General features: G+C 64.5%; 53 protein-coding genes and 1 tRNA gene (1 of these 54 only partly in view). 17 read left to right on the top strand and 37 right to left on the bottom strand.

The features are described from left to right. From ACW7G6_RS01335 to ACW7G6_RS01325, 3 genes are all read right to left on the bottom strand, one after another. Positions 1-963, bottom strand: partial view of a DUF7844 domain-containing protein gene (locus ACW7G6_RS01335; RefSeq protein ID WP_456997382.1) — the 5' end (the start) only. It extends 999 nt beyond the left edge of the window; the window shows 963 of its 1,962 coding nt (coding positions 1-963); its start codon is at positions 961-963; its stop codon lies beyond the left edge, outside the window. A gap of 25 nt (positions 964-988) precedes the next feature. Then, positions 989-1,300, bottom strand: coding sequence for a DUF2388 domain-containing protein (locus ACW7G6_RS01330; protein ID WP_456979091.1), 312 nt, complete (start codon positions 1,298-1,300; stop codon positions 989-991). Between the two features lie 102 nt (positions 1,301-1,402). Further along, the gene (locus ACW7G6_RS01325) at positions 1,403-2,824 is read right to left on the bottom strand and encodes an FAD-binding oxidoreductase (RefSeq protein WP_456997381.1); all 1,422 of its coding nucleotides are present in this window, start codon (positions 2,822-2,824) and stop codon (positions 1,403-1,405) included. A gap of 127 nt (positions 2,825-2,951) precedes the next feature. Between ACW7G6_RS01325 and serA the strand changes: the two genes are divergently transcribed. Continuing rightward, positions 2,952-4,190, top strand: a complete 1,239-nt coding sequence (gene serA, locus ACW7G6_RS01320; RefSeq protein ID WP_456997380.1) for a phosphoglycerate dehydrogenase — start codon at positions 2,952-2,954, stop codon at positions 4,188-4,190. 33 nt (positions 4,191-4,223) lie between these two features. Here the strand turns inward: serA and ACW7G6_RS01315 are convergent, their stop codons facing one another. Next, a complete protein-coding gene (locus tag ACW7G6_RS01315) occupies positions 4,224-4,802 on the bottom strand; it encodes an NUDIX hydrolase (protein ID WP_456997379.1) in 579 nt (192 codons plus the stop codon). Positions 4,803-4,987: 185 nt separating this feature from the next. Here ACW7G6_RS01315 and ACW7G6_RS01310 point away from each other — a divergent pair, with 185 nt between their 5' ends. The 5 genes from ACW7G6_RS01310 to mtnC all read left to right on the top strand — a co-directional run bounded on the left by ACW7G6_RS01310 (position 4,988) and on the right by mtnC (position 9,756). Continuing rightward, complete coding sequence (locus tag ACW7G6_RS01310; RefSeq protein ID WP_456979087.1) at positions 4,988-6,460, top strand: amino acid permease; 1,473 nt, start codon at positions 4,988-4,990, stop codon at positions 6,458-6,460. 9 nt (positions 6,461-6,469) lie between these two features. Then, the gene (locus ACW7G6_RS01305; protein WP_456979086.1) at positions 6,470-7,762 is read left to right on the top strand and encodes an amino acid permease; all 1,293 of its coding nucleotides are present in this window, start codon (positions 6,470-6,472) and stop codon (positions 7,760-7,762) included. 109 nt (positions 7,763-7,871) lie between these two features. Then, the gene (locus tag ACW7G6_RS01300) at positions 7,872-8,510 is read left to right on the top strand and encodes a methylthioribulose 1-phosphate dehydratase (RefSeq protein WP_456979085.1); all 639 of its coding nucleotides are present in this window, start codon (positions 7,872-7,874) and stop codon (positions 8,508-8,510) included. After that, positions 8,507-9,064 (top strand): 1,2-dihydroxy-3-keto-5-methylthiopentene dioxygenase, encoded by a 558-nt coding sequence (locus ACW7G6_RS01295; RefSeq protein WP_456979084.1) that lies wholly within the window; start codon positions 8,507-8,509, stop codon positions 9,062-9,064. The genes ACW7G6_RS01300 and ACW7G6_RS01295 overlap by 4 nt, the downstream gene beginning before the upstream one ends. Before the next feature lie 8 nt (positions 9,065-9,072). Further along, the gene (gene mtnC / locus ACW7G6_RS01290) at positions 9,073-9,756 is read left to right on the top strand and encodes an acireductone synthase (protein WP_456979083.1); all 684 of its coding nucleotides are present in this window, start codon (positions 9,073-9,075) and stop codon (positions 9,754-9,756) included. 13 nt (positions 9,757-9,769) lie between these two features. Here the strand turns inward: mtnC and ACW7G6_RS01285 are convergent, their stop codons facing one another. The 10 genes from ACW7G6_RS01285 to ACW7G6_RS01240 form a co-directional block, all read right to left on the bottom strand. Then, entirely contained in the window at positions 9,770-11,467 is a 1,698-nt protein-coding gene (locus ACW7G6_RS01285) for a calcineurin-like phosphoesterase C-terminal domain-containing protein (RefSeq protein ID WP_456979082.1), read from the bottom strand. A gap of 122 nt (positions 11,468-11,589) precedes the next feature. Then, positions 11,590-12,195, bottom strand: coding sequence for a bifunctional phosphoribosyl-AMP cyclohydrolase/phosphoribosyl-ATP diphosphatase HisIE (gene hisIE, locus ACW7G6_RS01280; RefSeq protein ID WP_456979081.1), 606 nt, complete (start codon positions 12,193-12,195; stop codon positions 11,590-11,592). After that, complete coding sequence (gene hisF, locus ACW7G6_RS01275) at positions 12,182-12,961, bottom strand: imidazole glycerol phosphate synthase subunit HisF (protein ID WP_456979080.1); 780 nt, start codon at positions 12,959-12,961, stop codon at positions 12,182-12,184. Before hisF ends, hisIE begins: the two co-directional genes overlap by 14 nt. Continuing rightward, positions 12,955-13,761 (bottom strand): 1-(5-phosphoribosyl)-5-[(5-phosphoribosylamino)methylideneamino]imidazole-4-carboxamide isomerase, encoded by an 807-nt coding sequence (hisA, locus tag ACW7G6_RS01270; protein WP_456979079.1) that lies wholly within the window; start codon positions 13,759-13,761, stop codon positions 12,955-12,957. The genes hisF and hisA overlap by 7 nt, the downstream gene beginning before the upstream one ends. After that, entirely contained in the window at positions 13,761-14,363 is a 603-nt protein-coding gene (gene hisH, locus ACW7G6_RS01265) for an imidazole glycerol phosphate synthase subunit HisH (RefSeq protein WP_456979078.1), read from the bottom strand. Before hisH ends, hisA begins: the two co-directional genes overlap by 1 nt. Next, a complete protein-coding gene (gene hisB / locus ACW7G6_RS01260; RefSeq protein ID WP_456979865.1) occupies positions 14,360-15,433 on the bottom strand; it encodes a bifunctional histidinol-phosphatase/imidazoleglycerol-phosphate dehydratase HisB in 1,074 nt (357 codons plus the stop codon). The genes hisH and hisB overlap by 4 nt, the downstream gene beginning before the upstream one ends. A 5-nt stretch (positions 15,434-15,438) precedes the next feature. Further along, on the bottom strand, positions 15,439-16,539 hold the full coding sequence (hisC, locus tag ACW7G6_RS01255; RefSeq protein ID WP_456997378.1) for a histidinol-phosphate transaminase: 1,101 nt from the start codon (positions 16,537-16,539) through the stop codon (positions 15,439-15,441). Next, a complete protein-coding gene (hisD, locus tag ACW7G6_RS01250; RefSeq protein WP_456979076.1) occupies positions 16,536-17,861 on the bottom strand; it encodes a histidinol dehydrogenase in 1,326 nt (441 codons plus the stop codon). Before hisD ends, hisC begins: the two co-directional genes overlap by 4 nt. Next, positions 17,858-18,769, bottom strand: a complete 912-nt coding sequence (gene hisG / locus ACW7G6_RS01245) for an ATP phosphoribosyltransferase (protein WP_456979075.1) — start codon at positions 18,767-18,769, stop codon at positions 17,858-17,860. Before hisG ends, hisD begins: the two co-directional genes overlap by 4 nt. A gap of 97 nt (positions 18,770-18,866) precedes the next feature. Next, positions 18,867-19,178, bottom strand: coding sequence for a YerC/YecD family TrpR-related protein (locus tag ACW7G6_RS01240; protein ID WP_456979074.1), 312 nt, complete (start codon positions 19,176-19,178; stop codon positions 18,867-18,869). Positions 19,179-19,298: 120 nt separating this feature from the next. On the opposite strand from ACW7G6_RS01240, the gene ACW7G6_RS01235 reads away from it, so the two are divergent. Then, complete coding sequence (locus ACW7G6_RS01235) at positions 19,299-21,137, top strand: sensor domain-containing diguanylate cyclase (protein ID WP_456997377.1); 1,839 nt, start codon at positions 19,299-19,301, stop codon at positions 21,135-21,137. 226 nt (positions 21,138-21,363) lie between these two features. Here the strand turns inward: ACW7G6_RS01235 and ACW7G6_RS01230 are convergent, their stop codons facing one another. Both ACW7G6_RS01230 and hisS read right to left on the bottom strand, forming a co-directional pair. Beyond that, a complete protein-coding gene (locus ACW7G6_RS01230) occupies positions 21,364-23,253 on the bottom strand; it encodes an HAL/PAL/TAL family ammonia-lyase (protein ID WP_456997376.1) in 1,890 nt (629 codons plus the stop codon). Then, positions 23,250-24,623 (bottom strand): histidine--tRNA ligase, encoded by a 1,374-nt coding sequence (gene hisS / locus ACW7G6_RS01225; protein ID WP_456997375.1) that lies wholly within the window; start codon positions 24,621-24,623, stop codon positions 23,250-23,252. The genes ACW7G6_RS01230 and hisS overlap by 4 nt, the downstream gene beginning before the upstream one ends. A gap of 133 nt (positions 24,624-24,756) precedes the next feature. Here hisS and ACW7G6_RS01220 point away from each other — a divergent pair. After that, positions 24,757-24,833: transfer RNA gene (locus tag ACW7G6_RS01220), tRNA-Pro, on the top strand. A gap of 312 nt (positions 24,834-25,145) precedes the next feature. Here ACW7G6_RS01220 and ACW7G6_RS01215 read toward each other — a convergent pair. From ACW7G6_RS01215 to ACW7G6_RS01155, 13 genes are all read right to left on the bottom strand, one after another. Continuing rightward, the gene (locus ACW7G6_RS01215; protein WP_456979070.1) at positions 25,146-25,613 is read right to left on the bottom strand and encodes a hypothetical protein; all 468 of its coding nucleotides are present in this window, start codon (positions 25,611-25,613) and stop codon (positions 25,146-25,148) included. An 8-nt stretch (positions 25,614-25,621) separates the two neighbouring features. Further along, complete coding sequence (locus ACW7G6_RS01210) at positions 25,622-26,344, bottom strand: hypothetical protein (protein WP_456997374.1); 723 nt, start codon at positions 26,342-26,344, stop codon at positions 25,622-25,624. Continuing rightward, positions 26,341-27,339, bottom strand: a complete 999-nt coding sequence (locus ACW7G6_RS01205) for a transglutaminase family protein (RefSeq protein ID WP_456979068.1) — start codon at positions 27,337-27,339, stop codon at positions 26,341-26,343. The genes ACW7G6_RS01210 and ACW7G6_RS01205 overlap by 4 nt, the downstream gene beginning before the upstream one ends. A 326-nt stretch (positions 27,340-27,665) precedes the next feature. Further along, positions 27,666-28,712, bottom strand: coding sequence for a YeiH family protein (locus tag ACW7G6_RS01200; protein ID WP_456979067.1), 1,047 nt, complete (start codon positions 28,710-28,712; stop codon positions 27,666-27,668). A gap of 128 nt (positions 28,713-28,840) precedes the next feature. Next, complete coding sequence (locus ACW7G6_RS01195; RefSeq protein WP_456979066.1) at positions 28,841-30,130, bottom strand: glutamate-5-semialdehyde dehydrogenase; 1,290 nt, start codon at positions 30,128-30,130, stop codon at positions 28,841-28,843. A gap of 16 nt (positions 30,131-30,146) precedes the next feature. After that, on the bottom strand, positions 30,147-31,298 hold the full coding sequence (gene proB, locus ACW7G6_RS01190) for a glutamate 5-kinase (RefSeq protein WP_456979065.1): 1,152 nt from the start codon (positions 31,296-31,298) through the stop codon (positions 30,147-30,149). Between the two features lie 339 nt (positions 31,299-31,637). Continuing rightward, positions 31,638-32,927 (bottom strand): argininosuccinate lyase, encoded by a 1,290-nt coding sequence (gene argH / locus ACW7G6_RS01185; RefSeq protein ID WP_456979064.1) that lies wholly within the window; start codon positions 32,925-32,927, stop codon positions 31,638-31,640. Positions 32,928-33,011: 84 nt separating this feature from the next. Next, positions 33,012-33,980 carry an N-acetyl-gamma-glutamyl-phosphate reductase gene (gene argC / locus ACW7G6_RS01180; RefSeq protein ID WP_456979063.1) on the bottom strand — a complete coding sequence of 323 codons (969 nt, stop codon included), beginning with the start codon at positions 33,978-33,980 and terminating at the stop codon, positions 33,012-33,014. 30 nt (positions 33,981-34,010) lie between these two features. After that, entirely contained in the window at positions 34,011-35,357 is a 1,347-nt protein-coding gene (locus tag ACW7G6_RS01175; RefSeq protein ID WP_456979062.1) for an acetylglutamate kinase, read from the bottom strand. Next, positions 35,354-36,469, bottom strand: coding sequence for an acetylornithine deacetylase (locus ACW7G6_RS01170; RefSeq protein WP_456979061.1), 1,116 nt, complete (start codon positions 36,467-36,469; stop codon positions 35,354-35,356). Before ACW7G6_RS01170 ends, ACW7G6_RS01175 begins: the two co-directional genes overlap by 4 nt. Continuing rightward, positions 36,466-37,662 (bottom strand): argininosuccinate synthase, encoded by a 1,197-nt coding sequence (locus tag ACW7G6_RS01165; RefSeq protein ID WP_456979060.1) that lies wholly within the window; start codon positions 37,660-37,662, stop codon positions 36,466-36,468. The genes ACW7G6_RS01170 and ACW7G6_RS01165 overlap by 4 nt, the downstream gene beginning before the upstream one ends. A 40-nt stretch (positions 37,663-37,702) precedes the next feature. Continuing rightward, positions 37,703-38,755: an N-acetylornithine carbamoyltransferase gene (locus ACW7G6_RS01160; RefSeq protein WP_456979059.1), complete on the bottom strand. Its 1,053-nt coding sequence runs from the start codon at positions 38,753-38,755 to the stop codon at positions 37,703-37,705. Positions 38,756-39,002: 247 nt separating this feature from the next. Continuing rightward, complete coding sequence (locus tag ACW7G6_RS01155; RefSeq protein WP_456979864.1) at positions 39,003-39,419, bottom strand: hypothetical protein; 417 nt, start codon at positions 39,417-39,419, stop codon at positions 39,003-39,005. A gap of 193 nt (positions 39,420-39,612) precedes the next feature. Here ACW7G6_RS01155 and cysS point away from each other — a divergent pair, with 193 nt between their 5' ends. Beyond that, a complete protein-coding gene (cysS, locus tag ACW7G6_RS01150) occupies positions 39,613-41,064 on the top strand; it encodes a cysteine--tRNA ligase (RefSeq protein ID WP_456979058.1) in 1,452 nt (483 codons plus the stop codon). 4 nt (positions 41,065-41,068) lie between these two features. Further along, positions 41,069-41,524 carry a SufE family protein gene (locus ACW7G6_RS01145; RefSeq protein WP_456979057.1) on the top strand — a complete coding sequence of 152 codons (456 nt, stop codon included), beginning with the start codon at positions 41,069-41,071 and terminating at the stop codon, positions 41,522-41,524. Positions 41,525-41,615: 91 nt separating this feature from the next. On the opposite strand, the gene dksA is transcribed toward ACW7G6_RS01145, so the two are convergent. Next, complete coding sequence (dksA, locus tag ACW7G6_RS01140) at positions 41,616-42,518, bottom strand: RNA polymerase-binding protein DksA (protein WP_456979056.1); 903 nt, start codon at positions 42,516-42,518, stop codon at positions 41,616-41,618. Between the two features lie 208 nt (positions 42,519-42,726). On the opposite strand from dksA, the gene yidD reads away from it, so the two are divergent. The 3 genes from yidD (at position 42,727) to ACW7G6_RS01125 (ending at position 45,209) form a co-directional block, all read left to right on the top strand. Next, a complete protein-coding gene (yidD, locus tag ACW7G6_RS01135) occupies positions 42,727-42,948 on the top strand; it encodes a membrane protein insertion efficiency factor YidD (protein ID WP_456979055.1) in 222 nt (73 codons plus the stop codon). Between the two features lie 33 nt (positions 42,949-42,981). Beyond that, positions 42,982-44,334, top strand: coding sequence for a dihydroorotase (locus tag ACW7G6_RS01130; protein WP_456979054.1), 1,353 nt, complete (start codon positions 42,982-42,984; stop codon positions 44,332-44,334). A gap of 95 nt (positions 44,335-44,429) precedes the next feature. Continuing rightward, a complete protein-coding gene (locus ACW7G6_RS01125; protein WP_456979863.1) occupies positions 44,430-45,209 on the top strand; it encodes a M23 family metallopeptidase in 780 nt (259 codons plus the stop codon). Positions 45,210-45,259: 50 nt separating this feature from the next. On the opposite strand, the gene ACW7G6_RS01120 is transcribed toward ACW7G6_RS01125, so the two are convergent. The 6 genes from ACW7G6_RS01120 to efp all read right to left on the bottom strand — a co-directional run bounded on the left by ACW7G6_RS01120 (position 45,260) and on the right by efp (position 51,195). Next, a complete protein-coding gene (locus ACW7G6_RS01120; RefSeq protein WP_456979053.1) occupies positions 45,260-46,969 on the bottom strand; it encodes a diguanylate cyclase in 1,710 nt (569 codons plus the stop codon). A 101-nt stretch (positions 46,970-47,070) separates the two neighbouring features. After that, positions 47,071-47,865, bottom strand: coding sequence for a phytoene/squalene synthase family protein (locus ACW7G6_RS01115; RefSeq protein WP_456979052.1), 795 nt, complete (start codon positions 47,863-47,865; stop codon positions 47,071-47,073). Beyond that, on the bottom strand, positions 47,817-48,521 hold the full coding sequence (locus ACW7G6_RS01110; protein WP_456979051.1) for a phosphoglycolate phosphatase: 705 nt from the start codon (positions 48,519-48,521) through the stop codon (positions 47,817-47,819). The genes ACW7G6_RS01115 and ACW7G6_RS01110 overlap by 49 nt, the downstream gene beginning before the upstream one ends. Further along, on the bottom strand, positions 48,518-49,240 hold the full coding sequence (gene ubiG, locus ACW7G6_RS01105; protein ID WP_456979050.1) for a bifunctional 2-polyprenyl-6-hydroxyphenol methylase/3-demethylubiquinol 3-O-methyltransferase UbiG: 723 nt from the start codon (positions 49,238-49,240) through the stop codon (positions 48,518-48,520). The genes ACW7G6_RS01110 and ubiG overlap by 4 nt, the downstream gene beginning before the upstream one ends. A 27-nt stretch (positions 49,241-49,267) precedes the next feature. Next, positions 49,268-50,608 carry a TRZ/ATZ family hydrolase gene (locus ACW7G6_RS01100; protein ID WP_456997373.1) on the bottom strand — a complete coding sequence of 447 codons (1,341 nt, stop codon included), beginning with the start codon at positions 50,606-50,608 and terminating at the stop codon, positions 49,268-49,270. A 20-nt stretch (positions 50,609-50,628) separates the two neighbouring features. Beyond that, positions 50,629-51,195: an elongation factor P gene (gene efp / locus ACW7G6_RS01095; RefSeq protein WP_456979048.1), complete on the bottom strand. Its 567-nt coding sequence runs from the start codon at positions 51,193-51,195 to the stop codon at positions 50,629-50,631. Positions 51,196-51,309: 114 nt separating this feature from the next. Here efp and epmB point away from each other — a divergent pair, with 114 nt between their 5' ends. The 4 genes from epmB (at position 51,310) to phaR (ending at position 56,134) form a co-directional block, all read left to right on the top strand. Further along, positions 51,310-52,329: an EF-P beta-lysylation protein EpmB gene (gene epmB / locus ACW7G6_RS01090; protein ID WP_456979047.1), complete on the top strand. Its 1,020-nt coding sequence runs from the start codon at positions 51,310-51,312 to the stop codon at positions 52,327-52,329. Positions 52,330-52,633: 304 nt separating this feature from the next. Beyond that, positions 52,634-54,712 carry an EAL domain-containing response regulator gene (locus tag ACW7G6_RS01085; RefSeq protein ID WP_456979862.1) on the top strand — a complete coding sequence of 693 codons (2,079 nt, stop codon included), beginning with the start codon at positions 52,634-52,636 and terminating at the stop codon, positions 54,710-54,712. 98 nt (positions 54,713-54,810) lie between these two features. Then, entirely contained in the window at positions 54,811-55,551 is a 741-nt protein-coding gene (gene phbB / locus ACW7G6_RS01080) for an acetoacetyl-CoA reductase (protein WP_456979046.1), read from the top strand. A gap of 85 nt (positions 55,552-55,636) precedes the next feature. Continuing rightward, entirely contained in the window at positions 55,637-56,134 is a 498-nt protein-coding gene (gene phaR / locus ACW7G6_RS01075) for a polyhydroxyalkanoate synthesis repressor PhaR (RefSeq protein WP_456979045.1), read from the top strand. 26 nt (positions 56,135-56,160) lie between these two features. Here the strand turns inward: phaR and ACW7G6_RS01070 are convergent, their stop codons facing one another. Further along, the gene (locus ACW7G6_RS01070; RefSeq protein ID WP_456997372.1) at positions 56,161-57,090 is read right to left on the bottom strand and encodes a M48 family metallopeptidase; all 930 of its coding nucleotides are present in this window, start codon (positions 57,088-57,090) and stop codon (positions 56,161-56,163) included. Positions 57,091-57,095 lie beyond the last annotated feature (5 nt).

Here is a 57,095-nt window from a genome sequence, read left to right as displayed (position 1 = left end):
TCCACGCCAACTGGACAGTTGCACGTCATTGACGAAGGCGCGGAACGACAGCACCAGGTGATGCTGCAGGTCCAGCCGGCAGCCCGGCCCGCGCGGCCGCCCGGGCGCACAGACCACCAGCCGCAACATGCTGTGGCCCCAGCGACTCATCAACTGCTCGTTGCCCTCGGCCAGCAGGTATTCGACAGCGTAGACGCGTTCCGGGTCGAGCACGTTCAAGACCTGCGGAGTGCCGGAGGCGTCATCACCTGCCGCGCTACCCGCGTTCAGATAGACAAACCCCTGCGGGCACTGCGGGTGCGACGGCGCCCAGCCGAAATGATCCCGGAAGAACCGGTGCAACCCCGGCCGCCGACAGGCATAGGACGGGTCGAGCAGGAAGTACTCCAGATTGACCGCAACGAACTCGCGTGGGCTGGTGAGTTCGTACGGGTCCGGGCTGCGATCGACGAACCGATTCTCCGACTGGCGCGCACCGAACCACCGGGCCTTGACCTGCCACCCGGCCAGATCGAGCAAGCGTGGCTCATCGGACAGCCCGTGGACGCGGTCATGGAAGTGGGCAAGTTCGTGCAATACCGTGGCGATCAGTTCATCGCGCTGGCTACGCCCGGTGCGAGTGGCATCGCGGCGGCTCGCGCGCCCGGCAGCCGTGCCGTCGGTCAATCCGTCCAACAGCCGGCGGTTGAGCAGCAGCTCACGGTGTTCCGCCCGGCCCCAGGCATCGTGAGGCAACACATCGTCCCAGCGAACCACGACCTGTTGGTCCAACGAATCCGTGAAGCCCGGAGGCAACCGCGCGAGCGCCTGGTCCAGCAGTTCCTGACTGGCAACGACCTGGGCCGGTTCCAGCCCGCGGGTGTCCAGTTGCAGGCGTAGCGCGGCATGCGCGGGCGCCCATCCCGATAGCAACAACAGTGCGGCGCAATAAACGCGCGACCGGGCCGCGCGCCAACCCTTCATGTAACGGGATCCACCACCGCCGGGATCACAACGCGAGGATGGCCCGTGCCAGTTCAAGGTCGCTGGCGTCACGCGCCTGCTGCAACTGCCCGCGCAACCGCACGAACGCCGCTTCCAGGTGCACGCCGCGGATATCACCGTCGGTGGCCACGAAGCTGGCGGCATCGTCGCGCGCAGCGATGACGATCTTGTCGTCGCCGGCTGAACTGCTGGTCGCGGAAGTACCACCAACGGCGCCGCTTATCGCTTCGGAGAGCGTGTAGAAGCTGGACGCCGAAGCGATCGAAGAGGCGCTGGCAAGCAGCAGGACACAAAGCAGGCGAGAGTGAATGGTCATCGATTGGGTTCCATTGGGGGCAAGCAAGAGAATGGCGGTTGCAGGTTACCCGCCTGCGGCACGACCGATGTTATCGGCTGGCAACGCCGGTATTGCGGACGTTCAGCTAGGCGGCTGCGTATCTTCCAGGGACGGTCCCGGATCGAACAACTTGCCCGGATTCATGATGCCTGCCGGGTCCAGCACGCGTTTTATGCCACGCATCACTTCGATTTCCGCCGCCGACCGGGTGCTGTCCAGCCAAGGCTTCTTGACCAGACCGATACCATGCTCGGCAGAAATGCTGCCGCCGTGGCGCTGCAGGCACGCCGCCAGCAGGTCGGTCACCCGCGTGCACTGGGCCACGAAATCATCGGTCGCCATGTCATCAGGCGCCAGTATGTTGATATGCAGGTTGCCATCGCCGATATGGCCGAACCAGACCACCTCGAAATCCGGGTACTCACGCGCCAGCAGTGCCTGGGTTTCGGCCAGGAACGGCTGCATCGCGGAGAGTCTGACCGAGACGTCGTTCTTGTAGGGCCGGTAGCGCGCCAGGCTCTCGGTAATGCCCTCGCGCAGTCGCCACAATCCGGCGGCCTGGGCATCGCTCTGGCTGATCACGCCATCGCTGACCCAGCCCGCTTCCAGGCAATGCTCGAATGCTCCCAGCGCAGCAGCCTGCCGGGCTTCGTCACCGACGGCGAATTCGGCCAGCACGTAGTACGGGTACGACTCGTCAAACGGGTCTTGCGCGCCACCCTCAACGACATGACGCATTGCCACGTGGGTGAAAAACTCGAACGCTTCCAATGGCAGCCGCTCACGGAAGGCCGCAAATACCTGCATCAATTTCCCGAACGATGGCAGCGCCAGCAACATGACGCTTGACGGCGGCGGCAGGTCGGTCAGCCGCAAGCTCGCCTCGACCACGATGCCCAGGGTGCCCTCGGAGCCGACGAACAGGTGGCGCAGGTCGTAGCCACTGGAATTCTTGACCAGCCCGCGGTTGAGCTCCAGCAACTCGCCGCCACCGGTTACCACCTTCAGCCCGGCGATCCACTCGCGGGTGTTGCCATGGCGGATCACCCGGATACCGCCGGCATTGGTGGCAATGTTCCCGCCAATGGAGCACGAGCCACGTGCGGCGAAATCCACCGGGTAGAGCAAACCCTGCTCGCGCGCCGCCTGGTGCACGGCTTCCAGCGCGATGCCTGGCTGCACGGTCAAGGTGCGGTCGATGGGGTCGAACTCCACCACCTTGGTCATCCGTTCCAGGCTGACCACCAGCTCGCCATTGGCCGCGACTGCGCCGCCCGACAGTCCGGTGCGTCCGCCCGACGGCACGATTCCCACGCCATGCTGGTTGGCCCAGCGCACGACCGCTTGCACCTGCTCGATGCTTGCAGGCAACACGACTGCAAGTGGTGACGGCGTCCACCGCCGGGTCCAGTCGCGACCGTAGTACTCCAGGTCGTCCGGGTCGGTCTTGACCTGCAAACCGGGAATGGTTGCCAGCAAGGTGTTCAAGCGCGGGTCGTTCATCAAATGGTCGCTGCAGCGCGATGGGACTTCAGCCTGCCAGCAGCACCAGCCGCACGTCCAGTGGTGCGACGCAGCAAACCACCGGGGTTTCTGCGATATTCGGTTCTCTGTTCAATGAGTCCCGTCCGTGACCCCCACCACCTCGTACCCGAAAAACGACATCCGCGTATTGATGCTGGAAGGCGTCAGCCAGAACGCCATAGAAAAATTCCGCGCCGCCGGCTACGCGCAGATACAGATCCACGACAAGGCGCTGCCCGACGACGAGCTGAAGCGTCAGATCGCCCAGGCGCACATCATCGGCATCCGCTCGCGCACCCAGTTGACGGCCGAGGTGTTGGGCCAAGCGCGGCGACTGATGGCAATCGGCTGCTTCTGCATCGGTACCAGCCAGGTCGACCTGGATGCGGCCGAAAAGCTCGGCATCCCGGTGTTCAACGCGCCCTACTCCAACACCCGCAGCGTGGCCGAGCTGGTCATTGCCGAGGCGATCATGCTGATGCGCGGAATCGCGCAGAAGAGCGCGAGCTGTCATCGGGGTGGTTGGTCCAAGTCGGCCATCGGCAGCCACGAGATCCGCGGCAAGACCATCGGCATCGTCGGCTATGGCCACATTGGCACCCAGGTCGGCGTGATCGCCGAGGCACTGGGAATGCAGGTGCTGTTCCACGATATCGAACCCAAGTTGACGTTGGGCAACGCGCGCGAGGCCGCCAGCCTGGAGGACTTGCTGGCGCGCAGCGAAGTGGTGACGCTGCATGTGCCGGAGACCCCGGCCACCCGTGATCTCATCGGTGCGCAGCAGATCGCCCGGATGCGTCCGGGCGCGCACCTGATCAATGCCTCCCGGGGCAAGGTGGTCGATATCGATGCGCTTGCCGATGCCCTGAAATCCGGCCACATCGGCGGCGCGGCGGTGGACGTGTTCCCGGCGGAGCCGAGCAGCAACAATGACGTTTTCAGCTCGCCCCTGGTCGGCATCGACAACGCGATCCTCACCCCGCATATCGGCGGCAGCACGCTGGAGGCGCAAGACAATATCGGGTTGGAGGTCGCCTCCAAGCTGATCCGCTACAGCGACAACGGGTCAACCCTGTCAGCGGTCAACTTCCCCGAAGTCACCCTGCCCGAGCACACCGGAAGCCTGCGTTTGCTGCATATCCACCGCAACGTGCCGGGCGTGATGTCGCAAGTCAACGAGATCTTCTCCCAGCGTGGCGTCAACATCGACGGTCAGTTCCTGCGCACCGACGCGGACGTGGGCTACGTGGTGATCGACATCAGCGCCAGCGAGGCACAGGCGACAGAACTCAGGGCGCTGCTGTCGGCGATTACCGGCACCCTGCGCACGCGCGTGCTGTACTGATCGTTCCGGTACAGCGGCCATTGCCGCGGGCGCTCACCGGCGCTCCAGCCACTTGCATGCCATGCGCCTAAGCGACGGATCCGTCGATGCTTCGCTGGCAATGCCGGCGATATCGCGCCATTGCAGGTCGAGCGACTCGGCGCTGATGATGTAGTCCTCATCCGCGCCGGCATGGACGATGTATCGCGCGTCGTAATGCCAATGCCCCGGCACGCCCCGGCGCTCGCCGATCCAGTGACGGTCCAGGTCGAACAACGCGGGTTCGACCCGCAGCCCGGTCAGGCCGGATTCCTCCTCGGCTTCGCGCAGCGCGACCTGCGACAGGTCACGGTCGCCATCGGCGTGGCCTCCCAGCTGCAGCCAGCGACCCAGCTTGCGATGGTGGGTCAGCAGCACCCGCGTGCCGGTGCGGTCCACCAACCAACTCGAGCCGGTGAAGTGGCCCGCCAACCGGCCGCGTACGAACGGATCGTCGGCGTCGTCCAACAACTGCTGGAACTGCCCGACCACTCCGGTTTCGTCGGGCCAACGCTGGCAGTAACGGTCCAACTCCAGCCGAAGCGTGTCGATGGCCGGGTTGGCAGAAGGATGGGTTTGGGGGGTTGCGTGCATACGCCGGGGTACGTCCTGAGGGCTGGTTACTACCCGATGTTATCGACTGTGATGGGCGCCGCAAGCCGGCTTGCCGGACGTTTCTCCGCTGGGGTAAGGTGGCCCGCGCCCCTTCGCACGTGGTACGCGTCGGTATAGCACTCACGGCAGTCATCGCGATTGTCGACAATCAGCTGGGGATCCGGATGCTCAAGGAACTGTTAGTCACCAAGCCGATTGCACCGGCAGGACACGTCGATGCAGGCGAGCCATTCGAGGGCAGCCTTGAGGGCGAAGTTACACTCAAGCGCACCCTGACTCGCAGCCAGCTGGTACTGCTCGGCGTCGGAGCCGTGATTGGCGCAGGGATTTTCGTGCTGACCGGCCAGGCCGCGGCCGAGTACGCCGGACCTGCGGTGATGCTCAGTTTCATCTTCGCCGGCATCGCCTGCGCATTCGCCGGGCTGTGCTACGCCGAGTTCGCGGCAATGCTGCCGGTCTCGGGCAGCGCCTACTCCTACTCCTACGCCACCCTGGGTGAGGCGGTCGCCTGGTTCATCGGTTGGTGTCTGATACTGGAATACCTGTTTGCCGCGTCCACGGTAGCGGTCGGTTGGTCCGGCTACCTCAACGCGTTCCTGAGCAACTTCAACCTGGCCCTGCCGGCGGCGTTGGCAAGTGCGCCATACACCTTCGATGCCGCCACCCAGAAGTTCATCGGCACCGGCGCGCTGGTCAACCTGCCAGCGGTGCTGATCATCGCCGCCGTCAGCGGTGTGGGCTATGTCGGCATTACCCAGTCGGCATTCGTCAACTCGTTTATCGTCGCGATCAAGGTCACCGTGATCCTGTTGTTCATCGCCTTCGGCATCCAGTTCGTCGACCCGGCAAACTGGCAGCCGTTCATCCCGGAAAACCAGGGTGGCGACACCTATGGCATGCAAGGCGTGATCCGCGCATCGGCCGTGGTGTTCTTCGCCTATATCGGCTTTGATGCGGTATCCACGGCGGCAGGCGAGGCCAAGAACCCGCAGCGCGACATGCCGGTCGGGATTCTCGGCTCGCTGGCGGTTTGTACCGTGCTTTATATCGCGATGGCGGCGGTATTGACCGGCATGGTGGACTTCCGCCTGCTGAACACACCGGAGCCGGTATCCACCGCACTGGACAGCTTCCCGACCCTGGGCTGGTTGCAGACCCTGGTCGAGTTGGCGGCCATCGCCGGGCTGTCATCGGTGATCCTGGTGATGCTGATGGCGCAGCCACGGATCTTCTACTCGATGGCGCAGGACGGCCTGATTCCAAAGTTGTTCGGCAAGGTTCATCCCAAGTACCGCACGCCGTATATCGGCACGGTCATCGTCGGCGTGGTTGCCGCGATCCTGGCCGGCCTGCTGCCGGTTGGCTTCCTCGGCGACATCGTGTCGATGGGCACCTTGCTGGCGTTTGCCACCGTCAGTGCTGGCGTATTGATCCTGCGCTTCACCCAGCCTGATTTGCCACGCCCGTTCCGGGTGCCGATGGCGATCGTGATCTGCCCGCTGGGCGTCGCATCGTGCCTGTACCTGTTCTGGCAGCCGTTCAAGTCGCACTGGCCGTTGCTGCTGGGCTGGATCGTGGTCGGCGCGCTGATCTACGGGCTCTATGGCTATCGCCACAGCAAGCTGCACAACCGGTAGCCTGCCGCAATGAGCGTCCGCAAGATCGGCCCCGTGTTGGCCACCTTCCTGGTGGCCAACAACATGATCGGCTCCGGATTCTTCCTGTTGCCGGCCACCCTCGCCCGCTCCGGTGCGGTTACCGCGATCAGCTGGCTGCTCGCAACCGCGCTGGCGCTGGTACTGGGTGGCGCGTTCGCCCGACTGGCCCGCGATTATCCGAACCTGGAGTCTTCCGACGATTACGTGCGGCCGGCATTGGGCCGCGACGTCAGCTTCCTGGCCACGACGCTCTATTGGGCCTCATCGTGGATCGGCAACAACGCAATCGCCGTGGCCGCGTTTGGCTATCTGGTCACCTTGCTGCCATTCGATGGCAGCAACCCGCAGGTGCAGGTTGCCGGCCAGGTCGGCCTGATCTGGCTGATGTTTGCGCTCAACCTGCTGGGGCCGCGACCGGTGGCGAAGTTCCAGTCGTTCTGCGTGGTGTTCGGGCTGGCGCCGGTAGCCATGGTGTTGATGTTCGGTTGGGGCAGCTTCGACCGCGGTATCTACGACGCCGGCTGGAACGTCACTGGCGAGTCCGACGGCTCGGTGATCTTCAGCTCCCTGGCGCCGATCTTCTGGGCTTTCGTCGGCCTGGAAACGGGCGCCATGGTCGCCGGCGTGGTCCGCAATCCTGACCGGAACGTACCCATCGCCACCCTGGCGGGCATCACCATCGCAGGCGTGATCTACCTGATTTCGTCCGTGCTGGTGATGGGCATCATTCCGGCCGCGGACCTGGCCGCCTCCAGCGCTCCGTTCGCGCTGGTTGCCGCCGAAATATTCGGACCCTGGGCGGCCATTGCGATCGCGGCCGCGGCCGCGCTGAAGGCCACCGGCACCCTGGGTGGCTGGATGATGGTGACCGGTGAATCGGGCGCCCGCGCCGCCGAGCGTGGGTTCCTGCCCGGTATCTTCGCCCGCATGAATCGCCGCGGTGCGGCGGCATGGGGTCTGGTGATCGTGTGCCTGTCGATGACTGCCATCGCGTTCTTCACCCTGTCGCCCACCGTGTCCGGCCAGTTCGAGATCATCATTGGCACCGTGGTGTCGCTGGTGGTCATCGCCTACGCCGCCGCCGGCTTGAGCCTGGTGATGGGCACCAAGGCCCGTCGCTCCAGTAGTGGCGACCGCTTGTTGGGGGTGGGTGCACTGGTCGCTTGCGGGTTGTTGTTGTGGTCGTCGGACCCGGTCATCCTGCTTGGGGCGGCGGTCGTGGCCCTGATCGCCTGGATCGCCTACCGGGTATTTGGACGCAAGGTGCTTCCCGCCGCTTGACGATGGACCCCGATGGCAACGACGACGGCGCGGGCAACGGCGCCGTCGTCGTTTTCGGGGTGTGAAACGGACAACGGCCAGATGCGCTCCGGATTGCTAGAATCGAGGCATGAACACTGCCCTGCCCTACGACCCGCAACAGCTGAAGCATTGCGCCGGCGAGATCATCGTCAACGTGCGCGAACTGGCAGCTGCCGGCTGGACCCCCGCGACCAGCAGCAATTTCTCGCATCGGCTGGACGCCCGGCACGTGGCAATTACCGCCTCTGGCGGCGACAAGGGCCGGCTGACCGAGGCCCAGATCATGGTCGTCGACCTGGAAGGCCGGCCGGTCGCCACCGACCAGCGCCCGTCGGCCGAGACCCTGCTTCACACCCGGCTTTACCAGCGCTCCGCGCAGATCGGTTGCGTCCTGCACACCCATTCGCAGAACCAGACCGTCGCCTCTCGACTGTATGCCGGCATCGGCCACGTACATCTGGAAGGCTACGAGATGCTCAAGGCGTTCACGGGCAACACCACCCACGACACCATGCTGGACTTGCCGGTGCTGCCCAACAGCCAGGACATGCACACCCTCGCCGCCCAGGTCGATGCGCTGCTCGACAGCCGTGGGATGTGGGGCTATCTGATCGATGGTCACGGCCTGTATGCCTGGGGGGCCGACATGGCCGAGGCGCGACGCCACCTGGAGGCGTTCGATTTCCTGCTGGGATGCGAACTGGAGCTGAGGAAACTGCAACGATGAGCCGACTGCGGATATTCAACCACGAGCAACCGGCCACGGCGTTGCTGGCCACCAGCGACCAGGCCGCGATCACCCGTGAGTTGGCGACCATTGGTGTCGCCTTCGAGCAGTGGGAAGCCAGCCAACCGGTCACGCCCGGCGACCCGCCGGAAAAAATCATGCAGGCCTATCGCGCCGACATCGACCGGCTGGTCGCACAACACGGTTTCCAGAGCGTGGACGTGGCCAGCGTGGGGGCCGACAACCCCAAGCGCGCGGAGATCCGGAAAACGTTCCTGGACGAGCATTTCCACAAGGAGGACGAGGTCCGTTTCTTCGTCGCCGGCTCGGGACTGTTCACCCTGCACGTGGGCGAGAAGGTCTATGAGGTCTTGTGCGAACGGGGTGACTTGATCTCGGTGCCCGATGGCACCACCCACTGGTTCGACATGGGCGCAGAGCCGGACTTCATCGCGATCCGCTTCTTCAAGCAGCCCGACGGCTGGGTCGGCCATTTCACCGGCACCGACATCGCCCAGCGCTTTCCGCGCCACGAACCCGGTGAGGCCCGATGAGCACGCCGATGAAAGCCATCCTCACCGACATCGAAGGTACTGCCAGCAGCATCTCGTTCGTCCGCGACGTTCTTTTCCCGTATGCGCGGCGGGCGCTGCCCGGCTTCGTCAAGGCACGAGGCCAGGAACCCGCGGTGCGCAAGTGGCTGGACATGGTCGCCACCGAGATGGGCGGCATGTGCCAGGACGCAATGATCGCCGAGGTGATGCAGGGCTGGATCGACGAGGATCGCAAGCACACCGCGTTGAAAGCGCTGCAGGGAATGATCTGGGCCGAGGGTTACCAGTCGGCCGACTTCACCGCCCATATCTACCCCGATGCCGCCGATGCCCTGCGTCAATGGCACGCCGATGGCATGCCGCTGTATGTGTATTCCTCCGGTAGCGTGCCGGCGCAACGGCTGTTCTTCGGCCACAGCGATGCCGGAGACCTGACCGGCCTGTTCTCGGGCTGGTTCGACACCGAGGTCGGTGGCAAGCGCGAGGCCGACAGCTACCGCGAAATCGCCAGCTCGATCGGCCTGCCCGCATCGGAGATCCTGTTCCTGTCCGACGTGGTCGCCGAGCTGGATGCCGCGCGCGATGCCGGCATGGACACCGTGCTGATCGACCGCATCGAGGACTACCCGCAGCCGCGCACGGCCGCACAGGCCAACGGCCACCGCCGCATGGAATCGTTCAGCGCCGTCTAGCCGACGCTTTAAGCTACTCGGTAGCGGCCTGCAGTTGGTAGCGGGTTTCACCCCGCTGCTCGCCTTGCCACGGGTCAAACACGCGGACTTCGACCCGGTGCTCGCCCGTCGGCAGGTCGGTCGGCAACGCGCCACGCCACAGGTGCCGGCTGGGCTTGGCTTCCGGCGAGCGGTCAAAGCCGCGCAGGGCACTGGCCTCGTCGTCGCGGACGTTCTCGGCCAGCAGGCCCGGATCGGCCTGTTCGACGCGCCGCATCGGCTTCCAGTCACCCTCATCGATCCGGTATTCGACCCGGCTATCGTCCATGCCCATGAACACGTTGGCGTAAACACCCCAGGCCGGGTACGCGCCGCGACGCAGCACTTTCGGCGCGTGAAGGGACATGGCGGCCGTGCGGGCCGGATCATCGGATCCCAGGCGCGCCGGATGCCAGCTCAACGCGTACTCGCCGCCCTGCCCGACCATCAGCCGTGCATAACCGTTGGGCGTGCCATCGGCCATGGTCGCATCGGGAATTCCGGCCGCGTCCTTCGCCCCGGACCAGAACGCGCCGCAGGCGGCACCCAGGTTGTACTCGTGCAGTGGCTGACGACCGTGCCAACCATTGCTGACCCCGTGATCAACGTGCTGTTGCACATGGCCGTGACCGCTGAGCAGCAACACGTTCGGAAAATCCTTCAACAATGCGAACAAACGTTCACGATCGGCCGCACGAAATGTCTCCGTGCCCGGGATCGATGAGGTGTCGAAGAAAGGGATGTGGGCGCCAATAACCAGCAAGCCATTCTTGTCCACGGTCGGCAGATAGGCCTGGAGGAACTCGAACTGATCCTCGCGCAGGCCGCCGATATAGGACGGCTTTTGCCCCGGTTGATAGATCACATCGTCCAGCAGGACGAACGCAGCCCCGCGCTCCTCCCACGCCACCGTGTCAGGGCCGAAAGTCTGACGAAAGCTGAGCAGCGAGTCCTCATCGCGACTCGCATCAAAATCCAGGTCGTGATTACCCGCCGCATGCAGCCACGGCACGCCGAGCGATGCGGTATGGGTGTTGATCGACGGATACAGCGAGAGATCGTCATTGACGATATCGCCCAGGCTCAGGCCCAACTGCGCCGGGGACCGGGCTGGCGCGTCGCCATGGAGCGCATCGCCGCGGATCGAGGCGATGATGTCGCGGGCGTAATAGTCGACATCGGCCAGCGACTTGACCTGCGGATCGGCCAACACCACGACGTCCAGATCGCCCGGGGGCGCCTTTATCGGGTGCAGGGCCACGTCCATCCGCCGGCTGGACTGCCTGGGAACACCCGCGTACTTCAGCGTCGGCGAGCCGTCCGGGAAGTAGTGTTGCCAGAACGCAGGCAGCCCGTCATCCCGCTTGGCGAACACATACTCGGAGGGCTTGATCGCAAATACGGTGTCGCCTGGTCGGATCGGAATCGAGTAGCTGCCATCGGCGGCGCTGTGGACAATGTCACGCCCGTTGGACAACTTGACCCCCGCGACACCGGCTTCACCCGGATCACGTGTGCCGTTGCCATTGCCGTCGAGGAAAGTCTTACCGGAAAACTCGGTAGCAGGTGTCGGTGCGGCATGGCCGGGTATCGCCGCGATGGCGATGGCGGCGGCAACACAAACCGCCGGCAAGCATCGCCGCCATGACGACAGCGATGACGATTGGACGGGCAGCAAGGGCGACTCGGGCATGACGCGGTTTCCGATGGCGTGGTTCGTGAAGCGTAGCAGCGCGGCATGCCCGCTTAGAGGTGCAGGTCGCCCGCCGAGGTCAACATCGCTTCATGCAGGAGCCACATCAGTCGCGCCGTTCATCAGGGTTTGTGGCGGGCGCGCAGAACATCCACGGCGTCGCTTAGCGACAGGCCGCGCGCGCGCAGCAACACCTGCAGATGAAAAATCAGGTCGGCGGCCTCACCGGCCAAAGCGACGTCATCCTGTGTAACAGCCGCCAGTGCGGTTTCCACGCCCTCCTCGCCGACCTTCTGGGCGATCCGACGCAGGCCCGATTCAAACAAGCCCGTGGTGTAACTGGACTCCGGGCGCTCGCACTCCCGCTGCTTGATCAGGTGATCGAGATCGACCAGAAAATCGCCGGGAGCGTTCGGGAAGCAACTGCTCCTGCCCAGATGGCAGGTTGGGCCTTGCGGGTGGATCTGCACCAGCAAGGTGTCAGCATCGCAATCGGTCTGGATCGAGACCACCTCCAGGAAATGCCCGGAGGTCTCGCCTTTCAACCACGCCTTTTGCCGGCTACGACTGAAAAAATTCACCTTGCCGGTGTCATACGTCGCCCGCAACGCGGCGCGATCCATGTAGCCAAGCATTAGCACACGCAGATTGGACGCATCCTGCACTACTACCGGCAACAAGCCGCTGCGCTGGTCCCAGGCCAGGGAGTCGGGATCAACTTCGGTCATGACGAACCTCGATGTTCTGTGATTGCAGGTGCCGCTTCAGCGCGGGAATCCGGACGGCACCGGAATGAAACACGCTCGCGGCCAGCGCGCCGTCCACGTCTGCCTGATGAAACACCGCAGCAAAATGCTCACTCGCCCCAGCGCCACCAGACGCGATCAGCGGCACGCGACAAACCTGGCGAACGGCGCGTAGTTGCTCAATGTCGTACCCCTCGCGCACGCCATCGCTGCCCATGCAGTTGAGAACGATCTCGCCCGCGCCCAGACGCTGTGCCTCGACCACCCAATCCAGCGTGGGCATCGGCAGCGCCTCGGTACGTGCAGCGTCGCCGGTGAACTGGCGCACACGCCACTGGCCATCGGCGTCAAGCAAGCTGTCGATGCCGACCACCACGCATTGCACGCCAAAGGCATCGGCGAGTTCGGTCACCAGCCCAGGCCGCTGCAGTGCCGGGGTGTTGATCGAAATCTTGTCCGCCCCCGCATGCAGCACCGCACGCGCATCCTCGACGCTGCGGATGCCGCCGGCGACACAGAACGGAATGTCGATGACCCGCGCGACACGCTCTACCCACGTGCAATCCACACTGCGTCCTTGTGGGCTGGCGGTGATGTCGTAGAACACCAGTTCGTCCGCGCCCTGGTCACGGTAGTACTGCGCCAGATCGACGATATCGCCCATGTCGACGTGGTCACGAAAACGCACGCCCTTGACCACGCGGCCATCGCGAACATCCAGACAGGCAATGATGCGGCGGCTCAACACCCGCGTTGCTCCGCAAGCGTATCGGCCAGCGCCAGGCGTCCATCCAGCAGCGCTTTGCCAAGGATCGCGCCGGCGCAACCCGCCTCGCGTGCAGCGGCAATGTCGGCGACATCACGGATGCCGCCTGATGCCTGCAACTGCACGCCGGGCGCCAGCGCGTGGATGTGGCGGTACAAGTCCAGGTTGGGGCCACCGAGCATGCCGTCGCGATCGATATCCGTGCACAACAAATGCTGCAGGCCGGCGTCGGCGTAACGCCGCAGCAAAGGCTCCAGTTGCTCGCCGCTGTCCTGTGTCCAACCCGCCGTCGGCAATTGCCAACGGCCGTCGGCGGTCTGGCGTGCATCCAGCGCCACCGTGATCCGCTGGCTGCCGAACCGGTGCAGCCAGTCAATCACCAGTTCTGGCTCGCGTACCGCCAACGAGCCGATCACTACCCGCTCGGCACCCGCAGCAAGGACGGCCTCGACATCGCCCTGGTTGCGTACACCGCCGCCGGTTTGTATCCGCAACCCTGTTTCGAACTTCAGTGTGCGTAACAACGGGAGCAAGGTGTAGCCACCGGCCCTTGCTGCGTCCAGGTCGACCAGGTGCAGCCAGGCCGCACCGGCGTCGGCATAGCGGTCGGCCACGACCTGCGGAAGCCCCGCATAGCGCGTCTCTTGCGCGTAGTCGCCTTGTCGGAGGCGCACCACATGGCCATCGCGAACGTCGATGGCGGGATAGACCAGAAACGCCGAATCACCCGCGTTGGGATCCGGTGTGGCGTTGGCAGACAGGAAGGGGTTTTCGTCGTTCATCACGATGACACCGACAGGAAGTTGGCCAGCAGGCGCGCGCCGACCGCTGCGGATCGCTCGGGGTGGAACTGCATGCCGTGGCGGTTGCCGCTGCGCACCACGGCCGAAAACTCCTGGCCGTTACGGCTGCTCGCCAGGGTGGCGTTGCCAAGCGGCGCGGCATAGCTGTGCACGAAATACACCTGGGCACCGTCATCGATGCCCGCGAGCAGAGGGTCCTCTCGTCGGACCTGAAGGCGATTCCATCCCATGTGCGGTACCCGGGACGCGAGATTGTCCGGGGTCAACTTGGCGATGCGGCCCGGAATCAGCCCCAGGCATTCCACCTCACCTTCTTCGGATGAGTCGTACAGCAACTGCATCCCCAGGCAGATCCCCAGCAGCGGTTGCCGCAGGTCACGCAGCACCTCCACCAGACCCAGCTCTCGCAGTCGCACCATGCCGCCAGCCGCAGCGCCAACGCCGGGCAGGATCACCCGCTCGGCCGATGCGATGTCCTCGGCGCGGGAGGTGACCTGTACCTGTGTGCCCAATCGCTCCAACGCGTAACGTACCGACCCCAGATTGGCGCCACCGGCATCGATCAGTACCACCTTGCTCACAGCAGACCCTTGGTACTGGGCAGCTCGCTGCCTTCGCGCTTGATTGCCTGGCGCAGCGCGCGTGCAACGACCTTGAAACAGGCCTCGACCTTGTGGTGATCGTTGTCGCCACGCACCTGCAGGTTGAGGTTGAGTCCTGCGTTTTCACACAACGAGCGGAAAAAATGCGCCACCAACTCGGTCGGCATATCGCCGATGCGCTCACGCTGGAATTCGCCATCAAAGACCAGCCAGGGACGCCCGGAAAAATCCAGTGCCGCCGTCGCCAGCGTCTCGTCCATCGGCAGGGTGAATCCGTAGCGGCCGATTCCGCGCTTGCTGCCCAAGGCTTCGCGCAATGCCTGGCCGAGCGCCAGCGCGCTGTCCTCGATGGTGTGGTGCTCATCGATATGCAGGTCGCCATCGCAGTGCAGACTCAAAGCAAAGCCCCCGTGCTTGCCGATCTGTTCCAGCATGTGGTCGAAGAATCCCAATCCGGTAGCGATGCTCGGCTCGGCAACGCGATCCAGATCGACCTCGACGCGGATGCGGGTCTCCCGGGTGTTGCGCTCCACGCTCGCCGTGCGCGGCGCATCGGCAAGTACATGCGCAATTGCCGGCCAGTCCCAGTCACCGCCGAATTGCGGGGTGCGCAACTGGAACGCGCGAACACCCAGGGTGCGTGCGAAGCCGTTGTCGGTCTCGCGGTCGCCGACCATCGCCGAGCGCGACCAGTCGATGCTGCGATCCTTCAGATAATGCAGCGCCAGACCAATGCCCGGCTTTCGCGTAGGCGCGTTGTCGGATGGCAGACTGGTGTCGATCAGCACCTCGCGGAAGCTCACGCCCTGGCTCTCCAGCACCTGCATCATCAGCTCGTGCGGGCCGTCGAAATCCGCCTGCGGGAAGGCCGTCGTGCCCAGTCCGTCCTGATTGGTCACCATCACCAACTGGTAGCCGGCATCACGCAGCTTCAGCAGCGCCGGGATCACATCGGGGATGAAGCGCAGCTTGTCGAGACGATCAAGCTGGAAGTCTTCCGGCTCCTCTACCAAGGTGCCATCGCGATCAACGAACAGGATCGGCGTCAACGTGCTCATGCGCCCGTCTCCAGCGAGTTGATCGCGTCGATCACACAGGTGTTCTGTGCGTGGCTGCCGACGGTGATTCGCAAGGCATCCTCCAGTCCTGGCGTCGCGCGCTGGTCGCGCACGACAATGCCGGCCGCAAGCAGTCGCTCAAAGGCGGCTTGGGCATCGTTGAACCGCACCAGCAGGAAATTGGAGCGGGACGGATAGACCCGGCGAACTCCGGTCGCGGCCTGCAGTGCGACAAACAGTCGCTCGCGCTCGCCGATCAGATTCACCACACAGGCGTCGGTCGCCGCGCATGCCGATGACTCCAGCGCGCGACAGGCCAGATCGATGCACGGAGAGGGCAATGGGTACGGTGCCTGACAGCGCTGCAAAACCGTGATTAGTGCGGCATCGGCCATCACGCTGCCAATGCGTGCGCCGGCCAGGGCATGCGCCTTGGACAGGGTCCGCAGCACCGCGATATTGCGTTGACGGGCGAGCAGCGACATCGCCGACGGCGCTTGAGTGAACTCACCGTAGGCTTCATCGACAACCACCAGCGCGCGGCCTTCAAGGGTGCGGGCCAATGTTTCGACGGCATCAAGCGGCAACAGATTGCCGGTCGGATTTCCGGGTGAGCACAGGAACACCAGTTTGACCGCTTGCGTCTGGGCCGCTTGCGCGATCGCCTCGAAATCACAGGTGAAACCGTCCGCACCATCGATCAGCGGTACCTCGACCACCCGGGTGCCATGCAAGCGTGCACACACCGCGTACATGCCGAAGGTCGGTGGCGTGACCAGCACCGTATCGCCGCCCGGCCGACACAAGGCACGCACGAGCAGATCGATGGCCTCGTCGCTGCCCCGACCCACCAGTAGCTGCGATGGGGCACATCCATACCGCTGTGCCAGCGCGGCGCGCAATCGGTTGGGCTGTGGATCGGGATAGCGGCGCAGCGTGTCTCCCCCATCAACCACATTCGGCCACGGCGATTCGTTCGCGTTGAGCCAGATGTCGCCATCCAACGCTGCCGTGCGCGCCGAGGAGTAGCCGGAAAAACCGGCCAGGTCACTGCGGACCAGCACGAGTGGATCGGAAGGCATCGTTACGGTGCTCATGCCACGTCCAACCGTCGCGTCACCGCCAAGCGATGCGCATCCAGGCCTTCGGCGCGGGCCAGCTCCACCGCACACGGGCCGATGGCACGCAGGCCTTGCTGGTCGACCTCCTGCACGGTGATCGCCACCTGGAAGCTGGCGACATTGAGGCCACCGACAAAGCGCGCAGCGCCACTGGTCGGAAGGACGTGGTTGGTTCCACTGCAGTAGTCGCCCAGCGCTTCCGGTGCCCAGTCGCCCAGGAATACCGAACCCGCGGCTTGCACCTGAGGCAACCAGGCGCGTGCATCGCGCAATGCCAGGATCAAGTGCTCCGGTGCGTAGTCATTGCTGATCGAAAATGCCTCGTCCAGCGCCTCCACCTGGATCATGCGTGCGCACTGCAGCGCACGACGGGCGATGTCTGCGCGGGGCAAGTCGACCAGCTGTAGCTCGATCCGGGCGGCGACGCGGCTGATCAAGTCGGCGTCGTCGCTGATCAGGATCACTTGCGAGTCCGGCCCATGCTCGGCCTGCGACAACAGGTCGGCGGCGACAAACACCGGATTGGCACCGGCATCGGCGATCACCAGCACCTCGGACGGGCCGGCCGGCATGTCGATCCCGACGCCGCCCTCCAACCGGGCCACCTGGCGCTTGGCTTCGGTCACGAAGGCATTGCCCGGGCCGAACAACTTGTCACACGCCGGCACGCTGTCGGTGCCCAACGCCATCGCCGCGATCGCCTGCGCGCCGCCGATCTTGAATACCTTGCGCACCCCGCAGCGTGCTGCAGCCACCAATACCGCCGGATCGACGCTGCCATCGGATCGCGGAGGCGTGCACAACACGACGTCCCGACAACCCGCGAGCCGCGCCGGAATGCCGAGCATCAATGCGGTCGATGGCAATGGCGCCGACCCCGCCGGCACATACAAGCCAACCCGTCGGATCGGTCGCAACATCCGTTCGCAGCGCACACCCGGCGCCGTCTCCACGGCGTATGGCGAGGTCATGCCGGCGGCGTGGAACTGTTCGATACGACCGGCGGCCTCGTCGATCGCCGCGCCCAAGGCGGACGATATGGCGGTTTCGGCGGCAGAGAACTCGGCCCCGGTCACGGCAAAATCATCCAGCACCACACCATCGAAGCGTGCCGTCAATGCACGTAGCGCGACATCGCCACGCGTGCGGACATCCTCGATCAGCGCTGAAACCACCTCGGCGATTTCAGCGCCGCTGACCTGCGCCGGCCGCCGCAATGCCTGGTGACGCTCGGCCGGACCCAGCTCGCCCCATCGCAACACGGTCGATTGCACGCGGCCACTGTCCACCGCGCTCATGCCAGCATGCCCTCCACCGGCAATACCATCAGTCCGCAGGCACCGGCCCGCTTGAGCTCCTCCAGCCGCTGCCAGGTCAACGCGCCGTGGCATAACGCCTGCAACGCGAGATGATCGGCGCCATCCACCTGCATCACCGTCGGCGACTCGGCATCGGGCAACAGCGGCAGCAACCCCGGCAGCAACTCCCGCGAGGTCTGGAACAGCAGCAGCTTGCTGTGGCGGATGCGTAGTGCGCCATCCAGCCGGCGCAGCAGCAGCTCGACCAACTCGCCGCGCGCTGCGTCCAACTCGTGGACAGGACCGGCCAGCACGGCCTCGCTTTCAAACAAGGTCACCACCGGCTTGAGCTGGTTCGCCGCAAGGGTTGCGCCGCTGGATACCAGATCGCAGATCGCATCCGCCTGACCCAGCCGCGGCGCGATCTCGACCGAGCCGGACAGCAATGCGACCTGCGCGTCCACGCCTTCGCGCGCCAGCCATTGTCCCAGCAGCGCCGGGTAGCTGGTGGCGATACGCTTGCCGGACAGCTGCGCCGGGGACTGCCATTCCCAGCTTTCCGGGACCGCCAGCGCCAGCCGGCAAGCACCGAAACCCAAAGCGCGCCATTCGCGAAATGCCGAGGCACGACCGGCGCAGATCCGCGCGCCATCCTGCTCGGCCAACACGTTGCGACCAACGATGCCGAGGTCGCACACGCCATCGGCAATCAGGCCGGGGATGTCGTCGTCGCGTACCAGCAGCAGGTCGACCGGCAAGCTCTCGCCGTAGCAAAACAGGCGGTCACGACTCTCGCGCCAGCTCATACCGCATGAGGCGAGCAGCGCTCGCGCGGGTTCGGCGAGGCGGCCGTTCTTCTGGATCGCGATACGCAAGCGATCGCGGGTGGCGGGATTGGGGGGAGTCATCAGGAGTCCAAAAAAGTGATTGCACGTACCCGGCCTGGGCCGCTCTGAGTCGCAGGCGCGGTCCACCGGCAGGCGCGGCCGTGTCAGGCGTGTCGTGTCAGGCGGTGCCGGCCTCGGTACGGCGAATGGCAGTGGCGTACCCGCCTGCGCCGTATTCGATCGTCCGCGCAACGCGGCCAATGGTGGTCACGCTGACCTGGGTGCGTTCGTGGATTTCGCGGTAGGGAATCCTTTGCAACAACAACGGCACCACCAGCCAGCGGTCAGTCATGGCTTCCAGCTCGGCAGGCGTACACAGATCCAACAGAAATGCCCGAACCTCGGCAGGACCGCGCAAGGCGGAAAACGCCGATGCCAGGGGATCCAACTCGTCGGGTGCATCCTCGGTTTCGGCAATGCGGCGCTTCATCTATTTTGTACCAATGTATTAACGTGCTAGTACATTAATGCGATGCACTCTATCCGTCAACCGAAATAGAGCGCTACGATGCGGGTGCGAAGGCGAAGCAGTGTTTCCGCGGGGGCAACGATGAAGTGGAACGGGATGGGGATCGGCTACGGATTGCTGCTCTGGTTGGTATTCGCCGGCCAGGGTGCTCACGCTTTTTCCGCCACGCCCGCCAATGCAGCCCTACCCACCCTCGAGCTGGACGCCCAGGTTTCCCGGCTGGATCTGGCGCCGTACATCGGCTACTACCACGACACTTCCGGTGAAGCAGATCTTGCCCAGGCTCGCAACCTGTTGCGGGACGGTCGTTTCGCACCACTGCCAGGCGGCAGTACGACGTTCGGCTTCCAGCCCGGCGCCTATTGGTTCCATGCCCGGATCAGCAACAACAATCCGCTCGAGCCGCGCTGGTTGCTGGTACAGAAATATCCCCTCAGCGACCACGTCGACGTGTATACGGTGCATGCCGACGGCCGTGTAGACCATCACGCCGGCGGGGACTGGCTGCCGTTCGATGCGCGCAGCATCCGCTACCGGATGCCCAATTCCTGGATCCACATGGCCGACGGCCAGCCGGTCGACCTGCTGGTGCGGGTGAGCAGCCAAAGCTCGATGCAGGTGCCATTGTGGTTGTATACCCCGGCCGCCTTTGCCGAAGCCTCACGCGACGGCCAGTTCGGGATCGGGCTCTATTACGGCATCCTGCTGGCGTTGTTCGTCTACAACCTGGTGCTGTGGCTGCGGCTGCTTGATGCGGGTTACTTCTGGTACCTGCTGCATATCACGGCGTTTGGGTTGGTCCTGTTTACCCTCAACGGACTGGGCTTCGAGTACCTGTGGCCCGACTCGCTCTGGCTGGCCGACAAGTCGGTACCGCTGTCCATCTGCCTGGCACAGATCGGCATGCAGCAATTCGCGCGGCACTTCCTGGAGCTGCGGCAACGTTGGCGGTTCGGCGACTACATCGGTTTGGCGATGATCGGGTTTTTCGTCCTGCTCGGGATTGCCTCGTTGTGGCTGCCCTACCGCATTGCCACCCCGCTGGCGTCGGCCTCGGTGTTCATCAGTATTGGCTGGATTGCCGTTGAGTCGATCGTGGTCATGCGTACTGGCTACAAGCCGGCGCGGTTGTTCCTGCTGGCATGGGCGTTGTTCCTGATAGGCACTGCCATGTTCGCGGCGGTGGCGTTTGACCTGTTGCCGAAGAACTTCATCACCGAATACGGCGTGCAGATCGGATCGGCCAGCGAAATGCTGCTGTTGTCGATCGCGCTGGGCTACCGGTACGCCGTGCTGCGCACCGAAAACGAGCGCATCGTGCGCGAGGCAGGCCAGGAGCTGGAACAGACGGTCAGGCGCCGTACCACCGAGTTGCGCAACGCCTTGAGTCAATTGGGCGATGCGCATGCACGCCTGCGCGAGACCAGCCAGCGCGACGGACTGACCGGGCTGCACACCCGCGCCTATTTCATCGAACGCTTCCAGCACTTGATGCTTCAGTCGCACCGCCAGCGCCAGCCGCTATCGCTGCTGCTGATGGACCTGGACCTGTTCAAGCACATCAACGATAACCATGGCCATCTGGTGGGCGACGAATGCCTGCGTTGGACCGCCCGCACGATCGGGCAGACCCTGCGGGCACACGGCGCACTGCTGGCCCGGTTCGGGGGCGAGGAATTTGTGGTCGGATTGCCCGGGCTGGGCCTGCAGGAAGCGATCATCATCGCCGAAGAGATTCGCCAGAACCTGCGTGACGCCCCATGTTTCAGTGAAGACCGGCGGATCCGCGTGACCGTCAGTATTGGCGTCCACCAGCTGGAGCTCGATGGCAGCACCAACATCTCCCCCGCCCTGAAGCGTGCGGATGAAGCGCTTTACCGGGCCAAGGGCGATGACCGCGATTGCGTACGCTGGCGCTGAACAACTGTCGTCATTCCACACCAAACCGTCATCCCCAATACACCTTCATCCCCAATACACCTTCATCCCCAATACACCTTCATCCCCAATAAACCGTCATCCCCGCGTCCGACTGGACTTCCTGCGGTCGAAGGCGGGGATCCATGGTTGTCGGGTTAAAACCCGACCTACACGCCCCAAACCCGTCCGCCCCGAACACCAGGCCGCTGGGTTGACCAAACCTTCCCTAGAGCGTGCGCGCCGCGGTCAGCACATCGCCATCGACGACCAGCTGAACTGCGGCTGCCACATCACCGTCCAACGCCCGGTCACGTTCCAGGAACGGAATGCGCGCACGAATTGCCGCATGCGCTGCCGCCACCGCGTTGCCGGGACGGAACGCTTCGGCATCGACCAACTGCACGCGCAGCGCCTCAACCTCGGCGATGAAGGTGGCCTGGTCACTGCCATCGTCGCGCGGCCCGCCCTGGACCTTGGTTGCCAGCGCGGCAGCGTCGCCGCGGCGCGCCAACTCGCAGGCGGCGTTGATCATGCCCAGGCGCAGGTCCAGCGCCTGCGCGGCGGTGTACAACTCCAGCCCGAGCACCTTGCCCAGGTCGTCCGCCATCGCCAGCACGTGACGGGCCTCGTTGGCGCCCATCGAGACATGGTCCTCGGCGTTGGCGCTGGTCGGGATCGAGTACACCGACGCCGGCATGGCGCGGCTGGTCAGGTCGTTGACGATCGCCGCGGCGGTGTACTGGACGATCATGAAGCCCGACTCGGTTGCGTCCTCGTTGCCGATCAGGAAGCCCGGCAGGCCGTCGTTGGTGGCCGGGTCGACCAGCTTGTTGAGGCGGCGCTCTGAAATGCTCGCCAACACCGGGATGGACGCCTTCACATAGCTCATCACCAGCGCCAGCGGCATGCCGTGGAAATGGCCGGCGGAAATCACCTGCTGCTCGACGTGCTCGGCCTTCGCATCCGGGAACACGATCGGGTTGTCGGTCAATGCATTGAGTTCGATCTCCAGCACCCGCGCGGCCTGGGCGACCGCATCGCGAACCGCGCCGTGCACCTGCGGGATGCAACGCAAGGAATAGCTGTCCTGCGGCTGGTGCTTTTTGCCGCCGCGGAACGGACGGAACCGGGTGTAGAACTTTTCCCGGCCGTGGCGCTGGTCCAGCGGCACCCAGTCCCAACCGATATCGAAACGCAGTGCCTGCGCGTCGGACGTGTCCCAGGCGCGCGGCGACCACGGCTTGAACCGCGGCACGAGGTGATACGGAATATCGGCCAGGGTCGAGCCATCCAGCAGCCGGCGCAAATGGGCGGCGACCTCGACCTGTCCCGGATGCGGACGCAAGGCGTGGACTTCTTCGGCGAAGGCGCCAAGGCGGCCCGCAAATGCATCGATCGTCATCGCCGCGGCGAGGTCGGCGGTGTCCAGCAAGTCTTCCAGCTTCGACAGCGCGAGCACGCCGCACGCCAGCATCTGCGCGGTGCCGTTGTTGAGCGCCAGACCCTCCTTGTAGGACAGCGTGACCGGCTCAAGGCCAGCGCGCTCCAGTGCTTCCGCACCCCCGACACGCTCGCCCTGGTAGAACGCCTCACCGCCGCCCAGCAGCACGATGGCCAGATGGGACAACGGCGCCAGGTCGCCCGAAGCACCCACCGAGCCCAGTTGCGGTACCACCGGCACGATTCCGGCATTGAGCATCGACACCAGCGCCTGCAAGGTCTGCACCCGGATACCCGAGTGCCCGCGCATCAACGTGTTGATGCGGATGCACAGCATCGCGCGCACGACTTCCGGCGCGAATGGCTCACCCACACAGACGGCATGGGTGACGATCAGGTTGCGCTGCAGTTCCGCATGCAGCGTCTCGCCGGTCGGCTCCTCGCCGGGCAATGCTTCGCGCACCCGGTGTGCGCCCAACAGGCGGTCGGCGTTGCTGCCGAACCCGGTGGAAACGCCATAGATCGGCTCCTCCCGGCGCACCTGCTCGGCCAGGAAGTCGGCCGCGCGGGCCACCGCTGGCAACTGCTCCGCGGCCAGTTCGACCTGCGCACCATGGGCGACGGCAACCAGTCCGGCACGTGTCAGCGAACGACCATCCAGGCATACCGGCTTCATGGCTTCACCTCCGGTTGCGCCAGTTCGACCCGAAGCGTGCGGGCCAGATCCGTGCGCGCCACCTCGAACTGATCGGCGCGCCGCAGGTCCTTGATCGTCACGGTGTCCTTGGCGATCTCGTCCGCGCCCAACACCACCACGAAGCGGATGCCGGACCGATCCGCGTACTTGAACTGCTTTGCCAGCTTCGACGACTCCATCACCACCTCGGTATTGAGCCCCGCCTGTCGCAACTCATTGGCCACGGCCAGACAATGCGGCAACGAGTCCGCGTCCATCTGGGTCACCAGCACCTGTACCGTGCTGGCCGCACTGTCGACAAGGCCCGCATCGCGCAATTGCCAGAACAGCCGGGTCAGGCCGATCGAGATCCCCACACCCGGCAGTTTCGACTTGCTGTACTGGCTGGCGAGATCGTCATAACGCCCGCCCGAGCAGATCGAGCCGATCTGCGGATAATCATCCAGCGTGGTCTCGTACACGGTGCCGGTGTAGTAATCCAGCCCGCGCGCAATCGAGAAGTTCAGCGCGTAATCGGATTCCGGAACGCCCATCGCGCGGACCAGCCCGAGCACCTCGCGCAGCTCCTCACGACCTTCGCGCAGCGAGTCATTGCCCTCGCCCAATGCGTCCAGCTGCGCCAGCGCATCGGCATGGGAAGTCGAGCGCACCTTGACGAAATCCAGGATCGTATCGACCACCTCCGTAGACAGGCCAAAACCCTCGCCCGTCAGCGTCTCGCGCACATGATCCGGACCACGCTTGTCGAGCTTGTCGACCTCGCGCAGCACCCGCGCCTGCAACTCGCCATCGGCCACGCCCTGGGCCTCGAAAAAGCCGCGCATCAACTTGCGGTTGTTGAGCTGGATGGTGAACTTGCCGATTGCCAACGCCGAGAACACCGCGTGGATCACCGCCGGCATCTCCGCGTCGAAGCGCACGCTCAGCGTGTCCTTGCCGATCACGTCGATATCGCACTGGTAGAACTCGCGGAAGCGCCCGCGCTGGGCGCGCTCACCGCGGTAGACCCGCTGCATCTGGTAACGCCGGAACGGGAACGCCAGATCGTGCTCGTGTTCAGCGACATAACGTGCCAATGGCACGGTCAGGTCGAAGCGCAGCGCCATCTCGGGCAAGCTCCCGGCGTTCTTCTCCAACGCGCCGGTCGATTGCACGAAGTACACCTGCCGCTCGGTTTCGCCGCCCGACTTGGTCAGCAGCACCTCCGACAGCTCCATCACCGGCGTCTCCACCGGCAGGAAGCCAAAACGCTCGAAGTTGCGGCGGATCGTGTCCAGCATCCGCTGGAAGGCGATCTGGTCGGGGGGTAACAGCTCCATGACCCCGGGCGGCGTGCGCGGCTTGATCAAGCAAGACTCCTGGTGACGACGGTCGTGAAAAGGTTCGGCTCACAGTTTAGCGGCCCGGCTCTCTTTCCGCCTGCAGCGGTACTTGCCCCTTGCGTACTACCGGCCACAGTCCTACAATTTGCGGCTCTGCAGTCGGGGTGTAGCTCAGCCTGGTAGAGCGCTACGTTCGGGACGTAGAAGTCGCAGGTTCGAATCCTGTCTCCCCGACCAACTGTTTGATCCTAAGCGCCTGAAAAGATTCGTCTTTTCGGGCTCTTTTCTTTGGGGTCAGCACCTCGATCAGGTCGGATCTCGAACTCATCGACCTTCTTACTTTTCAATCACTTGGCGTTGCTGAATCTGGCTTCGTCCCAAGGATGCCGTTTCTATCGTCCCATCTTCGCCCCACGCCTTTGGCATCAACAGGTTGAGTCTCTGACATCTACGCTCAATGCGTAGATGTCTTATGGAACCAGACCCGCAGAGCGTCTACTGGCACCCAACATCATGGCTGCCATGACAGGAGAGCAAGACCTGCGTGCATCAGTCGGCGAAGATCGAAGGGTAACGGCGTTTTAGATCATCCACATCGATCACAATGGCTGTAGGCAGCGGACACGCGCCGAGATCGATCGCGCCATCAAGGTAATCGGCCAGAAACCTTCCCTTGACTGTGATCGTGGTGCCGTTCAAGGCCTCCTGCTTAACCATCAGCGCGTCCGGATTGGCGACGGTTAAGCAATAGCCTTCGTAGGCTTTGGGATCGAATGTGGGATCCTCAGCGTCCCATCGACGTCCAAATTCGGCTTTCAAAGCCTTGGACTGATACAAATTGTGGGCTTCTGGCACGAGCGTCAGAAAGCCCTCTACCGTGACAGTCTGCTCGTGATACCGCTGCGGGTAGGTATTCAGTTCACTGGGCGACACAGTCTCGGGACTAGTGGACGCCAAATGAGCGCAGCCGGCCATCACTAAAACGAAAGCCAAGACCGGAACGCGTATGTTCGTCATGGTCAGTCCTAGGGGTTGTGGAACAACTTCTGCTCGTTGTTTAAGTTGCGCTGAATTTGGTTCTCTTGACCACCACTCATCCCGCCCTGGGGGTAGGAGAACTGGAGTTGCCCGTTGTTGATTTCGTGCCAGCCCACTTGCCCTTGAGAAATCGTGGCGGTCGGCATGCCAGCCTTCAAAGATTGCGTATCGCCGTAGCCGCCGTTGAGTTTTGGCGCGTCCACCATGCCATTGGATCTGTTCGGTCCACCATCGATGTGGCCGTGGATGACACCCATGGCATTCTGCGGGATAGCTGCTGACGCGGTTGCGCCCGTCCCATTACTTGTGCTCTGGATGCCTTGTGCGGGGTGGGCCACCGGCTTGCCGTTTGCGTCAGGCACAAAGAAACCCAGACTTTCCTTCGAGCCGGATTTAACAGTGAACTGGGGCACGGCCGCGTTGCCGGCTGCGCGCAATTCTGGAGACGCCACTACTGTTCGCCCATTCGACTTGACGGGATTGTAGGTGTCGGCCGTGATGTTGCACTGATTGTTGGCGCATGACTTGGCCCGGCCATCTGGATCCGTGAACTTGTAAGGATTGTTGTCCACATAGTAGTAGCGGTTGAAATTTGCACCCGTGTTCGCGTTAGCTTTCACGGGATCCACCGACACGAACCGCGCCGATGCGTCAAACACGAGTGCGCAGAGCGCGATGAACAACAGCGTTGGAACGGTCTTGCGCATCATTGCCCCCTTCGCGCCTTCTCGCGCTGGATGGATTGTAGATAGTTGGCTTCCTGCTCTGGCGTCTTTTGCGACCACCCCAAGGCTTCGGCCTTGGCGAACCACGCCAGGTTCTCCCGGCTCAAGCGTTGGTAGTCAGCGATTTGTGCCGGCGGAATGTCGGCGACATTCGGATACTTGGACGCATAGCGCTGCTGCAGCTGAAGGTAGTAGGCATTGGCCTTCCACACCAAGGCCACCGGGTCCCGGGGGTTCGCCTCCAGCGCAAGTTCGGCCACAGCCATCAGCGCGTCTCCGTCCTTCTTGGCCCCGTAATGCTCCATCAGGGAGCTGGCTATGACGCCTGCTCCCTCGCGCGGCGTCAGTGGACGCAAGTAGAGCCCGTTCTCAATCGCTTGCTCGGAAATCCCCGTTTCGTGCTCGTAGCTGCTGTCGTATTTGAAGCCGCCCGCGGTGGCCTCAACGTTCAACCAGGCCTGCTGCGTGTCGTCGGCAAACTTCACCATGACGTGGTTGGGCGCCGTGGCCAAAGCTACGGGCAGGCCAAATCGCTGCCCCAAGATGACAATCAGGATGGGCATGGACACGCAGTTGCCCTTACGCGTTGCCAGATAAGTCGCCAGCTGCTTGTTCGTCGGGTTCTTGCCCAGCGGGTCGGACAGGTCGTAAGTGAAGGGCCGACCTTGGTTCCAGGCCCCTGGCTCATAGAGTGTCTTGAGCAACGCATCGAGAACTTGGCGCGCTGTGGGGTTGGTGGGCACGTTACCGCGAACGGCGCTTTCCCATTGATCCAGCTGTCGGCGCACGGCGGCCACGTCTGTGCTCGGGTCGATGAGGCGGTCTACCGTCAGCTTCGTGGCAGCATAGTCGACGCGGTTGTCTGGAAGTTGGAACAGAACGCGCAACGGCGCGAGGTCAGCCGCGCACGCGAACGGCGCTACCGACGCCAACAGCACGCCCAACACCCAGCCGGTCCAGCGGTGGAATCGTGTCCCCATGCGTTTTCTGCGTCCCCATTCTGCCTGCGCACCATAGCGCTGACCGGGACTTGCTGCCACAGCCCAGAGGAAGTGAGCAGCTCATTACGAGTGAATGGACCGTCACCCATCGTCCCATTCTCGTCCGACACCGGGACGATTCTCGGCTGAAGCCCCTGCCCTGCAAGGCTTTCCGATGCAAAGTGCAGTAATTCAGCACGTAGAAGTCGCAGGTTCGAATCCTGTCTCCCCGACCAATCAGATCAATGTCTTGGGCCACCCTCGCCGGGTGGCCTTTTTCGTGCGCGGCGAGTTGAGGGCGTGCGCAGTCCATGCAGCCGCCGCGCTTACCAGCTGCCGATGACCTGCTGCGTGGCCAGGCTGGACAGCGCCACGGCGACCCAGACCCCGAACCCCAGGCCTATCGGTCGCCAGCCGGTGGCCGCCATGCGGCGCAGGTTGGCCGACAGGCCGATGGCGGTCAGCGCGATGATGATCAGGAACTCGGCGCCGTCATGGATCGCCGGTTGCCACGCTTCCGGAATCCACCCCATCGTGCGCACGGCCGACGCCACCATGAACCACACGATGAACCAGGGAATCACCTTGCGCAGGTCGAAGTCGCCGCCGCCCTGCTTCTTGTGGCGCCATGCCTCGATCGCCGCCAATACCAGGCACAGTGGAATGATCAGGGTGGCCCGGGTCAATTTGACGATGGTTGCGTAGTCGCCCGCCACCTGGCCGTAGCTATAGCCGGCGGCAACCACCGACGAGGTGTCGTTGATCGCTGTCCCGGCCCACAGGCCAAACCCCTCTGGACTCATCTGCATCCAGTGTCCCAATGCGGGAAACACCAGCACGGCCACCAGGTTGAACAGGAAGATGGTGGAGATGGCGAACGCGGTTTCGTGCTCGTCGGCCTTGATGATCGGCGTCACTGCGGCGATCGCCGAACCACCGCAGATCGCGGTGCCGGCACCGATCAACATCTTCAGCTTTGATGGAATCCCCAGCAGCCGTCCCAGCAGCAACGCCGAAATGAAAGCCGCGATGACGCTGACAACGGTGACGGACAACGACTCCATCCCGGTCTGCGCCACCTGGGTAAGGCTCAAGCCAAGCCCGAGCGCAACAATCGACCATTGCAGGATCTTCTTGCCGGCAAACCTGATGCCGGGCTGGCAGGCGGCCGGCGGTGGCGCACCCAGGTTGCTCACCAGCACGCCCAGGATGATGCCGAATACCGGCCCGCCCACCAGCGGCAGCCATTGGCCCAGGCCAAACGCAATCACGGATATCACCACCGACAGCAACAAGCCCGGCCACAGACCGGTGGCCGGTGGCGGAGCCGCATTGGTGACGATGTTGTCGGAGCTGGCGGCTTGGGTGGTCATGGGTGTCCTGACAGTGGATCCGAATCAAACCGCGTCAGGATAACCAGTAGACCGATATAAGCCTATTTGAAACCACTTGCCGGCCATATCACCTGAACTTATTTCATCGTCGAGCCTTTCCCGGGGTGCTACGCAGCAACCTTGGGCACATCCTCGTGGCGAGTCTGGCCATCGCCGCGGACGACATAGCGCTCGATCGTCAGCGATTCCAGCCCCATCGGTCCGTAGGAATGCAGGCGGGTGGTGGAGATGCCGATCTCGGCACCCAGGCCCAACGCACCGCCATCGTTGAAGCGCGATGACGCATTGACCACCACCGCCGAGCTGCGGATCTCGCGGATGAAGCGATCGCACGCCGCAGCATCGGTGCTGACGATGACCTCGGTATGGTCGGACGTGTGGCGCTGGATGTGGGCAATCGCCTCGTCGATGGAGTCCACCACCCGCACACTCAGGATGGGCGACAGGTACTCGGCGTCGTAATCCTCCGGCGTCGCCGGCACGGCATCCGGGAACAGGGCCCGGGTCCGCTCGCAACCACGGATCTCTGCGCCACGGGCGGCCAACTCGGCCAACGCACCGGGCAGCCATTTTTCGGCGATATCGGCGTGGACCAGCATCGTCTCCAGTGCATTGCAGACGCCGGGGCGCGAGAGCTTGCCGTCGATCGCCAGCTTCACGGCCAGCTCCAGGTCCGCGGCACGATCCACATACAGGTGGCACACGCCCTTGTAGTGCTTGATCACCGGGACCCGGGCGTTCTCGGCCACGAAGCGGATCAGCTTCTCGCCGCCACGTGGAATCGCCAGGTCGATCAGGTCGCTGAGTTGCAGCAGTTCCAGCACGTGCTCGCGGGCCGTGTCCTCGACCAGCGCCACCGCTTCGGCCGGCAGGCCCTGCTGGCGCAGCGCGCGGTGCAGGCAGGCGGCAATTGCGATATTGCTGTCGCGCGCCTCCGAGCCACCACGCAACAGCACTGCGTTGCCGGCGCGCAGGCACAGCGCCGCAGCATCGGCGGTCACGTTGGGACGGGCTTCGTAAATCATTGCGATCAACCCCAGCGGGATGCGCACTTTTTCGACCAGCAGGCCGTTCGGGCGGGTCTCGCTGCGGGTCACCTGGCCAACCGGATCGGGCAGCTGGGCGATCTCGCGGATCGCGGTGACGATGCCGGCGATACGCCCGTCATCCAGGCGCAGGCGGTCCAGCATCGCACCGGTGGTCCCTGCTGCTTCGGCGCGTTGCATATCGGCGAGGTTGGCCTTGAGGATGTCATCGCTGCCGGCCGCAACCGCGTCGGCCATGGCGTCCATCAATGCCACCCGTTGGGCGGAATCGAGGCTGGCAATGACCTGGGAGGCGGCGCGTGCGCGCTCGGCTAGTTTGCGGACGTATCCATTAGTGACTGTTCCACTCATGACGTTACTCCTTGAATTATTCACTGGTTGGTACCGCCGCGGCGGCGCTCAACAGCACCAGGTCGTCGCGGCGGATGACCGAATGGCCGTTATCGAAACCGAGCATCGGCGCGATATCGCGGCTGTGGTGCCCCGCGATGCGCTCCAGGTCGCTGGATTGGTACTGGACCAGCCCGCGCGCGAGGCGACGATGGCCCGTCGCGGGCAGCACGTCGACCATGGCAGAGCGCGAGAAATCGCCTTCAACCGACAACACGCCACCGGGCAGCAACGACGCGCCGTGTTCTGACAGCGCCTTGGCGGCACCCGCATCCACGCGCACCACGCCGCCACTTGGCGGGGTGTGTCGCAGCCACATCTTGCGTGCGAGCAGTCGATCACCATGGGCCGGAATGAACGTGCCATGCAGGCGGTCCTCGCCGAGCGCCGAAATGGTCTGGGCATCGTGGCCACAGAACAATGCCGTCGCGATACCCGCGGAAGCGGTCTTGGTCGCCGCTTCCAGCTTGGTGTACATGCCACCGGTGCCGAGCAGGCCCGCACCACCCTGCGCCATGCGCATGATTTCGGGAGTGATCTCCTCGATCCGCGGCACCGGCCGTGCGCTGGCGTCCTCACCGGGATTGGCGGTGTAGAGCCCGCCGGTATCGGTGGCGATCAGCAGGATGTCGGCGTCGACCAGGGTCGCAATCGCGGCGGCCAGGTTGTCGTTGTCGCCCAGTTTCAGCTCGTCGATGGCAACGGTATCGTTCTCGTTGACGATCGGCAGCGCACCGATGCGCAACAGCTCGTGCAACGTGGCCTGTGCGTTGAGGTAGCGGCGCCGGTTGCGCAAGTCGTCATGGCTGAGCAGTACCTGGGCAACAGGCTGCTCGACCAGCCCTTGCCACAACGCCAGCATCGGGGTCTGCCCGATCGCGGCCAACGCCTGGCGTTGGGTCACGCCCATGCCGTGATTGGCCAGCAAGCCTCGGCCCGCAGCGACCGCACCGGACGAGACCAGAAGCACCTCGCGCCCCTGGTCACGAAAGCGGGCAATCAATCCGGCCAGCGCGGCGGCGTTGCGCTTGCCCAGCCCGCCCTTGCCATCGGTCAGTAGACTACTGCCGACCTTGATCACCGCGCGTCGCCAGGGCGGGAGTGGTTGTTCGGGGAATATGGAAGTCATCGGTTTGGGTGGCTCTCCATTGGAATGTTCGCGAGTGGGCGATGGACCCGGCAAGGCCCTGGCATCAACATTGCCAGGCAGCAAGGCATCGACGAATCAGGCGCTTCCCGCAATCATCCGACCCGTGTGGAACGGGTATTGCCTGCAGTGGGGGAGCAGTCCTGCGAAAGGCAACCCTGCGGCGCCATCGCCCCCGGCCAGCGGGCCGGGAAAGTGCGGATCCGAACATCGGAACGTCAGTAGTGACGCCGGAAAACCGGATCTGCCAAGCGACGGAGCCTAACACTTCAGCCCCGCCAACCCCAGCATGCGGTTCATCGTGTGGTGGGGCCGCGCTCACTACGGCAGTTGTTGCAAACGGTCGCGGAGCGTCTGCAGACGCAACTCTCCGGCCGCACCGGGTGACACGCGAGCGGCAAGGCTGGCTTCGGGATTGCCCGTGGCCCAACGCGCCGGATCGGCCGCCTGCTGGTAGGCATTGCGGAACGGCACGCCTTCGCGGGCCAGATCGATCGCCAGGTCGGTCGCGTACATCGATGGCTCCAATGCCGCGCGCATCGCGTCTGGTTTCCACTCCAGGTTACGCAGCAGGTCAGGCAGCAATTCCAGCGCCCCCAGGCCACGGCCAAACGCATGGAAGATGGCACCCTTGGTGAACTGCAGGTCACGGTGGTAACCCGACGGAAGCGACAGCAGCTGTTCGACCTCGGTTCGCCCAGCCGCAACGCTGGCGTAGCTGGCGCGCATCAACTCGATGACGTCCGGGTTGCGCTTGTTCGGCATGATCGAGCTGCCGGTGGTGTACTGCGCCGGCAGCGTGACGAAGCCGAACTCGGCGCTGGTGAACAGGCTCAGGTCCCAGGCCAGCCGGCGCAGGTCGAGCATCGCCGAACCGAGCGCCTCGATCGCCGCCATCTCGAACTTGCCACGCGACAGTTGGGCATAGGTGGCCGACAGTTGCATCCGGCCGAAACCGAGCGCCTGGGTGGTGTGCTCGCGTGCGAGCGGCAAGTTGACGCCATATCCGGCGGCACTGCCGAGCGGGTTGGCGTCGACCCAGACCAGGGTGTCGCGCGCGCGGATGGCGTCGTCGATAAAACCCTCCGCCCACGCCGACCACCACATGCCCGCCGAAGACACCACGGCGCGTTGCAGGTGGGTATAGCCCGGCAGCGGCAGGCTTGCCTCGACCTCGGCCCGGGCCAATGCGACCTCGGCGCTTTCGCGGCATAGCGCACTCAACCTGAGCAGCCGATCCTTGAGCCACAGACGGGTCGCGACCAGGACCTGGTCGTTGCGGCTACGGCCGGTGTGGATCTTGCGGCCGGCGTCGCCGAGTCTCTCGATCAAGCGCGCCTCGATCGCGGAATGGCCGTCCTCGTAGGTGGCGTCGAGCACGAACCCGCCTCCCTCGAAATCCTTCGCCAGTACATCAAGTTCGCGGATGATCCCGGCCAGTTCATCCGCGTCGAGGATCCCGATCTGCTGCAGCCCTTCGGCATGCGCGACGCTGGCCTGGATATCGAACCCGAAGAACTCGCGGTCGAGGATAACGTCGTCGCCGGCGCAGAACTGCTGGATGCGCGCGTCGACCTTGACGCCGGGTTTTTGCCAGAGGAGGTCGGTCATGATGTCTCTACCGTTGATGGGGGGCCTGTAGGGCGGGTTTCAACCCGCCATTTCATCGATAACGTTGGCGGGTTGAAACCCGCCCTACCCTGGGATTCCGGTCAGCTCGGGCAAGCCGAACGCCCGGTTGAGGTTCTGCAGCGCCTGCGTCGCAGCGCCCTTGAGCAGGTTGTCTTCGGTTGCGACCACCACCAGCCGTCGCCCATCGTCGGACAGGGTAAATCCGCCCACGTCCACATGATGCGCGCCGGCGATCGCGCTGACCCACGGCGCTTCGTCGAGCACGCGCACCAGCGGTTCATCGGCATAGCGCTGGCGGTAGCGCTCGATCACTTCGTCGCGATCGAACGCCTGCGCCAAATGCAGGTTGGCGGTGATCGTGATGCCGCGAAAATGCGGCGCCACGTGCGGCATGAATTCGATCGGATGACCGAGGCGATCCGCCACCTCGCGCTCATGCACGTGGCCGGTCAGCGCGTACGGAATCAGGTTGTCGCGCAGCTTTTCCGGGTCGTTCTTGTCCGACGGCGCGGTGCCGGCACCGGAATACCCGGACACGCCGAAGCATTGCACCGCCCCGTCCAGGACGTCCCGCATCGGCGCGATCGCCAGTTGCATCGCGGTGGCGTAGCAGCCGGGATTACTGATGCGTCGCTGGCCTTCGTAGCTGTCCCGCGTCAGCTCGGGCAAACCGTAGTACCAACGGTTGTCAAAGCGATAGTCCGCTGACAGATCGATGATCACCGGGCCAGCCGCCCCATCGCCGCCAGCCGCCTTGTCGAAAGCTTCGACGCATGACGCGGCCTTGCCATTGGGTAGCGCCAGCACCACGGCGTCAGCACCCAATGTCGGCAGTTGTCCGAAACTCGGCGCACTGAAGCGAAGATCGCCGGTGTAGGTATCGCTATGGTCGGCAACACGCTGACCATCAAGTCCGCGCGAGCACACAAAGGCCAGTTCGAACCGCGGGTGCACGGCGACCAGCCGGATCAGTTCGACGCCGACGTGGCCACGCGCACCGACGATGCCAATCTTGATGGATGGTTCAGTCATGAAAATGCCGTCCATGCAGGGGCCGGATGCTCATGCGGCCTCCAGGGGTTCAAGCAGGGTCGGCGCGCGATCGCGGCAGTGGGCGACGCAGCGGGCGACGTCGTCGAGATCATCAAGTCCGTACCAGAACACCTTCCACTGCTCCTGCTTGTAGTGGCCATCGGCCTCGGCGTAATAGAACGCATTGACCGGGTTGCCGTGGCGTGAGCGCCAGAACAGCCGCGGATTCTGCTCGCGCATCACCAGCCAGACGGCGCGACCGAGACCCTCGCCCTGCGCTTCGTCGAGCACCGCGAACTTGTCGAGGTAGGCGTGGCCATCGACGTCTGTGAGGATGATCGCGGCGCGGTAGTTCTCGCTGACGTAGGCGCGGTGCAGCGCGGTACGCTCGAAATAGTCCGGCGCCAGCCGGCGGCCGAACGCGGATTCGATCAGCGTGCGCAGGCGCGGCAGGTCCAGTGCGTCCCAGGCATCGACCTGCAACACCCGCTCGCCACGCCGGACCAGCGTGCCCGAGCCCTTGTGGGTGAACAATTCCTTCGCGAGCTCCGCCGGCTTGGTGATCGACACCGATGACGACAACGGGAGGCGGTCGAGCAACTGCTTGATCTGCTCGATCTTGACCCGCATGCCGCCGTTGACCCACGGCTGCGCGAGCAGGTGCTCGTACTCGGTCGACAGGTTGATCGAATCGATCACCCGGCCGCGCTCGTCGAGCAGGCCGCCGGTGCCGGTCAGGAACACGATCTTGTACGGCTGCAGTACCTGCACCAGTTCGTTGGCGGCGAAGTCGGCGTTGATGTTGACGATCTGGCCGCCGTCGGTCTCGCCGAGGCTGGCGATCACCGGGATCGAGCCGGCCTGCAGGCTGGCCTGGATCGGCGCCAGGTCGACCCGCTTGACTTCGCCCACCAACCCGTAGGTGTCGCGGTCGAGGTAGTCGGCTTCGAACACACCCGACACGATCGAGGTCGCGCGTGCGTCGCCGCGCTGCAATGCTTCAACCAGTTTGAGGTTCTGACTGTGGAAGACGCGACGCACCACCGCCAACGCCTCCGGCGAGGTGACGCGCAGGCCGTTGACGGTCTGCTTCTCGATGCCGGCGGCGGCCATCGCCTCGTCCAGCTGCGGGCCGGCGCCGTGGACGACGATCGGGGTCAGGCCAACGTCCTGCAGGAACGCCAGCGACGAGGTCAGCGCATCGAGGTCGTCGCGCAGCACCGCGCCGCCAACCTTGACCACCGCGAAGCGCGCCGCATCGAGCTGCGAGAAGCGCTTGAGGTACTGGCTGATCTCCTTCGCGCTGGCCATGCTGGAGAGCAGCCGCACGATGGTCTGGCGGGTCTGGATGTCGTGGGAGGTGGGGGGAATGGTCATGGGATGTTGGCGTCAAGAATGCGCGCGACGGATTCGACGTAGCGTTGCAGTTGCTCCAGCGCCACCCACTCGTCGGCCGTATGCGCCTGGGCGATATCGCCCGGCCCATAGACCATCGCGGTCAGGCCGGCGGCCGAAAACAGCGAGGCCTCGGTCCAGAAATCGACCGCGTTGCCGATCGGCAGGTCGAGCGCCTCGGCAAGGTCGCGCGCTTGCAGGCGCTGGTCCTCGGCCGTCGCAACACCCTCGATAGAAGCCGCGCCCGATGGCAGCGACGGGCCACGGAAGGTTTCCTCGTAACGCTCAACCGCCCCGGCCTCGACCAGGCTGCCGAAACGCGCATGCAGCCCGTCGATCGACATCGACGGCAGCGGCCGGAAGCCGAACCGGACCTCGGCGCTGGGCGCGATCATGTTGGCCTTGATCCCACCCTCGACCCTGCCGATGTTGAAGCGCAACCCGGTCAGGCCACCGAAGCGCTGATGCGACTCCGCCTCGACCAGGTCCAGCGCACGATTGCCCCAACGCATCGTCTGGTGCAACGCGCTGGCGTCCATCGCGTTGGCGCCGGAGGCATGGCCGGCACTGCCGCGGAACCGCATCAGCACCGAGCTGATACCGCGATGGGCCAACACCGCCTCGCAACCGGTGGGCTCGGCCACGACCGCCTCGGTAAAGCCATGTGCGCTGGCGAGGAAGGCCGGGATGCAGCGCGCGTCGTTGGCCTCCTCGTCGGTGCCGAACAGGAAGGCGGCGTCACCCCTGGTCACAGCGGCGGCAGCCAGCAGGCCGGCCGCCGCGCCCTTGATGTCGCAGGCACCCAGACCGATCGCGCGGTCGTCGGTGACACGCAAAACGTGCGGATCTGCGGTCCATGCCGGTGAGTCCGGCACCGTATCCAGGTGGACGTTGAACAGCCTGCGCGGGTTGCCGCGCACCGCCAGCATCGACACCGCGCCGTCGCCGTGATCGGTGACGTCGATGCGGAAATCGGGCAGTTGTGCGCGCAGGTAGTCGAAGATGCCATCGCTGCCGATCCGGCGCGGCGGATTACGGGTGTCGAATGACACCAGAGCTTCGAGGTGGCGGAGGATGTCGGGGAGCAGGCTCACTTCCGATTGACCTCCGCCCACAGCGTGCTGCTCATGCCGAACAGCTTGATGAAGCCCTCGGCCTCGGCGACGCCCCAGTCGGCAGCCTGCGCGTAGGTCGCGCCCTTGGCGTTGAGGATGTGCTTTGAGTCGATCGCGACCGCGTCGACGATGCCACCGTGGGTCTCCAGTACGACCGTGCCGTTGACGGTCGACTGGCTGGAAGCCAGGAACGCCTCCAGGTCGGTCTTCAGCGGGTCATGGAAGAAACCCTCGTAGACCAGTTCGACCCACTTGCGCGCGACCTCGGGCTTGAAGCGGTTCTGCTGCTTGCTCAGCACCGCCTCTTCCAGCGCACGGTGGGCGACCAGCAACGCGGTCAGGCCCGGCGCCTCGAAGATGATCCGGCCCTTCAGGCCGATGGTGGTGTCGCCGGTATACAGACCGCGGCCGACGCCGTATTGCGCGAACAAGGCGTTGAGCCTGGCGAGCATCACGTGCCCGGCGATCTTCTCACCGTCGAGCGTGACCGCCTCGCCGTTCTCGAAGCCGAGCGTCACCCGCAATGGCTGGTTCGGCCACTCGTCGCGCGGCTTGCACCAGCCGGTCGCGCCCTCGCCCGGGGCCTGCCATCGATCGATCTCGCCGCCGGACATGGTCAGACCGAGCAGGTTCTCGTTGATGGTGTAGGCCTGCTGCTTGGCGCGCACGCCAAAGCCGCGCTGCTCCAGATAGGCCTGCTCGTAGGCGCGGACCTGGGTGTGCTGTTTCTGGATCTCGCGGATCGGCGCGACGATCTCGTAATCGCCCAGCGACTTGACCGCCAAATCGAAGCGGACCTGGTCGTTGCCCATGCCGGTGCAGCCGTGCGCGATCACACGCGTGCCCAGCTCGGCGGCGCGCGCCAGCGTGGCCTCGACGATCAGGTAGCGATCCGAGACCAGCAGCGGGTACTGCCCCTGGTAGCCCTCGCCCGCCCATACAAACGGTTTGACAAATCCGTCCCAGATCGCCGGGCCACCATCAACCGTGACGTGGGACGCGACGCCCAGTTCGGCCGCACGTTGCTCGATGAAGGCGCGCTCGTCGTCGTCCACGCCGCCGGTATCGCCGAATACGGTGTGCACGGCGTAACCATGCTCTTGCAGGTACGGCACGCAGAAACTGGTGTCGAGTCCCCCGGAAAACGCGAGGACGATGTTCTTGTCGGTCATGGTTTGTCTCGTGGCGAGGCAGGACGGGTCAAGACCCGCCCTACGGTTGGTTGATGAGGGTGGTCATGATGGATTTTTGGACATGCAGGCGGTTCTCGGCTTCGTTGATGGCGATGCACCGCGGCGAGTCCATCACCGCGTCGGTCGCCTTGACGTTGCGGCGCAACGGCAGGCAGTGGCTGAAGACGGCGCCGTTGGTCAGCGCCATCTTCGCCTCGTCGACGATGAAGTGCTGGTACCGGTCGCGAATGGGTTTTTCCGGCGCCCAGTTACCGAAGTACGGCAGCGCGCCCCAGCTCTTGGCGTAGACCACGTCGGCACCGGCATAGGCGCTTTCGATGTCGTGGCTGACCGCCAGCGAGCCGCCGCTCTCGGCCACGTTGTGTCCGGCCCAGCCCATGTAACGCTCGTCCAGCACGTACTCCGGCGTCGGGCACAGCAGCGTCACGTCCATACCCATCCGGGTGGCGATGGTCAGCGCCGAGTTGGCGACCGCGGTGTTGAGCGGCTTGGGATGGTAGGTCCAGGTCAGCACGAACTTCTTGCCACGCAGAACCTGCCCCGGACTCGATCCGGGGTCGGTCGTGCCGAAATGCTCCTGCAGCGCCATCACGTGCGCCAGCTCCTGACACGGATGGGTGATGGTCTCCATGTTGATCACCGGCACCGGGGAGTACTTCGCGAAACTCCTGAGCACCCGATCCTGGCGGTCCAGCGACCAGTCGACGAATTTCGGAAACGCGCGCACGCCAATCAGGTCCACGTAGCGGCCCAGCACTTGCGCGACCTCGGCGATGTGCTCCTCGGTATCGCCATCCATCACCGTGCCCAGGTCGAACTCGATCGGCCAGGCGTCCTTGCCCGGCTGCAGCACCACCGCATGACCGCCGAGCTGGAATGCACCCAGCTCGAAGCTGGTCCGGGTGCGCATCGAGGGGTTGAAGAACACCAGTGCGATCGACTTGCCCTCCAAAGGCCGGCCGCGCAGCTGACCGCCGGGTTTGCCGGCCTTGAACCCGGCCGCCTGCACAAGCAGCGCATCGAGCTCGGGGCGTGACCAGTCCTGGGTGTTGAGGAAGTGCTTGATGGGCATGACTGAGGGATCCGTGGGAGAGAAAAACAAAAAGCCCAGCTCGGAGGCTGGGCTTTTTCGTGTTACGCCGGATGCGGCGTGCGTGCGAGCGGCTACCCAGCCAGGTCAGTGGGCAACAACGGTCGGCGCGCGCGCGAGGTCATCCCCGCCGCCATGTAGGCAGAAGTCAGGATGTCAGCAGGGGCGCGAAGCTGGTTCATTGATGGAGGGCATGCTGGCACGTGTCGGCCAGCGGAGCAAGCATCCGTCACTGACTGCGCGAGCCTGACACCACCGGAGTCACCCCGATCCGGATCCGCAACCGGTTACCCGGATCATCGGGCAAGCGCGAGCGGTATTTCGAGCCCTTGTACACATAGTCGACGTCGTAGGCGATCGGGCGACGGAATTCGCGCTCGACGGACACCGCCTCGCAATCCGCCGCGGCCATTTCATCCCGCGTCTCCGTCGGCTGCCGGCTGAGCGCATCCTTGACCGCCCCCACCACGCGCGCCAAGCGCGACTCGCCGTCAGCCTCATCCGCTGGGGTCGGCACGCATTGCTCCTCGACGCTGGTAGCGGTCAGGGTCTGGTAGATCGGGGTTACCCGCAGCACCTGGGCATAGGCGAAACGGACGTTCTCGGCCTGGATCACCGTGGTGTCCTGCGCCCACGCCGAACCCATCACCAAGGCACACAGCAGGATCGTCAGTGAAAGGCGCAAACGCTTCATCGTGTCGCTGGACTCGAAGAACACAAGGAGACAAGTGTATTCGCCCATCAGGGCAGCCGGCTGAATCAATGCTGTCGTGCGGCACCTTCCGCGCGGGCCGGTAGCTGCGCAGGCTAGAATGGAGCAACGCCATTGACCTGTCCCCATGAGCCTGCACCTCTACAACAGCCTGAGCCGACGGGTAGAGCCGTTCACGCCGCTCGATTCTGCCCGCCCGACGATGTATGTGTGCGGCCCGACGGTCTACAACTACGTCCACATCGGCAACGCCCGCGGCCCGGTGGTGTTCGGCGTACTGGCCCAGTTGCTGCGTCGGCGCTACGGCGCGTTGGCCTACGCGCGCAACATCACCGACGTAGACGACAAGATCAACGCCGCGGCAAACGCCCAGGGTGTGCCGATCTCGGTCATCACCGATCGGTTCTCGGCCGCCTACCGTGACGACATGGCGGCGCTGGGCGTCGCGCCGCCGGACATCGAGCCCGAAGCAACCGCCCACATCGGCGAGATCATCACGATGATCGGGCAACTGATCGACTCCGGCCATGCCTACGCCGCCGAGGGCCACGTGCTGTTTTCCGTCGCCAGTTTCGACGGCTACGGCAAGCTGTCGCGCCGCCACACCGAGGACATGCTGGCCGGCGCGCGGGTCGAGGTTGCCCCCTACAAACGCGATCCGGGCGACTTCGTGCTGTGGAAGCCCTCCGGCAACGGCGCGGGCCCGGGCCCGGGCGCGGGCGCGGGGTCAGATTCTGAATCAGCGCCGGGCCAGGCGCTGCCCGGCTGGGAGTCGCCATGGAGTTACGGTCGCCCCGGCTGGCACATCGAGTGCTCCGCGATGGCGGCCGCACACCTGGGCGAGACGATCGATATCCATGCCGGCGGCGTCGACCTGCAGTTCCCGCACCATGAAAACGAGATCGCCCAAAGCGAATGCGCCCATGGCGGCAAGCCGTTCGCCCGGTGGTGGCTGCACAACGGGATGCTGAATTTTGGTGGCAGCAAGATGTCCAAGTCACTGGGCAACATCGAGAAGATCCACGACCTGGTTCTCGCCCACCCACCGGAAGCCCTGCGTTACGCGTTGCTGTCGGCGCACTACCGGCAACCGCTGGACTGGTCGGACGGCTTGATCGAGCAAAGCGTGCGGACGCTCGACCGGCTGTATGGGACGCTGCGTGCGCTGGCCGATACCGAGGCGACGGCCACGATCCCGGCGAGTCTGGAGGCCATCCTCGACGACGACCTCAACACCCCGCAGGCGCTGGCCGAACTCGCCCGGATCGCCGGCCAGGCACGCAAGGCGGTAGCGGTCGACGACAGGGCCCGGCTCAAGGGCGAGTTGCTGGGTGCCGGCCTGGCCCTGGGGCTGTTGCAGCAAGACCCCCAAAGCTGGTTCGCCGGTAACGCCGATGACGACGGCGACGATGCGCGTATCCAGGCGTTGGTCGATGAGCGCGGCGCGGCCAAACAGGCCCGGGACTTCGCCCGTGCCGACGCCATCCGCGACCGGCTCGCAGGCGATGGAATACTGCTGGAAGACACCCCGGCGGGCGTACGCTGGCGCCGCGACAACAGTAGCCGCCACCAGGATTGATGCCGTGATTGCCACACCGTTCCCGCTTGAACCCACTACCACCGAGGCTCAAGACGCCATCCGTGACGAGTTCGCATTCTTTGACGACTGGTCGCAACGCTATCAGTACCTGATTGACCTGGGCCGCAAGCTGCCGGACCTGCCAGTGGAGTGGAAGACCGAAGAACACCGCCTGCATGGCTGTCAGTCGTTGGTCTGGATCGTCGCCCAAGGCGATGCCGACAAGCTGGATTTCCACGCCATCAGCGATTCAGCCATCGTCTCCGGCCTGGTCTACCTGGCGCTGCGGGTCTACTCGGGCCGCAGTGCGGCCGAGATCGCAGGGACCGGGGCCAGCTACATCACCGACATCGGCCTGGCCAAGCACCTTTCGCCCACTCGGAGCAATGGCCTGGCCGCGTTGCTTGGCTTCATCCAGGCGCAGGCCACGGCGCAACTTGGCGGCGAGCCGGAGCGTTGACGTGCACAGGTCAGGCTGGCTGCACATGCCATCCACGCTGAAATAAAAAACCCCGCATTGGCGGGGTTTTTCCTTGGATCAATCCAGTGGCTCAGTCGCCCATTTGCTTGCGCAAGTGCTCCCAACGCTCCTGTGCATCAAGCGTCCGCTCGGCGGTAAGCCGGGCATCCATGCGCTCCAACCCGATCTCCTCGCCGGTGTCGGCGCAAAAACCGTACTCGCCCGAGTCGACACGCTTCAACGTACTGTCGATCTTGCTGATCAGCTTGCGATAGCGGTCGCGGGTACGCAGTTCCAGGGAGTTTTCGGTTTCGCGGGTGGCTCGTTCAGCCTCGTCACCGACATCCCGGACTTCGTCCTTCAGGTTTTCGATGGTCTGCTTGGACTCCTCAACCAGGTCTTCCCGCCACTGCAATAGACGCTGACGGAAGTATTCCAGCTGCAAGGGACTCATGTACTCCTCGTCGTCACTGGGCGTATAGCCCTTGGGGACGATCGGACGGCCACTGCCTTTTTCTGTTTTATATGGCACGACTTTGACTTTACCTCGGGGGGTGGGGGTTTGCGACTTGGCCGCAACGGCGACGGCCACCTTGCCCAGCCGTCGCCTGACCGGCACGGCTGAACGGGGTGCCGGCGATTCTGCCGTCTTCTTCGCGACCGGCGCCCTGGATTTTTCTACAGCCACCGTCTTGGCGACTGGCTTCTTCACTGCCGCAACCTTCTTGGCGGCCGGCGTCTTCACCGTCGCGGCTTTCTTGACGACCGGTTTCTTCACCGCCGCAGCCTTCTTGGCGACCAGCTTCTTCACCGTCGCGGTCTTCTTGGCGACTGGTTTCTTCACCGCCGCGGCCTTCTTGGCAGCCGGCTTCTTCACTGCCACAGCCTTCTTGACAACGCCTTTTTTCACCGCCGCGGATTTTTTCACGGCGACTGTTTTGACGGCCTTTTTACTGCTTTTGGCGACCTTCGTCGCGGTTTTTTTCATTGCCACGAGCAACTGTCCTTGATGTTGATTCCCTTGTGACGGGAAAGCGCGCTGTTATACCCTGCTCCGGCACCTGCGGCAACCTCGTCACAAACAAGGTGTTTCAGGTTTACGCGGGGTCTGATGGCAAACTGCCTTCGACCCCGACCGGGTCGGGCACGGATCCGGCCCATCCTACCCTCCATCCGTCGTTCGTGCCCGTATTCGAGAAACCGTGATCGACCGTCTGCTCATCGCCTTGCTGCGAGGCTACAAACGCTGGGTCAGCCCGCTGTTGGGACCGCGTTGCCGGTTTCATCCCACGTGCTCGGAGTACGCGATACAGGCCATCGCCCGGTTTGGCGCCTTCAAGGGCAGCTGGCTTGCATTGAAGCGGATACTACGGTGCCACCCGCTGCATCCGGGCGGCAACGACCCGGTGCCGCCCGCGCGCTGACTCGTCCCCGACAACTCGCCCAAAAGGATCCCCATGACCGCGCCATCAACGCTTATCGTCAATGCCCGTCTCGTCAACGAGGGCCGTGAATTCGAGGGCGACCTGCGCTTCGAGGAGGGACGGATCACCCAGATCGGCAGTGGCCTTTCCGGCCGGACCAACGAGACCATGATCGACGCAAACGGTCGCCGCTTGCTGCCTGGCATGATCGACGACCAGGTCCACTTCCGTGAGCCGGGCCTGGAGTACAAGGCCGACATGGAAATTGAATCCGGCGCCGCGGTTGCCGGTGGACTGACCAGCTTCATGGACATGCCCAACACCAGCCCGCCGACCCTGGATGCAGCAGCACTGGAGAACAAGTACCAGCGTGCGGCCGGCAGGGTACGCGGCAACTATGGCTTCTACATGGGCACCAGCACCACCAACCTGGAGGCCATCCAGCGTCTGGATCCGCTGAGTGCGCCCGGGGTCAAGGTGTTCATGGGCGCGTCCACCGGCAACATGCTGGTGGACGATCCGGTGGTGCTGGACGCGGTATTCCGCGACGTGCCCACACCGATCATCACCCACTGCGAAGATACGCCCATGATCGAGGCCGCCACCGCCGTCTACAAGGCGAAGTACGGCGACGACATCCCGCCCGAGTGCCATCCCGACATCCGCTCACGCGAGGCGTGCATGAAGTCGACCCAGCTGGCGATCTCGCTGGCACGCCGGCATGGCACCCGGTTGCATGTTCTGCACATCTCGACTGCCGATGAACTGGCGCTGTTCGAGGCCGGCCCACTCGTCCGCGCCGACGGCAGTCGCAAGCAGATCACCGCCGAGACCTGCATCCACTTCCTGCGCTTTGACCGCAATGACTATGCCCAGCTCGGCCACCTGATCAAGTGCAACCCGGCGATCAAGGACCCGGCAGACCGCGAGGCACTGGTCCGCGCCCTTGCCGACGATGTCATCGATGTGCTCGCCACCGATCACGCGCCGCACCTGCTGGAAGAGAAGCAACGGCCCTATACCAAGGCGCCCAGTGGCCTGCCGCTGGTCCAGTACGCACTCAATGCGGCGTTGGAACTGGTCCACGAGGGTCACCTGAGCACCGCCCAGGTGGTGCAGAAATTCGCCCATGCGCCGGCGCAGCTGTTCGACGTCAAGGGTCGTGGCTTCCTGCGCGAAGGCTACGCTGCCGACCTGGTCCTGATCGATGACAAGCCGCTCACTGTTCGGCGTGAAGACGTGTTGTCAAAATGCGGCTGGTCGCCGTTCGAGGGCCGCACTTTCCATACCCGGATTGCATCGACCTGGGTCAATGGCGTGCTCGCATGGGACGGCAGCCAGCTGGTGGGCGCCGCCAACGGCCAGCGCCTGGTTTTTGATCGATGAGGGCAATGCCACTGGTGGTTGCGCTGGCGTTTATTGTCGGTGCCGGAAGCACGACAAGGCCAGCCTGCGCCGCCGGTTCATCGCAGGACACCCGGCTGCCAGCAGTGGAAGCGGTGCAGGCCGATCGCCGCGTCGTGTTCCCCGGTTCCGTTCCCCAGGGCTCTCTGGTCATTGGCAAAGTGCCCTCCGGCAGCACCGTCCATTACGCCGGCCGTGACCTGCGGGTCACGTCCTACGGAACGGTTGCATTCGGTATCGCCCGTGACGAGACCGGCCCCGTAATCCTGCAGGTGTCAGGAGCCAATGGTCGGCAGCAATCGGTCAGCATCACCATCACACCGCGTGACTTCCCGACCGAGCGCGTCAACGGTGTGCCCGGCAAGACGGTCACACCTCCGCCCGCAATCGCCAAGCGCATTGCCCGCGAACAGGCCGCCGTCGCCGCGGCGCGGACCCGCGACGACGCACGCACCGGCTTCGCGCAAGAGTTCATCTGGCCGGTTCGCGGGCGGATCAGCGGCCGGTTCGGCAACCAGCGCATCTACAACGGAACGCCCGGCTCGGCCCATTCGGGCATGGACATCGCCGTTGCCAGCGGCACGCCGGTCAAGGCGCCGGCCGCCGGCGTGATTTCGTTCAGCGACGACCTGTACCTGACCGGCGGCACCATCGTGCTGGATCATGGCCACGGCATCAGCTCCAACTTCCTGCATCTGTCGCGCATGGATGTCTCGACCGGCGACATGATCGAGCAGGGCCAGGTCATTGGCGCCGTCGGCGCGACCGGGCGCGCCACCGGGCCACACCTGCACTGGGGGATGAACTGGCTGGACGTGCGGATCGACCCGCTACTGGTTCTCGACCGGGGCAAATGATCGCTGCACTGGTTGTGCAGGCCGTTGCGTGCCAACCAGTTTCGTGTTGCTCACGATGACGTCGTTCGCGCCACATGCAACGACCGGCTGCCGGTCACCCGGTTACGGCCGGCGGACTTGCTCGCGTACAGCGCAGCATCCGCGCGCTCCAGCAGCTGTTCAGCGTTCTCGTCCCCGACAAGCTCGACCACGCCCAGACTGAGGGTGGCGTCGAGCAATTGGCCGTCGATCGACAGCGCCCTTGAACTGACCGCCGACCGCAGGTTCTCGGCAACGCCCACCGCCTCAGCCAAACGGGTGTTGGGCAGCACTACAAGTAATTCGTCACCGCCCCAGCGGCCGAGCAGGTCGTAGGTACGCAAGCGATTGCGGATACGCAGGACGATGACCTTCAGGCAAGTGTCGCCGACACCGTGCCCAAATCCGTCATTGATCTGCTTGAAATTATCGACATCCAGGAACAACACCGACAGGGGAAAGCCATTGCTGCGCGACTCCGAGACGCAAGTCCACAATCGCGTTTCTATCGCCTGGCGCGACATTGCACCGGTCAATGCATCAAACCCCGCCAACTGGCTGGCATGGTCACGATCGCGCCGCAACTGCTGCATGGTATCGCTGAGCCCGATCAGGATGATCAGCCCGGACATCGCAATCGTCATCGGAAACACGTGATCCAACCAGGGCGGCGCTGGCCAAAGGTCGGCCATCGTGCCGACCTCAAACAGCATCAAGGTTGTCATCGGCAATATCGACAGCAACAACACATAGGCCGGCCGATAGCGGCGCAGGCAGCCGACCACGGTGGCAATCCATACCAGCCCAGTCGCCAACAGCAAGGCCAGATTGATGGTCGTGGCGATCCAGCTGGCGGCGTTGGCCAGTGCGGCCAGTGCCAGTGCGCCGAACAACGCGCCGCACAGTGCAAGCAATTGCTGCATCACAGGCTGGCGCACGCGCAGATCCAGATACCTGCCAACGAAGACCAGGCTGGACAAAACCGCAACGACGGCAAACAGCCGCGGAATCCGGGGGTCGTGACCGAGTAACGCGGCCAGGCTTGGGAGCAGGCGGATCTCCCCGCCGGAAGTCGCAAAATAAGCAGCTTGCGCAAGCAGCGTCAACAACAGGTAGGCGTAACTGCGCTCACCAATGCCGATCCACAGCCCCAATGCGAGTACCGCCAACAGCATCAGGCTGCCCAGCAGCGCCGTCCGCCATGCCACGTGGACCAGGTCGGCCTCGTGGACCGCACTCAGCGTATCTATCGAGACCGGCATCGAGACCGTCGCGGGAGCGTGGACCCGCAGGTAGATTGAATCCCCGGCCATCACCCCGTCCGTCAGGGGAAACACCAGCGCCCGGGTCGAGTAACCCAGGTCGGCTTCCGGCCCCACCCGCGCATGGATCGACGGTGTGGTGTGTCCCGGCCGCCAGACCTCGACACGTGTCATGTACGGCGATCGCATCACCAAAAGCGGTGCATCGAACATGCCGGCTGCAGACAATCCGGGAGCGACGCGGTCCACCGTCACCCGCCACCAGCGCGGCGATCGCTCTGACGCATGGATGATGTCGTCGGGAAGGGTGACAAAATCGTCATCCCTCTCGCCGGCGCTGACTTGCATGGCCGTCGGATCGGCGTCCAGCCGGGCGACCGTCACCGATGCCAAACCTGACCGGATGTCGGGATTCAATGTCGGTGCAGCGGCCCCGGAGCCGCCCGAGGCGAGCGACAACAACGCAAACAGACAGGCCATGGCCAGACCCAGCCATGCTGCCCTGCGATAGCGCTGACCCCAGCAAAACCCCATTCCGCCCCCCTAGCCTGCGTATGCTCCGAGCATAACGCCGAATCGACTCAGTGGCGTGCCGCGTTCCAAGCCAGCCACAACGTCGCCCAGGGCGATAGCGGCCGGTCGGGATCAGACGCCTGCAGGCGCGCTTTCGCCAATCCTGCCCACAGGCGCCGGCAACGGCTCGCGGCGAGGTGGTCCGGCCATCGCCTGGCCAGCTCGTTCGCCCATGCCGCCCGCGGGTCGCCAGCACCCGCCAGGGCCAGCATGTCCAGTGGTACGTGGGCATCACCGGGCTGCGCAAAACGGGCGTGCAGCAGGGTTGCCATCACCACCTCCCCATCGCCCTCATTGCCGGCGACGGCAAACAGCGCCGCATCGATGTTGGCGATCGCATTGGCGACCGATGACAACCCGCCGAACGCTTCGTCGATGCTGACGGGCCGGTCGCGGCTATTGGCCAGCGCTGGCAGTTCAGCCGCCAAACCGTCCCATGGCGCCGGGTAGCGCTGCAACACCACGCCCAGCGGATGCCGACGCGCGCCACGGCCCCAGCCAACCAGCTCTTCCTGCCACCAGGACAGTTTGGCAGCGCCTGGCCGCGGGTCGCTGCCGCCCCATGCGGCATCGGTCAGTTCTTGTTGGAGCGTGGCCCAGGCCAGCGCGCACTCGCGTTCGGAACGCGTCACGAAAACCTCAGCGACACTCCATTCGGGCCAGCGAGCTCGCCATTTCCCGATGAAATTGTCCAGTGTCTGGGCCTCGCCTTCGTCGGCGACGGGCCGTTTCGCGTCCGGAGCGCCCTTGATGCTCATGACCTCGATGACCCTGATGTCGATGGGGATGACGTCGACGGCCATGCAGACGCTTCCCACAACTGCTCCGGTGACGCGACCATCACGTCGCCCCGCCAGGCCGCAGGATCATCACCGGGCAGCCGATAGCCCCATAACGCCACCACCGAAGGCATGCCGGCGGCGCGCGCCGCGATGATGTCGCGTTCGTCGTCGCCGACATACACGCAATCGGCCGGGGCAATGCCCATGCGCTGCGCAGCAGTGACCAGCGGCAAGGGATCGGGCTTGCGCGCCGGCAGCGTGTCGCCACCAATCAACACCGCGCAACGGTCCTGCCACCCCAATAACGGAATCAACTGGGCAGCCAGGTACTCGGGCTTGTTGGTGACGATGCCCCAGCTACTGCCCGCCGATTCCAGCTTCGCCAGCATCGCCTCGATTCCCTCGAACGGTTGGCCGTGACGGCCGAGCTGGCGCTGATAGTGATCCAGGAAAGCCGGAATCCATGTCTCGCGCTGCGCCGGGTCGACATCGGGAAACGCGGCGGCGGCCATCGCACGTGCGCCTTTTGATACGTGCGGGCGCAAGCCGTCCATGGGCATCGGCGGCAAACTCCGCTCGACGCGCATCGCGTTGATCGCCGCCAGCATGTCCGGCGCACTGTCAAGCAACGTGCCGTCAAGGTCGAACAGGACGGTCCGGGGAAATTTTGCGGTCATTCGGGTTTGCGTGCGCAGGCCAGGTAGTTGATATCCGTGCGCTTCACCACCCGCGCTGCGTTGCGCCACGGCTCATACATCAAGCCGCTGACATCCTCCAGTTGCAGCCCCGCCTCACGCAACCAGGCGCCCAGCTCGGACGGCTTGATGAAGTCACGGTAGCGGTGGGTGCCCTTGGGCAGCAGACGGGCGACGTATTCGGCCCCGACGATCGCCAACGCAAACGCGGCCGGGGTCCGGTTGAGCGTGGACACGAACAGGCGACCACCCGGTTTGAGCAGGCTCGCACAGGCCTGGATGATCGCGCCCGGGTCGGGTACGTGCTCCAGCATCTCCATGCAGGTCACCGCGTCGAACCGCGCCGGCATTTCAACTGCCAGTGATTCGACCGACTGCACCCGGTAGTCGACCTCCACGCCGCTCTCCAGCCCGTGCAACCGGGCAACCTTGACCAGCTCCGGCGCCAGATCGATCGCCGTCACCCGCGCGCCCTCGCGTGCCAGCGCTTCGCTGAGCAAGCCGCCACCACACCCCACATCCAGCATGTCGGCGCCCGCCAGTGGACGACGCGCAGCGACATAACCCAGGCGAGCCGGATTCAGCGCATGCAGCGCCTTTTGCGGGCCCTGCGGGTCCCACCAGCGGTTGGCCAGCGCACCGAACTTGTCCAGCTCGGTCTGGTGGAAGTTGTCATTGGGCGTGGCGGATGGTGCAGTCATCGGATTCGGTTCCAGGATCGTGGCGGCTCAAGGATGGATCGCGGAGATCCGTTGACGCCATTGTCTTGCATTGGCGATCAGCGCCGCCGCATCAAGCCCGACCAGCTCGCGTTGACGCAGTTTTGGTTTGCCGCCGATCCACACGTCGGTCACCTGATGCCGGCCGGTGGCGTAAACCAGTTGCGAGACCACGTTGAACAGCGGCTGGCTCTCGATCTGACTCATGTCGACGCACACCAGGTCGGCCTGCTTGCCGATCTCGATCGATCCGATCTGCGTATCCAGCCCCATGGCCTTCGCGCTGCCCAGGGTCGCGGCGCGCAACGCACTGGGGGCACTGAAGGCTGCGGCATCGCCGGCCACGGCCTTGGCCATCTGGGCTGCCGTGCGGGTCTCGCCGAACATGTCCAGGTCGTTGTTGCTGGCCGCACCATCGGTGCCGATCGCAATATTGACGCCGGCCTGCTCCAGCTTGCCGATCGGACAAAAGCCGGACGCCAGCTTGAGGTTGGATTCCGGGCAATGCACCACGCTGACGCCGCGCGCGGCACACAGCGCGATCTCCTCGTCGAGCAAGTCGGTCATGTGCACCGCAATCAGGCGGTCATTGACCAGCCCAAGCCGGTCCAGCCGCGCCAGCGGACGCTGACCGTACTTCAGTTGCGACTCGGCGACCTCGTGCGCGGTCTCGTGGCAATGCAGGTGGACCGGGATGTCGAGCTGGTCGGACAGCATCCGGATCCGCTCGAAGCTGGCATCGGAGACGGTGTACGGCGCGTGCGGGACGAATGCCATCGACACCAGTGGGTCATTGCGCCACTGGTCGTGGACCTCCCCGGCACGGTCAAAGTACTCATCGTCACTGGCCGCCCAAGGCGTGGGGAAGTCGATGACCGGCAAGCCGACCCGGGCCCGGAAACCATGTTGCTTGTAGACCACGGCCTGGACGTCGGGGAAGAAGTAGTTATCGTTGGCGCAGGTGGTGCCGCCACGCAACATCTCGGCAATGGCCAGGGTCACGCCGTCCGCCACGAACTCGGGGCCGATCACCTCGGCCTCGATCGGCCAGATGTGGTCTTGCAGCCACTCCATCAGGGGCAGGTCGTCGGCAACACCGCGCAACAGCGTCATCGGGTTGTGGGTGTGGGCATTGACCAGGCCCGGCATCAGCACCGCGTCGGGGCGCGAGACGGTTTCCTTCGGGCTGTAACGCGTGCGGGCCTCGGCTGTCGGCAAGACTGCCATGATGACGCCGTCCGTCACAGCGACGGCGTGGTCTTCAAGAACAACGCCGTGCGGCTGGATCGGTACGACCCAACCGGCTTCGATCAACAGGTCGCAGGGCTGGGCCGGGATGTCAGTGTGCATGGGTTCTCTTGTTTACCTGGTCATTTGACGCGGCTGACGTACTCGCCGGAGCGGGTGTCCACCTTGATGATCTCGTCCTGGCCGACAAACAGCGGCACGCGCACGACTGCGCCGGTCTCCAGGGTGGCCGGCTTGCCACCGCCGCCCGAGGTATCGCCGCGCACGCCGGGGTCGGTCTCGGCGATCTTCAGCTCGACGAAGTTCGGCGGGGTCACGAAGATCGGCGTGCCGCTGAGCAGGGTCACGATGCAATCCTCTTCGCCCTTCAACCACTTGGCGGCGTCGCCGACGCCGTTCTTGTCGGCCTGGACCTGCTCGAAGTTGGTCGGGTCCATGAAGTGCCAATGCTCGCCGTCGGCATACAGGAACTGCATGTCGGTATCCATCACGTCGGCGGCCTCGAGCGAGTCGGTCGCCTTCATGGTGACTTCCTGCACGCGGCCGGACTTGATGCTGCGGTACTTCACCCGGGTGAATGCCTGGCCCTTGCCCGGCTTGACGTACTCGGTATCGACGATGACGCACGGGTCATTGTTGACCATGATCTTCATCCCGTTTTTTACGTCGTTCATGCCGTAAGAGGCCATGCTGAAACTCCTGCGCTGTAGATGGCAATGATGGCGCGGCCCGTGCTGTGCCGCGGGCCGCTAGAATATCTGGCTGTCTCCGGTCACGCCGGTCACAAGCGAAACTGGAACCGAATGATACCCGCAGCCCCCATCGCCATGCAGCCAGCCCCTTCGCGACCACCTCGCTGGCAGCAGCTGTGGCGCGACGCGGTGCGCGACCCGCGCGAGCTGCTCGACCTGCTCGGCCTGGATCCCGCCGCAATGGGCATCTCCGACGCCGCCGCGAGCCAGTTCGCGCTGCGCGTGCCGCGTGGGTTCGTCGCCCGTATGCGCCACGGCGACCCGCACGACCCCCTGCTTCGCCAGGTCCTGCCGCTGGATGCGGAAATGCAGCCAAGCCCAGGCTTCAGCCTGGATGCGGTGGGTGACGGGGCGGCCAAGGCCGGCAGCGGGGTGATCCGGAAGTATCGCGGGCGCGCCTTGCTGGTCAGCACCGGCAGCTGCGCCATCAATTGCCGCTATTGCTTCCGGCGCCATTTCCCGTATGCGCAGGAGACCGCCGCGGCCGGTGGCTGGTCCGAGGCGGTCGCGCTGATTCGCGCCGACCCCACGATCGACGAGGTGATCCTGTCGGGTGGCGACCCGCTGTCGCTGTCGAGTGCAAAACTCGCCGAACTCACCACCGCGCTCACCGACATCGCCCATATCAAGCGCCTGCGGATACACACCCGGCTGCCGGTGGTGCTGCCGGAGCGTGTCGACCAGGCGCTACAGGACTGGCTGTGCACCCTGCCCTGGCCGGTCGCGGTGGTTCTTCACGCCAACCACGCAAATGAATTCGATGCCGATGTCGATGCCGCCGTCGCTCGAATGCGCAACACCGGCGCCACGGTACTCAACCAGGCAGTGCTGTTGCGCGGGGTGAACGATTCGGTCGACGCCTTGGCCGCGCTGAGCGAGCGCGGGTTTGCCGCTGGGGTGTTGCCGTATTACCTCCACCAACTGGATCGCGTCCAGGGCGCGGCCCATTTCGAGGTCAGTGACCAGCGGGCCCGTGAACTGCACGCAGCACTGTGCGCCCGGCTCTCGGGTTACCTGGTCCCGCGGCTGGTCCGTGAAACCGCCGGCGACAGCGGCAAAAGACCGTTGTAGACCGCAACCGACGTCTCAACCTGATGCGCATGCATGGACGCTTGGGACAGGTTCTGGCATAAGCTGTCACAAGCTGACCGGATCGAGCCCGTGTTGCGGCACTTCGCCAGGCGCGGGTGCCCAGCCACCAATGGGCATCAAGTCACGCGTCCGGCAGCGCAAGGGGGGCATCATGCTGGTACAAACTGACAACAATGCCGTGGTTGCGGACAGCACTTCCACGGTCGGGGCACCATCCGATTTCAATGCAACGGTCCGCGTGGCTGCGCGGCAATCGTCGATCCATCCGGACCAAGGGGACAACATGCAGGCGGTGAAGAACACGATGCTCAGGCTGCTGATCGTCGACGACAGCGTGGAGGCTGCCGAAGGCATTACCAACGGCTTGCGCAACAGTGGTATTGCCGTGCGCCCCAGCCGTCCTGAACACGAAGCGGATTTCGCCGCCCTGTTGGCCAATCAACCCCACGATCTGGTCCTGGTGGCCAACGATGCGCATATCGTTCCGCTGGCCCAGGTGATGGCGCAGGTCGACGCCACCGGCAAGGACCTGCCGGTGGTGGTGTTGCTGGACTCCATTGACGGCGACAGCCTGGTCAATGTCATCGCGACGGGGGCGCGCGCAGTCGCCCTGCGCAACCGCCTGGCACATATCGAGACGGTCGTGCGCCGTGAATGGTCCGACCTGGAAGCGCGCCGCGACCTGCGTCGGCTGGAATCGCAGGTACGCGAAACCGAACGTCGCTGCGATGCCCTGATCGACTCGTCGCGCGACCCCATCGCCTATATCCACGAAGGCATGCACATCCGCGCCAACGATGCCTATCTGGAGACGTTCGGGTTCGACTCGTTCGAGGACATCGAGGGAATGTCGCTGCTCGACATGATTGCTCCACAGCACGTCGACGAGTTCAAACAGCTGCTGAAACGACTGGGCAAGGGCGAGTCGGCACCACCGCGGTATGAGACCGAGGCCTGCGCCAGCGATGGCAGCAGCTTCCCGGCGGTGATGGAGTTCACTCCCGCCAGTTACGAGGGGGAAACCTGCCAGCAAGTCGTATTGCGCCGACAGGAGCTGGATCCGGAACTGGTGCGGGAGATGGAAGCTCTGCGCCATCGCGACAACGCCACCGGCTTGCTCAACCGGGCGACCTTCCTGCGGGAGCTGGAGGACACGGTCGCCGATGCTGCGCGCAACGCGACCAGCCATGGCTTGCTGCTGGTGGAACCTGATCATTTCGCCCACCTGCTGCAAGACATCGGCCTGGATGCGGCCGACGACCTGATCGCCGCCTGCGCCCAGCGCCTGCAGGGCGTGCTGAGCGAGAACGACATCGCCGCACGCTTTGGTGAACACCAGTTGGCGGTATTGCGCCGCGGAAGCGATTTCAACGCGACCCTGGCCCTGGCCGAATCGGTGCGCAATGCATTCGCCAACCATGTGCTGGAGACCCGGGAACGATCGCTCAACGCAACCGTCAGTATCGGCGGGGTCCAGATCGGGCAGAAGATCGCCAGTGTCACCGAAGTGCTGGGCAAGGCACACCAGTCCGTGCAATCGAATGTCGGGGTCGGCGGCAACCGGGTCGATATCTTCGACCCCGGTGCGGTCGACCGCGCCGAGCAGGAGCGTATCGAGGCCTGGGTCGAGCGCATCCGCGATGCCATTGATGGTGACAACTTCGTCCTGCATTACCAGCCACTGGTGAGCCTGCACGGCGAGCCCCGGCAGATGTACGACACCTACTTGCGCATGCGCGGTGAGCACGACGAGCTGATCCAGCCACCGGCATTCCTGCACATTGCAGAAGAGCACGGCTTGCTGTGGGAAATTGACCGCTGGGTGGTCGCCAATGCGATCGCCAGCATTGCCCAGCAGCTCAAGGCCGGCCAGCGCACCACCTTGCTGGTGCGTATCACCGAGGTATCGCTGCAGGACGACAGCCTGTTGCAGCACATCCAGGAGCAGCTGGCCAGGCACGCAGTGGACGGTGAATTGCTGGTGCTCCAGTTATCCGAGTCAAAGGTGTTCACCCACCTCAAAGCCGCCCAGGTGTTCCAGCAACAGGTCGCGAAGATGGGAGTGCGGGTGGGACTGGAGCAGTTCGGCAGCGGGCTGAACTCGTTCCAGCTGTTGAGTCATTTTGACGCCGCATTGCTGAAGTTCGATCCCAGCTTCATGGAGGACCTCCCGGCGAACCCGGAGTCCCAGCGCCGCATCCGCGAGATTGCCGACAAAGCCCGTGAGTCGGGAAAACAGACCATTGCCGAGATGGTCGAGGATGCCGCCAGCATGACGGTGTTGTTCAGCGCGGGTATCGACTACGCCCAGGGACACTTCCTGGCCAAGGCCGGACCCAGAATGGATCACGAATTCAACTAGCGCTGCGTTGCACAACAGAAGTTTCATGCTTGCCTACTAGACTCTTCCAGCAAGGGAGCACCATCCCGATTGCACCCGCCATTGAGGAGAGACAGGACATGCAGTCACGCGTCGCATTGGTCACCGGCGGTACCGGCGGCATTGGAACCTCGATCGTCAGGCGATTGGTCAACATGGGCCACAAGGTCGCGACCAACTTTCGCGATGAGGCCCGTGGCGCTGCCTGGCAAGCCAAGATGAAAGACGCGGGCATCGACGTCGCGCTGGCACCGGGCGACGTGTCCAGCCCGGAACAGGCCGCCGCATTGATCCAGGAAGTCGAGCGCCAGCTCGGCCCGGTCGACATCCTGATCAACAACGCCGGAATCACCCGCGACTCGACCTTCCACAAGATGACGGCGCAGCAATGGAACGACGTCATCTGCACCAACTTGAACTCGTGTTTCAACGTCACCCGGCCGGTGATCGAAGGCATGCGCGCGCGCAGGTGGGGCCGGATCGTCCAGATCAGCTCGATCAATGGCCAGAAGGGCCAGTACGGGCAGGCGAACTACGCCGCCGCCAAGGCCGGCATGCACGGCTTCACCATCTCGCTGGCACAGGAAAACGCGAAGTTCGGGATTACCGTCAATACCGTCTCGCCGGGTTATATCGGCACTGACATGGTGATGGCGGTACCCGAGGAAGTGCGCGAGAAAATCATTGCCCAGATCCCCACCGGACGTCTCGGCACGCCCGATGAGATCGCCTACGCGGTGAGCTTCTTCATGCCTGACGAGGCGGGCTGGATAACCGGCGCCAACCTGTCCGCGAACGGCGGTCAATACATGGGCTGGTAACGTCGCAGCGCCGGCCGGCCTTGTTGCAAGACCTCACCTGCTGGGCCATGCTGCAAAGCATCATGGCTTCCGGTCCGATTGTCCCATGTCCTCCAATCGCGTCATCAAGAAATACCCCAACCGTCGGCTCTACGACACCGAGATATCCAGCTACATCACGATCGAAGATGTGCGGCAGCTGATCATCGATGGCGAGGATTTCGAGGTGCGTGACGCGCGTTCGGGTGATGACCTCACCCGCCAGGTGCTGTTGCAGATCATTACCGAGCATGAGCAGAACGGCGAGCCGATACTCTCCACGCAGCTGTTGAGTCATGTCATCCGCTTTTACGGTGACTCGATGCAGGGCTTCATGGGCAATTACCTGGAACGCTCGATGCAGACCTTCCTGGAGCAGCAGCAACAGTTGCGCAAACAGCTCGGCAACTCCGTCGGGCAGACGCCATGGTCGATGATGAACCAGCTGACCGAGCGCAACATGGCGCTATGGAAGGAATTCCAGCAGAACCTGTCCGGCAGCGTCGGGCAAGCGCCGACGCCACCGGGCAAGAAGACCGGTGACAAGTCCAGGTCCAAGTCCTAGACGCCGCCAAGCTCCGCGCGCTGCGGTTACCTGGCCGCCCCCTGGCAATATTTCTCATAGAACCCAATAGCCTGCGGCATCAGGGCTTGCAGCGTCTGGATGCGGTTGGCGGGGTCTGGATGGGTCGAGGCGAACTCTGGCGGACGTTCGCCGCCGCCCAGTTGCGACATCCGCTCCCACAGCGGTATCGCAGCACGCGGGTCATAGCAGGCCGCCGCCGCCAACATCAGGCCGACCTCGTCCGCCTGGGTTTCGTGGCTGCGGCCGTACGGCAGGATCAGGCCGTACTGCGCCCCTGCCCCCAACGCCGCCATCACCGCTTGTTGTTGTTGCGGGTCCATCCCGCCCACTGCCATGCCTGCGGCCACCTGCCCCAATTGCACCAGGTTCTGCTGGGCCATGCGCTGTGAGCCGTGGCGCAACAATGCGTGTGCAATTTCGTGGCCCATCACCACCGCCATTGCGTCCTCGGTCCGGGTGATCGGCAGCAGCCCGGTATAGACCGCCATTTTCCCGCCGGGCAGGCAGAACGCGTTGGCCTGGTCGGACTGGATGACGCTCACGTCCCACTGGAAATCCTGATATGAGGTGGGGGCTGGTTGCTGATGCTGGGCGGCCAGGTCCGCGGTAACCTGCGGCACCCTGGCCACGAGCCGCTGGGCGATGCTGCGGACCTGCTGGCTCACCGGGTCGCTCGCCGGCAGCAACGCACCTTGCGCCTGCGCGTCACCCAGCACTTGCTGGTAGGCGTTGGCACCAAGCTCCGACTCTTCCGCCGAACTGGCGCCATAGTGCGCGGTCTCGCCGGTATAGGGGTCGGTCTGCGCACTCCCGAACCACTGCCAGGCAGCGTAGCCGGCGAACAACAACAATATCCACCAACGGATGCCGCCGCCGCGACGCTTGCCAGCCGGCGCTCCACGGCGTCGGGAACCTAAAAGGGAACCGATATTCATTCCAC

This window comes from Lysobacter sp. A421, from assembly GCF_054052145.1.
The sequence above is the reverse complement of the archived record's forward strand: the minus strand, read 5'-3'. Positions and strand labels throughout refer to the sequence as shown.

Excerpts from the sequence above, each read along its gene's own strand:
- ACW7G6_RS01330 (WP_456979091.1), bottom strand. The coding sequence starts at position 1,300 with ATGACCATTCACTCTCGCCTGCTTTGTGTCCTGCTGCTTGCCAGCGCC.
- ACW7G6_RS01325 (WP_456997381.1), bottom strand. The coding sequence starts at position 2,824 with ATGAACGACCCGCGCTTGAACACCTTGCTGGCAACCATTCCCGGTTTG.
- ACW7G6_RS01315 (WP_456997379.1), bottom strand. The coding sequence starts at position 4,802 with ATGCACGCAACCCCCCAAACCCATCCTTCTGCCAACCCGGCCATCGAC.
- ACW7G6_RS01310 (WP_456979087.1), top strand. The coding sequence starts at position 4,988 with ATGCTCAAGGAACTGTTAGTCACCAAGCCGATTGCACCGGCAGGACAC.
- ACW7G6_RS01305 (WP_456979086.1), top strand. The coding sequence starts at position 6,470 with ATGAGCGTCCGCAAGATCGGCCCCGTGTTGGCCACCTTCCTGGTGGCC.
- ACW7G6_RS01300 (WP_456979085.1), top strand. The coding sequence starts at position 7,872 with ATGAACACTGCCCTGCCCTACGACCCGCAACAGCTGAAGCATTGCGCC.
- ACW7G6_RS01295 (WP_456979084.1), top strand. The coding sequence starts at position 8,507 with ATGAGCCGACTGCGGATATTCAACCACGAGCAACCGGCCACGGCGTTG.
- mtnC (WP_456979083.1), top strand. The coding sequence starts at position 9,073 with ATGAAAGCCATCCTCACCGACATCGAAGGTACTGCCAGCAGCATCTCG.
- ACW7G6_RS01285 (WP_456979082.1), bottom strand. The coding sequence starts at position 11,467 with ATGCCCGAGTCGCCCTTGCTGCCCGTCCAATCGTCATCGCTGTCGTCA.
- hisIE (WP_456979081.1), bottom strand. The coding sequence starts at position 12,195 with ATGACCGAAGTTGATCCCGACTCCCTGGCCTGGGACCAGCGCAGCGGC.
- hisA (WP_456979079.1), bottom strand. The coding sequence starts at position 13,761 with ATGAACGACGAAAACCCCTTCCTGTCTGCCAACGCCACACCGGATCCC.
- hisC (WP_456997378.1), bottom strand. The coding sequence starts at position 16,539 with ATGAGCACCGTAACGATGCCTTCCGATCCACTCGTGCTGGTCCGCAGT.
- hisD (WP_456979076.1), bottom strand. The coding sequence starts at position 17,861 with ATGAGCGCGGTGGACAGTGGCCGCGTGCAATCGACCGTGTTGCGATGG.
- hisG (WP_456979075.1), bottom strand. The coding sequence starts at position 18,769 with ATGACTCCCCCCAATCCCGCCACCCGCGATCGCTTGCGTATCGCGATC.
- ACW7G6_RS01240 (WP_456979074.1), bottom strand. The coding sequence starts at position 19,178 with ATGAAGCGCCGCATTGCCGAAACCGAGGATGCACCCGACGAGTTGGAT.
- ACW7G6_RS01235 (WP_456997377.1), top strand. The coding sequence starts at position 19,299 with ATGAAGTGGAACGGGATGGGGATCGGCTACGGATTGCTGCTCTGGTTG.
- ACW7G6_RS01230 (WP_456997376.1), bottom strand. The coding sequence starts at position 23,253 with ATGAAGCCGGTATGCCTGGATGGTCGTTCGCTGACACGTGCCGGACTG.
- ACW7G6_RS01215 (WP_456979070.1), bottom strand. The coding sequence starts at position 25,613 with ATGACGAACATACGCGTTCCGGTCTTGGCTTTCGTTTTAGTGATGGCC.
- ACW7G6_RS01210 (WP_456997374.1), bottom strand. The coding sequence starts at position 26,344 with ATGATGCGCAAGACCGTTCCAACGCTGTTGTTCATCGCGCTCTGCGCA.
- ACW7G6_RS01205 (WP_456979068.1), bottom strand. The coding sequence starts at position 27,339 with ATGGGGACACGATTCCACCGCTGGACCGGCTGGGTGTTGGGCGTGCTG.
- ACW7G6_RS01200 (WP_456979067.1), bottom strand. The coding sequence starts at position 28,712 with ATGACCACCCAAGCCGCCAGCTCCGACAACATCGTCACCAATGCGGCT.
- ACW7G6_RS01195 (WP_456979066.1), bottom strand. The coding sequence starts at position 30,130 with ATGAGTGGAACAGTCACTAATGGATACGTCCGCAAACTAGCCGAGCGC.
- proB (WP_456979065.1), bottom strand. The coding sequence starts at position 31,298 with ATGACTTCCATATTCCCCGAACAACCACTCCCGCCCTGGCGACGCGCG.
- argH (WP_456979064.1), bottom strand. The coding sequence starts at position 32,927 with ATGACCGACCTCCTCTGGCAAAAACCCGGCGTCAAGGTCGACGCGCGC.
- argC (WP_456979063.1), bottom strand. The coding sequence starts at position 33,980 with ATGACTGAACCATCCATCAAGATTGGCATCGTCGGTGCGCGTGGCCAC.
- ACW7G6_RS01175 (WP_456979062.1), bottom strand. The coding sequence starts at position 35,357 with ATGACCATTCCCCCCACCTCCCACGACATCCAGACCCGCCAGACCATC.
- ACW7G6_RS01165 (WP_456979060.1), bottom strand. The coding sequence starts at position 37,662 with ATGACCGACAAGAACATCGTCCTCGCGTTTTCCGGGGGACTCGACACC.
- ACW7G6_RS01160 (WP_456979059.1), bottom strand. The coding sequence starts at position 38,755 with ATGCCCATCAAGCACTTCCTCAACACCCAGGACTGGTCACGCCCCGAG.
- ACW7G6_RS01155 (WP_456979864.1), bottom strand. The coding sequence starts at position 39,419 with ATGGGTTCGGCGTGGGCGCAGGACACCACGGTGATCCAGGCCGAGAAC.
- cysS (WP_456979058.1), top strand. The coding sequence starts at position 39,613 with ATGAGCCTGCACCTCTACAACAGCCTGAGCCGACGGGTAGAGCCGTTC.
- ACW7G6_RS01130 (WP_456979054.1), top strand. The coding sequence starts at position 42,982 with ATGACCGCGCCATCAACGCTTATCGTCAATGCCCGTCTCGTCAACGAG.
- ACW7G6_RS01120 (WP_456979053.1), bottom strand. The coding sequence starts at position 46,969 with ATGGCCTGTCTGTTTGCGTTGTTGTCGCTCGCCTCGGGCGGCTCCGGG.
- ACW7G6_RS01115 (WP_456979052.1), bottom strand. The coding sequence starts at position 47,865 with ATGGCCGTCGACGTCATCCCCATCGACATCAGGGTCATCGAGGTCATG.
- ACW7G6_RS01110 (WP_456979051.1), bottom strand. The coding sequence starts at position 48,521 with ATGACCGCAAAATTTCCCCGGACCGTCCTGTTCGACCTTGACGGCACG.
- ubiG (WP_456979050.1), bottom strand. The coding sequence starts at position 49,240 with ATGACTGCACCATCCGCCACGCCCAATGACAACTTCCACCAGACCGAG.
- ACW7G6_RS01100 (WP_456997373.1), bottom strand. The coding sequence starts at position 50,608 with ATGCACACTGACATCCCGGCCCAGCCCTGCGACCTGTTGATCGAAGCC.
- efp (WP_456979048.1), bottom strand. The coding sequence starts at position 51,195 with ATGGCCTCTTACGGCATGAACGACGTAAAAAACGGGATGAAGATCATG.
- epmB (WP_456979047.1), top strand. The coding sequence starts at position 51,310 with ATGATACCCGCAGCCCCCATCGCCATGCAGCCAGCCCCTTCGCGACCA.
- ACW7G6_RS01085 (WP_456979862.1), top strand. The coding sequence starts at position 52,634 with ATGCAGGCGGTGAAGAACACGATGCTCAGGCTGCTGATCGTCGACGAC.
- phbB (WP_456979046.1), top strand. The coding sequence starts at position 54,811 with ATGCAGTCACGCGTCGCATTGGTCACCGGCGGTACCGGCGGCATTGGA.
- phaR (WP_456979045.1), top strand. The coding sequence starts at position 55,637 with ATGTCCTCCAATCGCGTCATCAAGAAATACCCCAACCGTCGGCTCTAC.
- ACW7G6_RS01070 (WP_456997372.1), bottom strand. The coding sequence starts at position 57,090 with ATGAATATCGGTTCCCTTTTAGGTTCCCGACGCCGTGGAGCGCCGGCT.